We start from the raw sequence: 55826 nt of genomic DNA on the forward strand, positions 1-55826 counted from the left end.
GTCCGGATCGCCGTCGGCGTCGAACGGGTAGACACCCGGCTGCAGACGGTGGTGGCCCAGCCGCAGCAGGTCCTGGTCGACGCCACCAGGGGTCAGCGCGAGAGTCCACCCCGCGGCGAGTTCGTAGAGCTCGGGTTCGAGATAGCCGATCTTCACGACGACGATGTCCGCGGTGGTGGGCTCGAGGCCCAGCATCCGGAAGTCAGAGAGGTGGTGGAAAGGCTTGCGGCGCTCGGTGATGATCGCGTGCAGACCGCCCACGGCGATGACGACCTGCGTACCCGCATCCGGGTCGCCGTCGCTGATGGAGAACACGGTCCCGGTGATCGTGACAGGTCCGTGTGGACCGGAATCCACCCGGGCTCCGGCATCGAGCGACACCGTGGCTCCGACGCCGGCCGCGACAGCCCGTGCGACGGCTTCGCGGTCGAAGATCGAGGCCACGAGTGTGGTGCGGCTGGAGTCGGTGAGCTCGGCGCGTTCCAGCAGGTGCGCGAGCGTCCAGGTCACGTCGCCGGCGCCACCGGCCGTCGGGTTGTCCCCCGAGTCCGAGATCAGGTAGGGCCGCGGTGCTCCCGGAGCGAGGGCCTTGTCGAGGGCGTCGTCGAGCGAGCCGGTCTCGGCCACGAAGACGAAGTCCTCGCGCGCGTCCCAGAACATCCGCGCGACACGCTCGGCTTCCCGTGCGATCACCTGCTCGTCGTCCCCGGTGACGACCACGTAGGCCTGGCACCGCGGCTCGTCCGCCCAGGCGTAGCCGATCCAGACGGAGGCGTCGACCACCCCGGGGAGGGCTTCGATCTCGGGCAGCTGGGCGTAGATGCTGCGCGCCGGCTCCAGCCGCGTGCTGGTCTTCTCCCCCGGCAGCAGCACGGGCACGGGTATCCAGGCGGAGAAGGGGCGCCGCCGCAGTGGGTCGGAGCCGTGCGGTCCCCTCAGCCGGGCGAGCAGGTTCCACACCGCACGCTCCTTGGTGTTCATCCAATCCTCGTGCGGAGCCATGCGGTAACACGTCAGCAGGTCTACCGCGTCACGCAGCACCTCCGAGACGTTGCCGTGCAGATCCATCGAGGTCGAGACCAGCGTGTCGGGACCGAGGGCGGCGCGCACCGCGAGCGCGAGATCGCCCTCGGCGTCGTCCATGCCGACCACGCTCATGGCGCCGTGGATGTCGAAGAAGAACCCGTCGAAGGGACCGTGCTCCCGGATGCCTGCGACGATCGCATCCTTCATCCGGCGATAGGTCTCCGGCGCGACGGCTCCGCCAGGAAGAGAGCGTCCGTGGGTCAACGGCACCCAGTCCGCGGCGGAGGCGAGTTCGCGTCCATCGTCCAGGAACGGGTAATACCCCCGCAACGTCGGGCCGGTACGAACCGTGAACGCCTCGTCACCGGAGATGTGAGGCGAGAAGGTGCTCGACTCGATGGAGATCCCGGCGATGCCGATGCGTGGCAGGGCGAGACCGCCGTCGGCGACGGTGGCAAGCGGGCCCATCCAGATCTCGTGGGCTTCAGGACGTGCGGTCACGTGAGGTGCTCCTTGTGGTGCGAGGGTCGTGCGTGGGGTCGTCTCTCAGCGTGCGCCTGCCGGCACGAGCGCACGGCGGGCCGTCTCGATCGCGCCGAGAGCGACCGCGTCGGAACCGAGGACGGCCGGAATGATGCGCAGCGGGATACCCGACACCGGCGAGTCGGTGGCGAGCGTACGCGCGATGGCCGGCTCGAGGAGGTCCCATGCGGCCGTGACCCCGCCCCCGACGATCGCGCAGGGCAGGTCGAGGATCGTGGCCGCGGTCGCGCAGGCGAGGGCGAGCGCCCGACCCGCAGCGTCGAACGCCGCAATCGCCTCCGTGTCGCCGCGGCGCGCACGGTCGGCGACCTCGCGAGCGTCGCGCACCGGGGCGCCCGTGCTCTCCTGGTAGCGCAGCGCGATGGAAGTGCCGGAGGCCAGCGTCTCGAGATGCCCGATCTGGCCGCAGGTGCAGACGAGGTCGCTGTACCCGGGTGTGTGTCCGATCTCACCGGCGGCACCGTGCGGTCCGTGGTGAAGTTCGCCGTCGATGAGGACGGCGCCGCCCACCCCCGTGCCGAGCATGACACCGAGCACGTCCCGATCCGTGCGCCCTTCCGCCGCGGCCTCACCGAGCAGGAAGGCGTTCACGTCGTTCTCTACCCGCACGGGGACGCCGAGGCGTGACTCCAGTTCATGCCCGAGGGCGAACCCCGTCCAGCCGACGAAGGTCGCCGACGCCGCACGGATCGTCCCCGTCTCGTGGTCGATGACTCCGGCCGCCCCCACTCCGGCTGCGGCCAGCGATACTCCCGCCTCCGCTGCCAGCGACATGGCGAGGGTCGCTGCTGCATCCGCCATCGCTGCACCGCCGAGCGCGGCCGGTGCGCCGACGCTGCCCCGGCCGAGCACGGCACCGTCACCGTCCACCAGAAGGGCGGCGATCTTGGTGCCGCCGATGTCGATCCCGACGAGAGCCGCACCGGGTCCGGCTGCGCCACCGATGAGCGTGCTGGTCCCCTGTTCCTGACTGATCATGCTCAGCGACCACCCAGCCCGGCCATCGCGATCCCCTTGACGAGGTGCTTCTGCAGCACGATCACGAGGATCGTGGTCGGCACCATCGAGATGATCGCGGCTGCCATCTGCAGGTCCCACCGCGTGCCGGTGAGACCGGCGAAGCTCGCGAGGCCGACCGGAAGCGTGCCGTGCGCGTTGTAGTCGACCGTCACGATCAGCGGCCACAGGTAGCTGTTCCAGAACGAGAGGAACGTGAACACCGCGAGCACCGCCACCGCCGACTTCGACAGCGGAAGGATGATCTGCAGGAACGATCGCACGGGGCCTGCGCCGTCGACACGGGCCGCCTCCTCCAGCTCGTAGGGGATGCCGCGGAAGAACTGCCGCATCAGGAACGTGCCGAAGGCGCCGAACGCGAAGGGAAGGATGAGCGCCTGGTATGTGTCGACCCAGTTGAACCACTGCATGACCTGGAACATGGGGATGACGAGCACCTCGGCGGGAACCATCAGGGTGGCCAGGAACAGCACGAACACCGCGTCCCGGCCCTTCCACCGCAGGCGCCCGAAGGCGTATCCGGCTGTGGTCGAGACGATCAGCACGACGAGCGTTCCGCCGATCGCGACGATGAAGGAGTTCATGATGTACGTCAGGAACGGCCCGTAGGCGAACACGTCGACGAAGTTGCTCCACCGCAGTTCGGAGCCCACCAGGGTCGGCGGCATCGAGAACATCTCCGCGTTCGGCTTGAGAGCCGAGAAGAACGCGTAGATCAACGGCGAGATGAAGATCAGCGCAGCCACGTAGATCGCGACGTGCGCGAGGATCAGACGGGCGCGGGCGCCGGGGGTCGTCGCCGCACCGCGTGCGCGCTCGCGTTCGCGGTCGGCGCGGCCGGTGCGTCCGGCGGGCCGGACGAGGGTCTCAGTGCTCATAGTGCACCCACTTCTTCTGTGCGGCGAACTGGAGCCCGGTGATCGCGATGATGATCGCGAACAGGATCCACGCGGCTGCAGCGGCGAGGCCGAGATCGCCGAAGGTGAATCCCTGCTCCCAGATGTACATGACGAGCGGCTTCGTGGCATTGCCCGGACCGCCGCCGGTGAGCATCTGCGGCTGCACGAACACCTGCAGCGACGTGATCATCGTCATGATGGTGGCGAAGAAGATCGATGGCGAGATCATCGGGACGATGATGCTCCACACCCGCCGGATCCCCTGTGCGCCGTCGATGCTCGCCGCCTCCAGCACGCTCTCGGGGAGCTGCTCGAGGGCGGCCGAGAAGATCAGCATGTTGTAGCCGAGTCCCTGCCAGACGCTCATGACGACGACCATGATCATGGCCCACGACGGATCGGCGAGGAAGTTGGGCAGCTCGATGCCGAACCAGGTCTGCGAGAGGCCGTTGAAGAGTCCCTGCGGCTGGAGCATCATCTTCCAGACCAGCACGTTGGCGACCATCGGCGTGACGACGGGGATGAAGAACAGCACCCTCAGTGCGCCGCGACCGCGGATCCGGGAGTTCAGACCGAGAGCGAGCACGAGCGAGAGAGCGACGCTCAACGGCACGTACAGCAGGGTGTACACCGCCGAGTTGCGCAGCGCCGGCCAGAAGTCGGGGCTGCTGGTGAACAGCTTGACGTAGTTGTCCACGCCGTTGAAGGTCCGCTCGCCGAAGGTCGGCCAGTCGAAGACGCTCATCACGATCGACAGCCCGACGGGCACGATCGTGAACAGGGCGAGCCCGATCAGGGCTGGGCTTGCGAATCCCAGCGCCTGACCGGCCTCCACCTTGGCGAGCGATCGTCGACGTCTCGTCGTGATCGTCATCTCAGTTTCTTCCTCTGTTACTGCATTGCTGCTGTGGTGGCCGAGGCCCGATCACTCGCCGAACTGCGCCTGCGCGTTCGACAGCAGCTCTTCCATCGTCATCTGGCCGTTGTAGACGCTGACGAGGTTGGGCTGGATGTAGCTGTCGAGCTTCTGCCAGTTCTTCGTCATGTAGAGGGGGACGGTGTCACCGAACGCAGCCTCGAAGACGGACTTCACCCGGTCGCGGTACTTCTCGTCGATCGACTCGAAGTACAGCGGCTGCGACGACGTGCGTGCCGGGTAGGAGCGGCCGGACGACGCGATGTAGTCCTGCGCGTCCTCGCCGAGCAGCGAGCCCATGACCTTGAGCGCGGCCTCGGGATTCTTGCAGTTGGCCGAGATGCCGTAGCCCGAGCCGAGGATCGGACCGGGGTTGCCGTCGACTCCGGCGGGCAGCGGGACCATGCCGGCGGCGAAGCCCGACTCGTTGTCGAGGTAGCTCACCGCGTTCCAGGTGCCGTCGACGGCCATGGCCGCGTTGGCGCCGGTGTACTGGTTCTCTCCCCACCCCGTGTCGGAAGCGGAGGCCACGGGTGCGGCGACCTTCTTCTCGGTCACGAGCTCGGCGTACCAGGTCGACGCGTCGACGAAGGCCTTCTCATCGATGTGCAACGTGCCGTCCTCGGAGGCCGGCTGCGTGGCGGAGTAGGCGATCGGCATCGACATCCACTGGTAGCCGCCCATACCCATGCCGAAGCCGTACTTACCGTCCTTGGTGGCGTCGGCGGCGATCTTGTCGAAGTCGTCGAACGTCCACCCGATCTCAGGGGTTGCGGCGCCGGCGGCGGTCAGCATGTCCTGGTTGTAGTAGACGAGCATGGTGGCGACGTCGAACGGCACGCCGTAAGTCTTGCCCTCGAAGCTGAGGATCCCGTCGGCGCTCGGATTGAAGTCAGCCCAGTCGATTCCCGCCGTCTTCAGGTCGGCATCGCTCAGCTCGCGGAAGCCGCCGGTGTAGCCTCCCAGCTGCGCGCCGCTCATGCCCGTGACGCACGCCATGTTGCCGCTGGCCATGTTGGTGGTCAGCTTCGTGAAGAAGTCGCTCCACGGCGACGTCTGCAGCTTGATCTTGATGTCGGGGTTCTGCTCCTGCGCGAACGCGACCTGCGCCTCGAGGGCGTCCACGTCCGACTCGCTCCCGGCCCACATGTCCACCACGATGGTGTCGCCGTCTGCCGAACCACCCGTGCCGCTGCCGCTCGCGCAGCCGGTCATCGCGACCGCGACGCCGGCGACGGCGACCACAGCCCCTACACGCAACTTCTTCATTGAATGCCTCCTGGAAAGGGAACCGGTTAATTCGCGGGTCGAAGTAACCTAGTAGGATTTCGTATGAAGTTACCGTTTCATACTTCGCAAGTGGCCGCAAGCCGAACATCCGATGTTTATCGGAGCTTGATAATTCGTAACTCCCGGGAAACACGACGAACCCCCACTACGCTGACGATGCTCCGACAGGAAAGTGCTCTCATGACGAACTCCGCTGACACCGCCGTCGACGATCCGCACACGCGACGCATCCTCGACCTCGTCGCCCGCGGTGAGGCGCGATCGCGTTCCGAGCTCGCCGCCTCGCTCGGCGTGGCCGCATCGACGGTCGGTCTCCGCGTGCAGTCCCTGCTGGATGCCGGCGTGCTCAGAGAAGCCGGAGACGGCACGTCACGCGGAGGGCGGCGCCCACGTGTCCTTCAGATCGCGGCGGACGGCTTCGTCCTGTCCGCTGACCTCGGCGGCGGACACGCCCGCATAGGCAGGCACTCCCTCAGCGGTGCCCTCCTGGACAGTGAATCCATCGCCGTCGATGTCACCGAGGGACCGCAGGCCACCCTGGATCGCCTGGCGGTCGTGTTCGACCGTCTCCTGTCCTCGGGGAGGATCCATGCGATCGGGATCAGCCTCCCCGGTCCGGTCGACATCTCCACGGGATCCGTCGACCAACCCTCGCGGATGCCCGGATGGCCGGGGTTCCGCGTCGGCGAGCACCTCTCCGCGCGCTACGGGGTCCCTGTCGCCGTCGACAACGACGCGAACCTCGCCGCGCTCGGCGAGCACCGTGAGCGTTTCGGCCACACCGGTCACAGCATCACGGTGAAGGCGGGAACCGCCATCGGCAGCGGCATCATCGTGGACGGGCACGTGCACCGCGGCGCCACGTCGGCCGCGGGCGACATCACCCACACGCGCATCGACGGCAGCGGCGACATCCCCTGCTCCTGCGGAAACACCGGATGCCTGGAAACCGTGGCGAGCGGGGCGAGTCTGGTCCGACAGATGCGCGAGCGCGGGAACGACGCCGTGCGCACGACGACCGACGTGCTGAGCCTGGCGCGCGACGCCGATCCCCTCGCCACGACTCTGGTCCGAACCGCCGGCACCCACCTGGGCCAGGCACTCTCCGGGGTCGTGAACTTCTTCAATCCGCACGCCGTGTTCCTCACCGGCAGCATGAGCGCATCCGAACCGTTCATCGCGGCCGTCCGCAGCCGCGTCTACGAGGCCTGCCACCCGCTCGCCACCCAGCGACTGCGCATCGAGTCCGCGGCGACGGGCGCCGACGCCATCCTGCACGGCGCGGCCCGACTCGCGCTCGAGGGCATGGACATCCCCGTGGCGGCCGCCTGAGCCACCGCCACGGTGCGGATCAGTCCTCGATCAGAGTCAGCTCGATCACGGGGACCAGCACATCGGGTCGACGCACCGGGAGGTGGACGGTCAGAGTCCCCTCGGCCTCGCCTGCGGGTGTCATGAGATCCGCCTCGCGATCGGGGTCGGACACGCTCGTCTGGAGCCAGGATCCGTCGTTGAGAAGCCGGACGTACGACACCTTGCCCGCGAGCTCCGGGAGGTGGACGAAACCCATGGGCCAGCTGAAGAGGCTCAGGTAGAGCCGGTTTCCCCTGCGCGTGTAGACGCCCTCACGCGGTGGGGTGAAGGCCGCGTACCCCGCGCCGACCACCGCGTTCCGGTGCAGGCGCATCCACTCCCCGATCTCCGCCAACGTGCTCGCATCCCGCGGAGCGATCGCCCCACGCCCGTCCGGGCCGATGTTCAGCAGCATGTTGCCGTCCATCGAGACAGAGTCGACGAGCATCTGCACGAGCAACGTCGACGACTTCTGGTCCATGTTGTCGCGGTGGTAACCCCACGATCCGTTCAGCGTCTGGCACGCCTCCCACGTGAGGGGAACGCCGTCTCGCACGATCGGCGCGGTGGGCTGATACTGCTCTGGCGTGACGAAGTCCGCGGGGATACCCAGACGATCGTTGACCAGCATGTTCGGCTGCAGCTCCCGGCACAGAGCGAGCAGTGCCTCCGCATCCCAGTCCCCGGGCCCCTTGCCTGCCCACCCGTCCTTCTCCTCCGGGTAGGTGAAATCGAAGAAGAGGTAGTCGATGTCGTCGTACTCCGTGAGGAGCTCGCGCACCTGACCGTGGAGGTAGGCGCGGTATGCGGCCATGTCGCGGCCGGCGTTCAGCTCATGAGCGTTCTCATCGTCGCGACGCGGGTGGTTCCAGTCGATCGTGAAGTCGGGGTGATGCCAGTCGATGACCGAGTGGTACAGGCCGACTTTCAGGCCTTCCGCCCGCAGCGCGTCTACGTACTCGCGCACCAGGTCACGTCCGGTGTTCGCGACCGAGGTGAAGTCGGTCAGCTTCGAATCCCAGAGGCAGAAACCGTCGTGGTGCTTCGTGGTGAGCACGACATACCCCATGCCCGTCGCTTTCGCCGTGCGCGCGAGTGCTGCGGCATCGAAGAGATCGGGATCGAAGTGCTCGAAGTACTGACGGTAGTCCTCGTCCGTGAGCCGCTCGTAGTTCTGCACCCACTCGTGCCGTGCGGCGGTGCTGTAGAGGCCGAAGTGGACGAACATGCCGAACCGAGCCCGGTCAAACCATTCCTGTCGCATACCTCCCATCCTGGCACAGACATCCGATGTTTAGAGAGTGGATGGACCTGCTCGACGCAGAACGGGCGCCCCCGAAGGGACGCCCGTTCGTTCGAAGATCGAATCAGCGCGCGGCGCTGCCGTCGATGTAGTCCTCGTCCTGCTGCTTCCAGGCGAAGAGCGAGCGCAGCTCCTTGCCGGTGACCTCGATGGGGTGCTGCTCCTCCTTGGCACGCAGCGCCAGGAACTCCTCGGCCCCGTTGTCCTGGTCGTCGATGAAGCGCTTGGCGAAGGCGCCGGACTGGATGTCGGCCAGCACGCCCTTCATGCTCTCCTTGACGCGCTCGTCGATGACGCGCGGGCCCGAGACGTAGTCGCCGAACTCGGCGGTGTCGGAGATCGACCAACGCTGCTTGGCGATGCCGCCCTCCCACATCAGGTCGACGATGAGCTTGAGCTCGTGCAGCACCTCGAAGTACGCGATCTGCGGCTGGTAGCCCGCTTCGGTGAGGGTCTCGAAGCCCGCCTGCACGAGGTGGCTCACACCACCGCAGAGCACGGCCTGCTCGCCGAACAGGTCGGTCTCGGTCTCTTCGGTGAACGTCGTCTTGATGACGCCGGCCCTGGTGCCGCCGATGGCCTTCGCGTAGGAGAGCGCCAGGTCCCAGGCCTTGCCCGATGCGTCGCGCTCGACGGCGATGATGTCGGGGATGCCGCGGCCCGCGACGAACTCACGACGCACGGTGTGGCCCGGAGCCTTCGGGGCGACCAGGATCACGTCGACGCCCTCGGGAGCGTCGATGTAACCGAAGCGGATGTTGAAGCCGTGGGCGAACGCGAGCGTCTTGCCGGCCGTGAGGTTCGGCGCGATGGACTCGCTGTAGATCGTGCGCTGGTGCTGGTCCGGCGCGAGGATCATGATGACGTCGGCCCACTCGGTGGCCTCGGCGACGGTCTTGACCGGGAAGCCTGCCTCCTCGGCCTTGGCTGCCGACTTCGAGCCCTCCTTGAGGGCGATCGCGACCTCGACACCCGAGTCGCGAAGGTTCTGCGCATGGGCGTGGCCCTGCGAGCCGTAACCGACGATGGCGACCTTCTTGCCCTGGATCAGGGACAGGTCTGCATCGGCGTCGTAGAAGATCTCGGTGCTCACTTTGTGTTTCTCCTTGATTGTGGTTCGTGTAGGTAGAGGGGGGCGCATCAACCGCGCAGCACGCGTTCCGTGATGCTCTTGCCACCGCGGCCGATGGCGAGAAGACCGGACTGCGCGATCTCCTTGATGCCGAAGGGCTCGAGCGCGCGGAGCATGGCATCGACCTTGCCCTTGTCGCCGGTGACCTCGATCACGAGCGCGTCGGAGGCGTAGTCGACCACGGAAGCGCGGAAGAGGTTGACGACCTCGATCACGTTCGAGCGGGTGGCGTTGTCGGTGCGAACCTTCACGAGCATGTGCTCGCGCTGCACCGACGTGGCGAAGTCGAGCTCGACGATCTTGATCACGTTGATCAGCTTGTTGAGCTGCTTGGTGACCTGCTCGAGCGGGAGCTCATCGACATCGACGACGACGGTGATCCGGGAGATGCCAGGCACCTCCGTCACGCCGACGGCGAGGGAATCGATGTTAAAGCCGCGGCGGGCGAAGAGGCCGGCCACACGGGTCAGAAGGCCGGGGGTGTTCTCCACCAGCAGGCTCAGCACATGGGTCGACATGGATCAGTCCTCCTCGTCGAATGCGGGCGCGTGCTCGCGGGCGTACTGGACGTAGCTGTTGCTGACTCCCTGCGGCACCATCGGCCACACCATGGAATCGGCACTCACCACGAAGTCGATCACCACAGGCCGATCGTTCGTCTCGAGTGCGAGCTTGATGGCGGCGTCGACCTCTTCCTCCTTCTCCACACGGATCGCGAGGCAGCCGTAGGCTTCGGCGAGCTTCACGAAGTCGGGGATGCGGATCGTTCCGTGACCGGTGTTGAGATCGGTGTTCGAGTGACGTCCGTCGTAGAACAGCGTCTGCCACTGGCGCACCATGCCCAGCGAGGAATTGTTGATGATCGCGACCTTGATCGGGATGTTGTTGATCGTGCAGGTCGCGAGCTCCTGATTGGTCATCTGGAAGCAGCCGTCGCCGTCGATCGCCCAGACCGGACGATCGGGCTCGGCGACCTTGGCACCCATGGCCGCCGGCACCGAGTAGCCCATCGTTCCGGCACCGCCGGAGTTCAGCCAGGCGTTCGGACGCTCGTACTTGATGAACTGCGCAGCCCACATCTGGTGCTGGCCGACTCCGGAGGCGAAGATGCCCTCCGGCCCGGTGAGCTCGCCGATGCGCTGGATCACGTGCTGAGGAGCGAGCAGACCGTCGGTCGTCGGCGCGAATCCCAGCGGGAACTCGGTACGCAGACCGTCGAGGTACGACCACCACTCCTCGATGTCGGGCTTCGTGTCGGCCGTCGCGCCACGGAACGCCGCGTCGAGGTCGGTGAGGACGTCGCGCACATCGCCGACGATCGGCACGTCGGCCGTGCGGATCTTGGAGATCTCCGCCGGGTCGATGTCGACGTGGACGACCTTCGCGTTGGGTGCGAACAGCGCCGCCTTACCCGTGACACGGTCGTCGAACCGCGCACCGAGCGAGACGAGGAGATCGGCCTCCTGCAGAGCGAGCACAGCGGGAACCGTGCCGTGCATGCCGGGCATGCCGAGGTGCTGCGGGTGCGAGTCCGGGAAAGCACCACGGGCCATCAGCGTCGTGACGACCGGGGCGCCGGTGGACTCGGCGAGTTCGAGGAGTTCTGCGGACGCCTTGCCGCGGATCACGCCGCCACCCACGTACAGCACCGGCTTCTTGGCTTCGGCGAGAAGGGCCGCCGCGGCCTGGATCTGCTTCCCGTGCGCCTTGGTCACAGGACGGTAGCCGGGCAGGTCGATCTTGGGCGGCCATACGAAGGGCGCGGTCGCCTGCTGCGCGTCCTTGGTGATGTCGACCAGCACCGGACCGGGGCGCCCGGTGCCGGCGATCTCGTACGCCGCAGCGATCGCGCCCGGGATGTCCGCCGCGTCCTTCACGAGGAATGAGTGCTTGGTGATCGGCATCGTGATGCCCACGATGTCGGCCTCCTGGAACGCATCCGTCCCCATGAGGGTCGAGAACACCTGACCGGTGATCGCGAGCATCGGCACCGAATCCATGTAGGCGTCGGCGATCGCGGTCACGAGGTTGGTCGCGCCGGGACCGGAGGTCGCGATGCACACGCCCACCTTGCCGGATGCGGACGCGTACCCCTCGGCCGCGTGCCCGGCTCCCTGCTCGTGACGAACCAGGATGTGACGGAGCTCGGAAGCGTCCATCAGCGGGTCGTAGACGGGGAGGATAGCCCCGCCAGGAAGCCCGAACACGTCGGTGACACCGAGCAGCTCGAGCGAGCGGACCACGGCCTCAGCGCCCGTGATCTCCGGTGCGGCAGGTTGACGGGCGGGCGGCCTCGGCACGGCCGGGGCGGAATCAGCAGTCATGACTTTCCTTCTGATGATCTGTGGAGGACGCCGGATGTCCGATCGGCTGGGTTCCTGAGCCTGTCGATGGATCAGCCGGTGGTCGCTCCCTCGGCGGCGGACCGCACGAGGCGCGAGTACTTGGCAAGAACGCCTCGGGTGTAGCGCGGGGGAAGCGGCTCCCAGCCAGAGCGGCGGGAGGCGAGCTCTGCCTCGTCGACGAGTAGATCGAGAGAGCGAGCTGCGATATCGACCCGTATCAGATCACCATCGCGCACGAAGGCGATAGGACCTGCGTCCACCGCTTCGGGTGCTATGTGGCCGATGCACAGGCCGGTTGTGCCGCCTGAGAATCGTCCGTCCGTCAAGAGTAGTACATCTTTTCCGAGTCCAGCGCCCTTGATGGCCGCGGTGATCGCGAGCATCTCCCGCATGCCCGGTCCACCCTTGGGTCCCTCGTAGCGGATCACGATCACCGTGCCGGGTTCGATCTCGCCCTCGGCCACGGCATCCATGGCCGCGCGCTCGCGCTCGAACACGCGGGCCGGTCCCTCGAACACCGCCGCATCGAAACCCGCCGTCTTGACGACGGCCCCCTCCGGGGCGAGCGAGCCGTGCAGGATAGTGAGCCCGCCCGTGGCGTGGATCGGGTTGTCGAACGTGTGGATGACCTCGCCGTCGATCGGCTGCGGGTCGAGGTCCGCGAGGTTCTCGGCGAGCGTCTTGCCGGTGACCGTGAGCGCGTCGCCGTGCAGGAGGCCCTCGTCGAGCATGGCCTTCATGATCACGGGGATGCCGCCGTGGCGGTCGACGTCGTTCATGACGTACTTGCCGAACGGCTTCATGTCGGCCACGTGCGGGACCTTGTCGCCGATGCGATTGAAGTCGTGAAGACTCAGCTCGACCTCGGCCTCTCTCGCGATGGCGAGGAGGTGGAGGACGACGTTGGTCGAGCCGCCGAGGGCCATCGCGAGGGCGATCGCGTTCTCGAACGCCTCCTTGGTGAGGATGTCGCGCGTCGTGATGCCCTGACGGAGCAGGTTGACGACGGCCTCGCCCGACCGATGCGCGAAGTAGTCGCGACGGCGGTCGGCAGCGGGCGGCGCGGCGGAGCCCGGCAGGCTGAGCCCGAGTGCCTCGGCGACGGAGGCCATGGTGTTGGCGGTGTACATGCCGCCGCACGCTCCCTCACCGGGAGCGATGGCGCACTCGATGCGCTTGAGGTCTTCCTCGCTCATCAGGCCGGCACGGCAGGCGCCGACCGCCTCGAACGAGTCGATGATCGTGACGTCCTTCTCGGTGCCGTCGGAGAGCTTGACCCAGCCCGGCGCGATCGACCCGGCGTAGAGGAAGACGCTCGACAGGTCGAGGCGGGCGCTGGCCATGAGCATGCCGGGGATCGACTTGTCGCAGCCGGCGAGCAGGACGGAGCCGTCCAGGCGCTCGGCCATCATCACGGTCTCGACCGAGTCGGCGATGACCTCGCGGGAGACGAGTGAGAAGTGCATCCCCTCGTGGCCCATCGAGATGCCGTCCGAGACGGAGATGGTTCCGAACTGCAGCGGGTACCCGCCGCCGGAGTGCACGCCCTCCTTCGCCCCCTGAGCAAGACGGTCGAGGCTCAGGTTGCAGGGAGTGATCTCGTTCCAGCTGGACGCGATGCCGATCTGCGGCTTGTCCCAGTCGGCGTCGCCCATGCCGACGGCACGGAGCATACCGCGGGAGGTCGTGGCCTCGATGCCGTCGGTGACGACGCGGCTGCGGGGCTTGATGTCGATGGGCGCGCTGCTGGAGGGATCATGCGAGGACATGACGGAAGTCTATTGCCGCCGAGAGGCACGTTCGTCCGCCAACGCCTCCAGAAGCTCGGCGATCTGTTGTGGAGAGTCCACACGAAGGGTCGCGGCGCTCTCCCCCGGCCCGACCCGGACGCCGAGGTCGCCGGGCTGCAGCACACGCATCGCATCCTCGTCCGTCACATCGTCGCCGGCGAAGAGGATCCCGGTGGCGTCGAACCTCTCGCGGAGAGCGGCCATCGCCGCGTCCTTGCCCTCCGTTCGCGACGAGAACTCGAGCACCCTGTGGCCCGAACGCCGTCTCCAGTGCGGGAACCGCTCCGCGACGAGGGCATCGATCTCGGCGAAGACGCGCTCCTCGGTCTCGCGGTCGGCACGACGGGTGTGCACGCCCATGCCGAAGGTCTTGGGCTCGAACTCGGCGCCTTCATATCGGTCGATGATCGGCTTCGCCGCCGCCCACAGCTCCTCACGAGCACCATCGTCCGTCGGCTCGCCGGGAGCATCAGCGTCGCCCTCCCCCGGGAACCAGTACTGGGCGCCGTGCGATCCGGCCAAGGCGATCGCGGAGTCGTCGGTGTGCTCCGTGATGACACGGAGGTCATGCATGCTGCGTCCGGAGACGTAGGCGACGACAGTGTCCGGAAGAGCGGCGAGGCGGTCGACCTGGACGGCGACTTCGGGAAGGGCTCTGGCGGCCATCGGATCCGGGACCAGCGGCGATGCCGTGCCGTCGAAGTCGAGCGCGACCACAAGCCGTGCAGTGCCGGCCAGAGCGCTCAGGTCGTCATCGGCTGTTCCAGGGGTCCAAGGGCGCGTCACGGATTCTCCAATCGAAGGGGGCTCTCCCAGTATCGCGGGCCGTGCGCGGGCTCAGCGACCGCGCACCTCCGCCAACGCGGCGAGGAACGACGACGACCACGCGGTCACGTCGTTGTCGAGCACCCGGCGCCGGAGCGAGCGCATGCGACGCGACTGCTCGCCCGCCGGCATGTCCACGGCGGTCATGATCGCGTCCTTGAGACCTTCGATGTCGTGCGGGTTGACGCGCACGGCCTGGCGCAGCTCGTCCGCCGCTCCCGTGAACTCGCTCAGCACGAGCACGCCGCGATTGTCGGCCCTGGTGGCGACGTACTCCTTGGCCACGAGGTTCATACCGTCGCGGAGCGCGGTCACGAGCATGACATCCGCCGCCAGGTAGAGCGCGACCATCTCCTCGCGCGGATACCCCTGGTGCAGGTACCGGATGGCGGAGTGCCCCATGGTGTCGTTGTCGCCGTTGATGCGGCTCACGGCGAGCTCGATCTCGTCCCGCAGGTGCACGTAGGCATCGACCCGCTCGCGGCTGGGACTCGCGACCTGCACCAGTGTCACGTCCTCGACGTTCAGTCGCCCGTCCTCGAGCAGTTCGCCATAGGCCTTGATGCGGTGCCGGATGCCCTTCGTGTAGTCGAGTCTGTCGACGCCGAGCAGGATGCGCTTGGGGTTGCCGAGGCTGGCTCTGATCTCGGCGGCTCTGGCCTGGATGTCCTCCCTGGCCGCGAGCTCGAGGTAGGGCTCGGTGTCGATGGAGATCGGGAAGGCTCTCGCCACCGCCGTCCTGGTCTGCTCGCCCTCCGGCACCGCGACGTGCGAGCCCTTGACCTCGTAGCGCAAGCGGCGGCGTACGGCGGTCAGGAAGTAGGTGGCGTCCTGCGCGCGCTGGAAGCCGATGACGTCGGCGCCGAGGAGTCCGCGCAGCACCTGGTCGCGCCAGGGCAGCTGCGCGTACAGACCGTGAGCGGGGAACGGGATGTGGTGGAAGTAGCCGATGGTGACGTCGGGCCGCAGTTCCCGCACCATCTGCGGCACGAGCTGGAGCTGGTAGTCGTGCACCCACACGGTGCCGTCCTTCGCGACCGCGGCGGCAGCAGCCTCGGCGAAGCGGCGGTTCACCGTCACGTATGCCTCCCACCATTCCCGGTGGTACTGCGGCGGCGCGATCACATCGTGATAGAGCGGCCAGATGGTGTCGTTCGCGAAGCCTTCGTAGTACTCGGCGACCTCCTGAGCGCTGAGCGTCACCGGTATCAGGTCGATGCCGTCGGCCGCGAACGGCTCCAGCTCGACGTCGGCCTGGCCGGGCCAGCCCACCCAGGCCCCGTGCACACTGCGCATCATCGGCTCGAGCGCGGCGACGAGACCACCGGGAGACGTGCGCCAGGTCTCCTCACCTCCGGGACCCACCACCCGATCGACGGGCAGGCGGTTGGCGACGACGACGAAATCTGCTGCGGCCACGAGGGCTCCTCCCGGGGTTTCCTCCAGGCTATCGAGGAACGTCGATCTCCGCGGATCGCGCGTCAGGGGTTGACGCGGGCCTCGCGTCCCCTCTACCGCTGAGGAACCAGTTCGCCACACCCGCGATGAAGGCGATCAGTGCCGCGATCATCGGCAGCAACAGCGCAGCGGGCGTGCCGACGTTCTCGGCGATCTCACCCGCGAAGGCGGCTCCGATGGACTGCCCGACGACGACGCCGGAGCCGAGCATCGTCATGACGGTGGCGGAGCGTCCCCGGGGACTGCGGGCCGCACCGAAGCTGTACTGCGTGACGAGAGTGGGACCGATGCCGATGCCCATGATCGCGAGCGCCAGAATCATGGTGCCGGGGGTGTCGACGAATCCGAGCAGCAGCGTGCCCGCCAGCAGGATCCCGGAGAACACGAGCCACCGCGCGCGCATCGAGAATCGCGGGGGAAGCCATGCGACACCGAGTGCGAGGATGGCGGACCCCACGCCCATGACACCGTAGAGGAGGCCGGCCTGCTCCGGCGCCCCGCGGTCGGCCATGAACGACGTCAGCGAGGTGAGCATCGTGCCGAAGAAGATGCCGACGCCGAGGATGCCGACCACCACGATCAGCAGCTGGGGCCGGAACAGCTCGGAGACGGCCGAAGGCGCCTTCCCGTCGGCGTCGCGATCCTGCGAGACGTGTCGACCGCTGGGATGCAGCGCGAAGGCACCCACGAAGACCACGGTGAGGACGGCCGCACCGACCAGCGGAGCCCACGGCGCGATCGCCGACGCCAGGATCCCGACCAGGAACGGCCCGAACACGAACACCGTCTCGTCCGCCGCCGACTCGTAGGCCATCGTGCCCGACACCGTCTTCGCACGGCGGGACTCCGCCATTCGTTCGCTGATGATCGTGACGAGCCGCGACCGTGAGAGCGGAGCGACCTGCGGGGCGCTCGCCCCGATGCCGACGGCGGCGAGCAGCACGAATCCGTCCGGCGCCGTTCCGTAGACGACCACGGTGAACAGCAGAAGCATGGCCGCGTTCGCGACAGCGAGCACCATCAGCACGACCCGCTGCCCGAAGCGATCGGCTGCTGCCCCGAGCAGAGGCCCGAAGCATGCGGTGCCGAGACCCACGGCCGCAGAGGTGAGACCTCCGAGCGAGAGGGAGCCCCGCGCGGAGACGACGACCGTCAGCACGCCGACGACCATCATCGCGAACGGCAGCCGGGCGATGAAGGCGATGAGGAAGTAGGGAAGGCCGGCGAGACGGAGAAGGGTCGGCTCGGCGATTTGCTGCGATGCTGTTGCGCGTGTCATGGCTCTCGCGCGTCGAAGACGCGATGTCGGGTGCCGCCGCTGTCCGCCGGAATGCCGACGGCCGGTAGATACACGGTTGTGCGGCCGCGGGCGAGCCGCGACCAGGCCATGATAGCGGGTGCGCCCGAGTGCCGTCCGTCAGCTCGTTCCCTGCCGGATCCACCGGGGGCTTGTCAAGGCTCCATGCGACCAAGGGTGCGGGAAGGTAGCGTGGGGGAATGCGCTACCTCTTCAGCACCGGACTTGTCGCTGCGATCTCCGCCGGAGTCTCCCTGCTGCGCGGCACCCGCGAGCAGCCCGTCACCTGGCGTGCCGTGCTGTCCTGGGTGAGCTGGGGCATCACGATGGCCCTCGCCGTCGGCGCCGTGATCGACATGAACCGCGAACGTCGCGGTGTGCTGGTGGACGCCGACTCCCCGCAGTCGGTCAAGAAGGCGAAGAAGGCCCAGCGACTGCAGTTCCGCTCGCAGAAGGCCCTCGCCGACACGCAGGACCACGCTAAAGACTCACGTCCCTGATCGGCCGCTGGCCGGGACCGTCGTCATCGGGTGAGGATGAGCGCCTCTCCCTGACCGCCGCCGCCGCACAGTCCGACCGCCGCGGTCCCCGCGCCCCGACGTGCCAGCTCGTGCGCGAGGTGCACGACGAGCCTGTTGCCTGAGGCTCCGATGGGGTGACCGATCGCGATGCCGCCACCATGGATGTTCACGATGCTCTCGTCGATGCCCAGCTCGTCCTGAGAACGTGCGACGACGGCGCCGAAGGCCTCGTTGATCTCGACCAGATCGAGATCGGACGGCGAGATGCCCTGTTTGGCGCACGCACGCTCGATCGCCCGCGCCGGTTGCGCCTGCAGCGAGTTGTCCGGTCCTGCCGTCTGCCCGCTCGCACCGACGGTCGCCAGCACAGGCCAGCCCTTCACCGTCGCGACGCCGCGGGTCGTCAGCACGACCGCGGAGGCACCGTCGGAGATCGGCGATGAGTTACCGGCGGTGATCGAGCCGCCTTCCGCGAACGCCGCTCTGAGTCCCGAAAGCGTCTGCACGGTCGTGTCGGGTCGTACGCCCTCGTCCTTCGTCACGCGCACGGGCTCACCCCGTCGTTGAGGAACGTCCACGGCGACGATCTCCGCGTCGAACACTCCCGACTCCTGCGCTGCCGTCGCGCGCTGGTGGGAGAGAGCCGCGACCTGGTCCTGCGCCGCCCTGGTGAGTCCGAAACGCGCGTTGTGCCGTTCCGTCGATGCTCCCATGCTCTCCTGGTCGTACGCGTCGGTGAGCCCGTCGTATGCCATGTGGTCGAGCACCTCGACGCTTCCGTATGTCCAGCCGTCGCGGGAACCCATCAGCAGGTGCGGGGCGCGCGTCATGGACTCCATGCCCGCGGCGACGACCACTTCGGCATCACCCGTGCGGATCATGCGTGCGGCGTCGATGATCGCCGTCAGCCCCGACAGACAGACCTTGTTCACCGAGTGCGCCGGCACGTCCCATCCGATGCCCGCGCCGATCGCCGCCTGCCGCGCCGCGTTCTGTCCCGACCCGGCCGCGAGCACCTGACCGACGACGACGGCATCGACATCGTCGGGATCGATCGTGGCCTGTTCGAGCGCGCCGCGGATCGCCAGTGATCCGAGCTGAGGCGCTGTGAACGCGGAGAGCTGCCCCTTAAGGCGTCCCTGTGGGGTGCGAGCAGCGGCGACGATGACGACGTCGTTCTCAGTCATGGTGCGTGGTCCTTCCGTTGTGCAGTGCGCGGGAGACGATGAGGGGTGGCTCCGTCGCGGCGACGACGTCATCGACCGTGACGTCCGGCGCGGTCTCGACGAGCACGAGTCCCTCCGATGTCACGTCGATCACGGCGAGGTCGGTGATGATCCGGTCGACGACGCCTCGACCCGTCAACGGCAGGGAGCACTCCTCGACGATCTTCGCGGAGCCGTCTTTCGCGACATGCTCCATGAGCACGATGACCCGGCCGGCGCCGTGGACCAGATCCATGGCACCGCCAGGGCCCTTGACCATCTTGCCGGGGATCATCCAGTTCGCGAGGTCTCCCGCTGACGAGACCTGCATCGCCCCGAGGATCGCGGCATCGATCTTGCCGCCTCGGATCATGCCGAAACTGGTCGCCGAGTCGAAGAAAGCCGCCCCGGGGAGAGCGGTCACCGTCTCCTTTCCCGCATTGATCAGGTCGGGATCGACCGCGTCCTCCCGCGGATAGGGGCCGACGCCGAGGATGCCGTTCTCTGACTGCAGGACCACGGTGACACCGGGCGGCACGTGATTGGGCACCAGAGTGGGGAGACCGATGCCGAGGTTCACGTAGGCGCCGTCCTGCAGCTCGGCCGCAGCGCGGGCGGCCATCTGCTCGCGGGTCAGTGCCATGTCAGGCTCCTTCCACGGCGACGGTGCGCCGTTCGATGCGCTTGGGGATGTCGGTGCCGACCTCGACGACGCGGTGCACGAAGACGCCGGGAAGGTGGATGCCATCGGGGTCGAGCTCCCCCGGTTCCATCAGCTGTTCGACCTGAGCGATGCAGACCCGTCCCGCCATGGCTGCGAGCGGGTTGAAGTTGCGCGCAGCCTTGTTGAACACGAGGTTGCCGTGTCGGTCGCCGCGGGCGGCGTGCACGAGCGCGAAGTCGGTGGTGATCGCCTCCTCGAGGACGAACTCACGCGGGGCCCCGTCGACCTCGAAGGTGCGCACGTCTTTGGGGGCCGAGGCGACGGCGATCGTGCCGTCGGGGTTGTACCTGCGCGGCAGTCCCCCCTCTGCCACCTGTGTGCCGACCCCGGTCTGGGTGTAGAAGGCGGCGATCCCCGACCCGCCGGCGCGGAGCTTCTCGGCGAGGGTTCCCTGCGGTGTGAGTTCGAGCTCCAGTTCCCCGCTCAAGAACTGACGCTCGAACTCCTTGTTCTCGCCCACATAAGACGAGGTCATCTTGCGGATCCGCCGCGCGCCCAACAGCACACCCAGACCCCAGTCGTCGACCCCGCAGTTGTTGCTCACGACGCTCAGGCCCGTGGTGCCCTGTGCGAGGAGCGCCTCGATGAGTGCGATCGGGTTACCGGAGAGACCGAAGCCGCCGACCGCCAGCGACGCCCCATCCCTGATGTCGGCGACAGCTGCCTCGGCAGACTCCCAGTGCTTGTCGATCACGTCGGCTCCTTCGATCCCGTGCTCTCCCCAGCATCCGTCCAGAGCACCTGGCCGGAGAAGCAGGATCTTGTGATGTGGCAGAACCTAGAGGTAGCGTCCACATCATGGAACCTCTTGCAGCCGTGCCCGGCGCTCAGGCCATCGCCAGAGCCGCACGCCTGCTGCGTCTGGTGACGGCCGCCGGCGCCGAGGGCGCCTCGCTGCAGGAGCTGGCGCGCGGCGCAGACCTCTCGCGCTCCACAGCGCACCGCCTGCTGAGTGCTCTCCGCGCCGAGGGCCTGGTCGACCGCGATGGCGAGAGCACCCGGTGGATGCCCGGTCCTGAGCTCTTCCTGATGGGATCCGTCGCGGCCGCTCGGTACGACGTGACTGCTCTCGCCCGCGACGTGGTCCGCTCACTCGCCGTCAAGACCGAGGAGAGCGCGTTCCTCTCCGTACGTCGAGCGGACGAGACGGTCTGCCTCCTCCGCGAGGAAGGCTCGTTCCCCATCCGTTCCTTCGTGCTGAGCGAGGGCGTCCGCTTCCCTTTGGGCGTCGCGAGCGCGGGCCTCGCCATTCTCGCCTTCCTTCCGGACCACGATGTGGATGGCTACCTCGAGCGTCACCCGGACCTCGAGAGCGCGTGGGGACGTGCCCACGGCATGCGCCCCCTTCGCGCGCGCCTCGCGGAGACCAAGGAACGGGGATACGCGGTGAACCCCGGATTGATCGTCGAAGGCAGCTGGGGACTCGGCGCCGCCGTGTTCGATCGCTCGGGGCGCCCCGAATGGGCATTGAGCCTCACCGGTGTGGAGTTCCGCTTCGGCCCTGACCGGATGGCCGAGCTCGGCCGCACCCTCCTGGCACACGCACATCAACTCTCCGCGCGCATCGCCACCGCCCGACGCTGACGGTTATTCATACCAGGGGGTATATACTTGCTGGTATGAATCGCACGGACGTCATCCCCTCCCTGGTGCTCTCGGCGTACGCGCTCGGCCGTATCGCCGCGCAGGACGCCGGAAACGACGCGCCAGCGGCGCAGTGGCGTGTGCTGAGCCTGCTCGAGCAGGCAGGCTCCCGGCGCGTCGGCGAACTGGCTGCCGCCGCACGGACGACCCAACCCGGAATGACGCGTCTCCTCGGCGGCCTGGAGCGAGAAGGACTCATCCTCCGCTCCCCCGACCCGGACGATTCCCGCGCGACCGTCGTCGACATCACCGCGCAGGGGACCTCGGCGCTTGCCGCCTGGCGAGCCGAGTTCCGCGACACTCTCGCTCCACGCTTCGCCGCTCTGGACGACGAGGAGTGGGCCGCCCTCACACGTGCGGCGGAGATCCTCGCCGCGCATACCGCCACTGATCGAACAGGAGAACCTCGGTGAACACCGCCGCCACCCCCTCGGTGTGGAAACAACCGGCCCAGGTCTGGGCCGTCGCATTCGCGTGCGTCGTCGCCTTCATGGGCATCGGACTCGTCGACCCGATCCTGCCCGCGATCGCCGAATCGCTGCAGGCCTCTCCCGTCGAGACCGAGCTGCTCTTCACCAGCTATCTCCTCGTGACCGGTCTCGCGATGCTCGTGACCAGCTGGATCTCCAGCCGCATCGGGGCCAAGGCGACGCTGCTCATCGGACTCGCGCTGATCGTGGTGTTCGCACTGCTCTGCGCACTGAGCGGCAGCGTCGACGCCGTCATCGGCTTCCGTGCTGGGTGGGGCCTGGGTAACGCGCTCTTCATCTCGACGGCCCTCGCCACGATCGTCGGTGCCGCGTCAGGCGGCAGCAGCGCGGCCATCGTCCTCTATGAGGCCGCCCTCGGCCTGGGCATCGCCGTCGGTCCGCTCCTCGGCGGCCTCCTCGGCGAGCAGAGCTGGCGTGGACCGTTCTTCGGAGTGGTCGCGCTGATGGCGATCGCCTTCGTCGCCGTGCTGGTCCTGCTGCGCGGCCCGGGCGAGAAGCGCCAGCCCGTCAAATTCTCCGCACCGTTCAGCGCCTTGCGCCGCCCGGCACTCGCGGTGCTCGCGGTCACGGCCCTGTTCTACAACATCGGCTTCTTCGTCCTCCTGGCCTTCTCCCCGTTCCCGCTGGGCTTCGGCGCGATGGGCATCGGCTTCACCTTCTTCGGCTGGGGAGTCGCACTCGCGGTCACCAGCGTCTGGGTCGCACCTCTCCTCATGCGCCGCATGCCCAGGACGCGCATCATCCTGGTCGTCCTCCCCCTGTTGGCGGTCGATCTGATCGCTGCCGGGCTCGTGGTGGGGAATGCCGCGGCGCTGGTCACCTGCATCGTGGTGGGCGGGCTTCTGCTCGGCGTGATGAACACCGTGCTCACCGAAGCGGTGATGGAGGCGACCGATCTGCCGCGCTCCGTCGCTTCGTCGGCGTACTCCGCCGTCCGGTTCCTCGGCGGCGCCATGGCTCCCCCGATCGCCGCCCTCCTGTGGCACGCGTTCAACGCAACGGTTCCCTATCTGTTCGCCGCGGCCTCTGTCCTGCTGGCCGCGCTCACCGTCTTCCTGGGTCGGCGGGTACTCGCCCACATCGACGACGAGCCCGACGACACGGTGACGGAGGATGCGGCGGCCATCCTGGTGGGAGACGCCGGCTGATCCGGACTCCTGGCGTCGGAGTGGTCACCGAAGACCGCGCCGACGCCAGGGCACGAGCGTTGGATATCGTGGATCGATGACCGAGACCCCCGCACTCCCCGAACGCAGCAGGCAGGTGCACCGGCAGCTCCTGGAGGCAGGCGTCGATGTCCGGATCCGGGTGCTCCCCGAGTCTGCACGAACCGCAGCCGAAGCAGCCGCCGCGATCGGCTGTGAGATCGCGGCGATCGCCAACAGCCTGGTCTTCGTCGCGGACGATGTGCCGGTGCTGGTCATGACCAGCGGCGGGCACCGGGTGGACCTCGACGCGCTGAAGGCGAGCATCGACGCGGAGGAGGTGACGATGGCTCCGCCCGCCCTGGTCCGCTCGGCGACCGGCCAGGTCATCGGCGGCGTCGCACCCATCGGTCACCCGACACCGCTTCGCACCTACATCGATGAGGCGTTGCGGGCCCACGACGAGCTGTGGGCGGCGGCAGGCCATCCCCACACGGTCATGCCCTTGACCTTCGACCAGCTCACCGCCCTGACCCGGGGAACAGTGATCTCCGTCGCATGATCTCTATCGCGTGATCTCCGTCGCGTGAGTTCCGCCCCCTCACCTCACGCAGGGGCCGGGCCCGCATCCGGGCACGCTGCGATTCACCCTGAGAGCCGAGTCGCGAAGCGCATGCTCCACGACCCGGCTCTCTCGACGATCAGCTGTGTGCTGCCCGCTTCCGAGCACGAACGGCTCCGAGCAGGGTGAGGGCGATTCCGAGCAGGAGCGCCGATCCTCCGGCCCACAGCAGCCCACCGGGGGCATCGGCACCCGTGGTCGCCAGCGACGATCCGCCCGTGAGGGGCAGCTCCTTCGGCGGAGAGACCACGGGCGGCGGTGTCGTCGGCGGTGTCGTCGGCGGTGTCGTCGGCGGAATGACCGGCGGCGTCGCGGTCGCGGAGTTGGTGAGGGTCACCGAGAGAGTCGCACCGGCGCCGACCGTGATCTGCGCTCCACCGTCGGGACGTACCTGCACACCTGTGCCCGAGAACGCGGGTGTTCCCCAGTCGATGCCTTCGATCGCGGGCGGGGTGAGCTCGACGAGGGTGACCACGGTGCCGGCGGGCAGCGTGATCAGCGGCGAGGTGGCGCCGGCGGTGATGGCGACCGTCCGCTCGACGACCGGATCGCCGTAGCTGTACCGCACCGTGTACACGGAGTCGGCGGGCACAGTCGGCGCGCCGGATCCGGACATCGCCTTGGTCACGGTGAATGCCCCGGTGGCGTCGCCGTCGCCGGTTCCCCCGCCCGTGACGTTCCACACTTCCTTGTCCTCGAGCTTGATCCCGTTCACGTCGGCGGTGTTGGCGAAGGTCGCCCCGTCCACATGGGTGCTCGGCACGGTGAAGTACTTGACGAAGTAGATCCGGGTCGGGTCGATCGGACCGGGGATCTCGAGGTGGAATGCCGTGCCCTCAGCGTTCCACGACCCCGTCCAGTCCGTGATCGTCTGCGAGTCCTGATCCTGCATGGTGGCGCTGCGCACAGCGAGCTGGCCGTCCTCGTTGTGGTGCTCGGCGAGCCCGTCACCGGCGCCGACGAGGGTGTCATCGATCACGATCGACTCCGCTCCGGCGAAGCTCGCTCCCGGGAGGGCCAGTTCCCACGCGATCCTGCCGTCGTCCGTCTGCCAGGACCACTTCTGCGGTTCGGTGGGCAGCGGTGCGGAGGGTCCGATCCCCCCGCCGGGGAGCTCGACCGGTGTGATCGTGCCGTCGACGGTGAACTCGACGGTCGACTGCGTCGTCTGCTCATCCGCAGAGGCGACGAACCACAGCGAACCCGTGACGCCGGTTCGGCCGTTCACGTAGTCGGTGAGGGTGCACGTCACGACGGGAGCCGCATCCGTGCTCACCGTGCACTGGGCGATCGCCACGCTCGGGTCCTCAGCCGATGGCACGGAGAAGGAGGTGCCCGCGCGGGCGAACTCCTTCGGGAGTGTGAACCCGAACGTCTGGCCTCCTGTCGCTCCGTCCGGCACCGCCCAGTCGGCATCGACACGCACCTGATCCCACTGCGAGACGCCTCCACCGCCGTTGACGGTCGTCACGGTGATCGACGCAGGATCGATGGCCGCGGGATAGTCGTACTCCGCTGCCGAAGCGCTCCCGGCGCCGGCGAGAGTGATCACGGCGGTGAGCGCCGCGGCGGCCGCAGCGATCATCGCGGTTGTCTTTCGGCGCACGACGGCGCCGCCATTTCTTTCGTACAAGATCTTCCCCAGTTCTTGATGAAGCCCGCGGCTCGGTGCTGACGCTGTGGAACGGCAGTACGGAGGCGCAAGGCATGTGTCCCCATATGAGAGACGACGGGGTGCGCGATCTATTACGCGATTCTCGAACTCTTCTGAGCAGGAGGCGATCGGAGTCGTGCTCGACGAGGCGTGGGAAGGTGCTCAGGAAGCAGAAAAGCCTCGGTAGATGGCGAGATCTACTGAGGCTGTTCCGTGCACCCCCTGGGACTTGAACCCAGAACCCACTGATTAAGAGTCAGTTGCTCTGCCGATTGAGCTAGAGGTGCGTGGCCCGGGATAACCCCGACCGAGGAATTACATTACCAGCCGACCGGGTCCATGTGAAATCGGCGTCGGCACCCGGGCGCGCCGCGACGATGAGAGACCGCAGACATGGTCTTTCGGCCCTCGGGCGCCGCGGAGTCGACGACTATTCTTAGACCGTGAACACCTCTCCCCACGCCGATGCCCTGCGTCACGACCTCGAACTCGCGCTCCGCCTGGCTGACGCCGCGGACGCCCAGTCCCTCCCGCGTTTCGACGCATCGGATCTCGAGATCTCGACCAAGGCCGACAACTCGCATGTGACGGATGCCGACCTCGCCACGGAGCGCGCGATCCGCAGCATCCTCGAGCAGGAGCGGCCCGAGGACGGCATCTTCGGCGAGGAGTTCGGCGCCCAGGGCAGCACTCAGCGCCAGTGGATCATCGACCCGATCGACGGAACCGCCAACTTCCTCCGCGGGGTCCCGCTGTGGGGAACGATGATCGCCCTCGCGGTGGACGGCGTGCCCCAGGTCGGTGTGGTCAGCATGCCGGCGCTCGGTCGACGCTGGTGGGCGTCGACCGGTGGTGGCGCCTGGACGGACGGCGAGAACGGACCGCGCCGGATCCAGGCGTCCTCGGTCTCCTCCCTCGACGACGCGAGCGTGAGCTTCCAGAGCATCGCGCAGTGGTCGGATGCCGGGCGCCTCGACACGCTCCTCGCGGTCGCCGCACGGGTCTGGAGGGACAGAGCGTACGGTGACGTGTACTCGTACATGCTCCTTGCGGAGGGCCGCATCGACATGGTGGCCGAGTTCGGCGTCAAAGAGTACGACATCGCTGCTGCCGTCCCCATCGTCCGAGAGGCCGGCGGCCGGATGACGGCGATCGACGGCGCGGAGACGATCAGCGCGCGCTCGACACTCGCAACCAACGGGACTCTGCACGAGGAGTTCCTGAGCTTGACGCAGAGCTGATCGGCCTGCTGCAGCCCGACCGGAACGACGAGGCCTCGCGATGAATCCCCGCATCATGTCCGCCGCCGCGGGCGTCCTGCTGCTCGTCGCAGCGCTCTCCGCGTGCGCGGCCCCCGAGCCAGGCCCCTCCTCGACGCCCGACGCCGGCGACACGCGCCCGTCACAGTCCCCCGCCCCGCCCTCCTCGCCGACATCGCCGGCCGCCGAGGAAGAACTCACGTGCGAGTCGATGATCTCCGATGGCACCGTCACCGCGCTCGCTGATGCCGGTTGGACCGCCGAGACGAAGGAGTTCGTCGCCGGCGGCGTCGAGCTGACCGAAGGACTGCTCTGCTTCTGGGCCGACTACTCCGTCGGTTCGGATCACGGACAGCTCTACGGCTGGTCCGCGATCGACGGTGCGGACGCCGCGACGGCGCAGGCCGCTCTGCTCGCCGAGGGGTGGAAGCGAGAAGACGGCCCTGACGGCGTCTACTTCACAGAGGATGCGCAATACGCGATGGGCACCGACGAAGACGGCTACGGGATGACGTACCTGTTCGGGGACGGCTGGGTTCGGCTCGCCGACACTCGGCAGGGACTCATCCTCATCGAATGGCCGCGCTGAAGACGCTTCAGCGACCCGGCGACCCCATCGAGCTCTCGAGAACACGGCCGAACGTCCGCGAGACGGGCGGCGTCCACAGGAGCACGATGATGCCGGTAGCGACCACTGCAGTGAGCGCGGCGCCCCAGTCCCAGCGGTCTCCCCACACGAGCACCACGGTGCTGAGTGCGACGGCGAGGCCGAGGAAGATCGTGAGCATGAGGCGGGAGAGTCCGCTTCCTCGGCGGACGCCGGCGGCGACGGCCAGGATGAGCAAGCCGAACAGCGCAATCGCGGCTCCGGTGAGCGAGAAGGCGGAGGTGCTCGCATCCGGGTCGTAGCGCCCCAGGAACACGAGGATGCCGAGGGCCGTCGCCAGTAACCCGGAGCCGTAGGCGAGGACGGCGACCACCGTCGTGATCACGGTCGCGACGCCGGAAGGAACGGGATCGGACGGCGTGGGTGCATGCGTCGCCGCACCGTGGGTGGGGTTCGGCGCCGGGGACAGCACGAGACGACGATGCAGCAACCGGACCACCTCGATCGCCAACACCATCGCGATCGTGATCCCGGTGAGCGCGACCGCGAGCTCCGCGCCGGGATCGACGAGCACGAAGAACTGGCGCGCGAGCGGGATCGTGAAGACCGCGACGAGCAGGACGAACATCGCACCCACGACAGCCACCTTGAAGCGGTTGAGCGGACGGGAGAGAACGGCCAGCACCCAGATGCCGACGACGGCCAGGATCACAGTGGCTCCGGTGCGCAACTGCTCCTCGTGCGCCCCGAGCCCGCGGGCGACGAACGTGTACCAGGTCAGTCCCAGCGCGACGACGACGCCTGAGGGTATCGCGAAGCTCAGCGAACGGCGGAGGAAGCCCGGCTGGTAGCGGGCAGCGTTCGGCATGAGCGCGAGGAAGAACGCGGGAATGCCGATCGTGAGGCCATCGGTGATGGAGAGCTGGCGCGGCAGGAATGGGAACTCGAGGACGAACACTCCGAAGATGATCGCGAGCAGCGTCGCGTAGACGGTCTTGTTCAGGAAAAGCATCGACACGCGCTCGATGTTCGCGATGACCTGACGTCCTTCGGCGACGACATCCGGCAGGTGCGAGAACTGCCCGTCGAGCAGCACCAGTCTCGCCACGGCCTTCGTGGCAGCTGAGCCCGAGTTCATCGCGATTCCGATGTCGGCGGCTTTGATCGCGAGAGCGTCGTTGACGCCGTCGCCGGTCATCGCAACGGTGTGTCCATGGCTCTGCAGCGCGACGACCATCCGCTTCTTCTGTTCCGGTGTGACGCGGCCGAAGACCGTATGCCGGTCGAGCACATCGGCGAGCTCTGCGTCGTCGTCGGGCAGCTCCCTGGCGTCGAACCCGTCGGCCACGTCGAGACCGACTTCGCGGGCGATGGCGGCGACGGTGCGGGGATTGTCGCCCGAGATGATGCGGATGCCGACCTGTTGGCGTCCGAAGTACTCGAGGGTCTGTGCGGCGTCGGGGCGAACCTGTTCCCGGAAGGTGAGCACCATGGCGGGCCGGAGTCCGCCGGGGAGCTGCTCGGAGTCGATGTCGGCCGACGAGAGCCCAGAGTCCGCATGCCCGAGCACCAGCGTGCGCCGCCCTGTCTCCGCGAGGCCGGTCACCGTGCGCCCGAGCTCCGTGCGCGGTGACGTGGCCTCGTCGCCGAACACCATCTCCGGCGCACCCATCACCCATGTGCCGGAGACGCCGTCGAACGACACGGCGCTCCACTTCCGCGCGGACGAGAACGGAATGTATCCCGAGACCGAGAGCGGTGACGCGACCGGATAGGCCGCTCGCATCGACCGCGCTGTCGCGTTGGCGTCGGGAGACGCCGCGTACCAGGCCAAGGCAGCCGCCGCGTCGTCGGTCAGCTCCGTCGCGGCATCGTCGAGAGAATGCACCGCATCGAAGCCGATCTCCCCCACGGTGAGCGTGCCCGTCTTGTCGAGGCAGACGACATCCACGCGCGCGAGACCCTCCACCGCCGGCAGCTCGTTCACGAGCACCTGCCTGCGAGCCAGTCTCGACGCGCCGACAGCGAAGGCGATGCTCGTCATGAGCACGAGGCCGAGCGGGATCATCGCCGTCAGGGAGGCGATCGTGTTGACGACGGCCTGCACCCAGGCATCGGTCGAGAACACCCTTGAATACCCACCGAGGACGAGGATCTGGGCGTTCAGTACCAGCAGGCCGACAGGGCCGATGATCCAACTCACCCATTTCAAGACCCGGTTGACCGACGTGCGAAGCTCGCTGGAGACCAGGGAGAATCTCTTGGCCTCTCCGGCGAAGTGATTCGCATACGAGTCAGCGCCCACCCGCGTGGCGATGGCCGTCCCCTCCCCGGCGACGACCACGGCGCCGGACAGCGCATCGTCGCCGGGCTGCTTCTCCACGGGGTCCGATTCGCCGGTGAGCATCGACTCGTCGATCTGCAGGCCGCGCGAGGTGAGGACCCGCGCGTCAGCCGGGACCTGCTCGCCCGCTCTGAGCACGAGCACGTCGTCGAGCACCACCTCTCCCGGTGCGATCTCCCGCTCGTCGCCGTCGCGCAGCACCAGTGCGCGCGGAGCGTTCATCAGGGCGAGCCGATCCAGAGCCGACTTCGCGCGGAACTCCTGGATGCATCCGATGATCGCGTTCGCGAAGGCCGCGAGACCGAAGAGAGCGTCCTGCCACCTTCCGACCAGGAACAGCACGAAGAAGCAGGCGAACACGATGCCGTTGAAGAGGGTGAAGACGTTCGCGCGCACGATGCTCCACGCGCTGCGACTGGTGTCCGCGACGAACGCGTTCGTCTTGCCCGCAGCCACCCGCTCCGCGACCTCGGTTTCGGAAAGGCCGGCCGGGCGCGCAGAAGCAGTGGTGTCCACAGACCTCAATATAGACGCGAAGAGGCCCGCCTCCCCTTGTTTCCAAGGGGAGGCGGGCCTCATTCCTGTGACAGCGACCTTGTGGAGCTGGGGGGAATCGAACCCCCGTCCAACGCTGAGTCTCCACGCCTTCTCCGGGCGCAGTCTGTGAAGACGTTCTGCTCGGCTCCGACCTTTGTCACAGACACCTAAGTCGACGAGCCCAGCCTGGGAAGAGTCCCACGTGACGTCCAGACGCCATCACGCAGCAAGATTCCTAGATGACGCCAGGATCCGTATCGGAATCACATACGGCCTGACGGACTATCGGGCTCGCTTATGCAGCGAGGGCGAAGTCGTTGCGCTTGGTTTCGGCAACTATTTTTTTGCAGAGAGCGTTTACGAGATAACTCTGCATCCTCGGCCCGCTTCTCGTGGATTCACAGGCGCTGTCGAAACCGATCAGCCCCGTGGTCCTTCTCTCGAAGGAGCCGCTGTCACACTGTGGAATTACCATCTCGGGCGGCGACCGCCCGAGCATCTCAGACTACAACGTTCTCCGCCGCTGCACCATTCCCCTGTCGCACCGAGGGCTGGCGTAGAGTCGCCCCATGAGCAGCGAAGTCACCGTCACCGTCCGCGGCGAGCACGAGGCGCGAGTGGCGCCCGAGCGCGCCACCGTCAACGTGAGCGTTCGCACCGACGGCTCCGAACGAACCGACGTCGTCGAGAGCGCACTACGGCTCGCAGACCCGGTGCGCCGCAGCATCAGCGATCGATCGGATGCCGGCACCGTGGTCGACTGGTCGAGCAAGCGCATCTCCGTTCGGGCCGAACGCCCCTGGAGCAGCGAGGGCACACGACTCGATCCCGTGTACTACGCGAGCATCGACTTCACGGCGACGTTCGCCGAGGCCTCGGAGCTCTCCCTCTGGGTCTCCGACGTGTCAGCCTGGGACGGCGTCGAGATCGGCTGGGTGGACTGGCACCTGACCCCGGAGACGCGCACGCAGGTGGAACGTGACGTCGCCGCATCGGCAGTCGGCGTGGCTGTCACCCGCGCCGAGGCCTACGCCGGGGCGCTCGGCCTGGATGAGGTCACCCCGCTGGAGATCGCTGACGTCGGTCTCATCTCCAGCGGGCAGCCCGCGCCCGGCGCCCCGATGCTCAAGGCCCGAGGAGCCGCGGCATTCGCCGCCGACTCTGCACCCGCGATGGAGTATGAGCCGGAGGAGATCGTGATCTCCGCCACCGTCGAGGCCAGATTCCTCGCCCGCTGACCGATCAGATCTGTGCGACGAAGGGCGCGAGCTCCGCAGCCAAGCGCTCCGAGACGCGCGCATGCACAGCCGTGCCGTCCTCGCGGTGCTCCACGGAGAGCAGCATGCCCGACTCGTGGATCGATGCGACGAGGTCGCCACGATCGTACGGAATCACCGCTTCCACCTCGACCGCGGGCTTCGGCAACGCCGCTTCGACCGCTGCCCGCAACTCTGCGATCCCCTCGCCCGACCTCGACGACACGAAGTGAGCGTGAGGTTGCAGGCCGCGGAGGACGAGACGTTCATCCTCCGTGATCAGGTCGGCCTTGTTGAAGACGACGATCTCCGGCAGGTCTCTGACGCCCACGTCGCCGAGGACGTCACGCACCGTCTGCAGCTGCCCCGCAGGATCGGGGTGCGACCCGTCGACCACGTGGAGCACGACGTCGGCCTCACCCACCTCTTCCAGAGTCGAGCGGAACGCTTCGACGAGCTGATGGGGGAGATTGCGGACGAACCCGACCGTATCGGTCAGCGTGTAGACGCGGCCGTCTTCCGTCTCCGTCCGGCGGACGGTGGCGTCCAGCGTCGCGAACAGCGCGTTCTCGACCAGGACACCCGCGCTCGTGAGGGCGTTGAGCAGACTGGACTTGCCGGCGTTCGTGTATCCGGCGATGGCGACGGACGGAATGGTATTGCGCTTGCGCTCGGCGCGCTTGGCATCCCTGGCGGGACCGAAGTCGCGGATCTGTCGTCTGAGCAGCGCCATCTTGGTGCGGATGCGTCGACGATCCAGCTCGATCTTCGTCTCACCAGGACCGCGCGAGCCCATACCTGCACCACCCGCGCCCACCTGGCCACCGGCCTGACGGCTCATCGAGTCGCCCCACCCACGCAGGCGTGGGAGCAGGTACTCGAGCTGAGCGAGCTCGACCTGAGCCTTGCCCTCACGGCTCTTCGCGTGCTGACTGAAGATGTCGAGGATCACCGTCGTGCGGTCGATCACCTTGACCTTCACGACGTCTTCGAGCGCACGCCGCTGACTGGGCGCGAGTTCGGTATCGGCGATGACCGTGTCGGCTCCGACCGCGGCGACGATGTCCTTGAGCTCCTGCGCCTTGCCCCGACCGAGATAGGTTGCGGCATCAGGGTGCGGGCGACGCTGCAGCACACCGTCGAGCACCACGGCGCCGGCCGTCTCGGCGAGGGCGGCGAGCTCTCGGAGCGAGTTCTCCGCGTCTTCCTGGGCTCCCTGGGGGTAGACGCCCACGAGGACGACGTTCTCCAGCCGCAGCTGCCGGTACTCGACCTCGGTGACGTCCTCGAGCTCCGTCGACAGACCTCCGACGCGTCGAAGCGCATGACGGTCCTCCAGATCCCACTGCGCGCCGTCTGCGCTCCCGTGTGATGCGGTCGATTCGTCCTGCAGCGCCTGAGCGGCGCCGAACACTCGGACGTCCGAGCGCTTCTCCGCGTTCGCGAGCACACGATCGACCGTCTGATCGTCGGTGGAGGGGGTTGTGGTCTCCGTCATCCGTTCCTTGTCTCTGGGTTTCGTTGCGAGCCTTAACCTTAGCCCGCGGTGTCCGGTACGCTCACCGTATGGGGTCAGATCACTACTTCACTGCGGCCCCGGCAAGCCCCGAGAATCTGCGCAAGATCCGTGTGACTCTCGCGGGTCGAGAGCTGGAAGTCACCACCGCCGGTGGCGTCTTCAGCCCAGACCGTCTCGACGCCGGCACTGCAGTGCTCCTCGCCAACATGCCCCCGGTTCCGCCGGGCGGCGATCTTCTCGACCTCGGCAGCGGCTGGGGGCCGGTGACGCTGTCGATGGCTCTGGCTGCTCCCCACGCGACGGTCTGGGCCGTCGACGTCAATGAGCGTGCCCTCGATCTCGTGCGTCGCAACGCGGCAGCTCTCGGGCTCACCAATGTCAACGCTTCGCTGCCCGACGATGTTCCCGAACACGTGTCATTCCGCACGATCCGCTCAAATCCGCCGATCCGCGTCGGCAAGAACGAGCTCCACGGGCTTCTCGAACGGTGGATCCCGCGCCTCGATGAGCGCAGCGACGCCTGGCTGGTCGTGCAGCGCAACCTCGGAGCCGATTCTCTCCAGCGCTGGATCGGATCGACGTTCCACCCCGGCTACAGCGTGTTCCGAACCGCCACGGGCAAGGGATACCGCATCCTCAAGGTGCGAAAGCACGGAAACCCGCCGACGGAGCCGATTCTCCTCAGCTGAGCAGACCGAGGCCGAGTCGATCCGCGCGATGGCCGGACGGAGCCGTCAGACGAGGTCGACCTCGCCCTGGAAGACGAGTTGCGCCGGCCCCGACAGGGCGACGTGCTCGCCGTCTTCTGCGGGGAACATGCGAACGCCGAGCGTACCTCCAGGCACCTCGACCTGCCAGTTGCTCGGAGCGTTCGCTCCCGCCCAGTGCCTGACCGCGAGTGCCGTCGCGGCGACACCCGTGCCACAGCTGAGGGTCTCCCCCACACCACGCTCGAACACCCGCATGCTCACGTGACCGATTCCATCGCGCACGAGCGGCTCACCCGGAACCACGAACTCGATGTTCGCGCCCTCGGGGAGCGGAGGTTCGAGATCGGGCGCCCTGTGCAACTCGAGTGACGCGAGCTCGGCCTCCGAGGCGAGGGCGACCACGACGTGCGGGTTGCCGACGTCGATACCGAGTCCCGGTCGCGTCACGGACAGGCCGTCGACACGAACCAGCGGGTCATCGCCGGAGAGCTTCCAACGCCCGAGATCGACCTGGTATCCGGTAGCGCTTCGCGTGACGTCGCGCACGCCCGCCCTCGTCCCGATCGGCAGTGTGGAGCCGGGTTCGATCGTCGCCAGACCTGAGCGCACGAGGTAGTGGGCGAACACGCGGACACCGTTCCCGCACATCTCGGCGATCGATCCGTCCGCATTGCGGTAGTCCATGAACCACTCCGCCTGTGGCTCCTCCCCCAGAGTCGCCACGCCCTCGGGGATGGCCGAGGACCTCACGACACGGAGAATCCCGTCGGCACCGATGCCGAAATGACGATCGCACAGCACCGCGACCTGCTCGACGGTGAGGTCGAGCTCGGCGTCGGGGTCGGCGATGATGATGAAATCGTTGCCCGTGCCGTGACCCTTGGTGAATGCGACCATGGTTCCAGTCTAGGGATCGTGAGGAGCAGCTCCCGTCACGAACGCCCGTCGCGAGCAACCCGATAGCGCCCGCAGAGGAAGTTGCGATTGCGTGCCACCTCCAGCAGTTCGAGGTCGAGCCTGCGCGGAAGCAGCGGGGCGCCAGAACCGAGCGTCACGGGGGCGTACTGCACCCAGACCTCGTCGAGCAGTCCGGCATCGGCGAACTGGCCTGCCAGGTCTCCCCCCCCCCGACGACCCAGAGATCTTTTCCTCCGGCGGCCTCCTCCATCTGAGAATGCACCGTCCGGACGTCGGCCTGGGTCAGCCGCACGTCTGCGCCCGTGGGCAGATCGAGCTCGCGGTGAGTGAACACCCACGTGGGTTGCGAGTATCCCCAACGCCCCTCTTCGTGGCGCATCACCCATTCATACGTCGAGGCCCCCATCGCCAGGGCGCCGATGTTCCGCTCGAACCCCGTGTAGGCCATCGGTCCGTCCTGGTCGATGTCCTGCGTGAGCAACCAGTCCAGCGAATGCTCGTCGGTGGCGATGAATCCGTCGAGGCTGGATGCGGTGTAGAAGTGAGTCGTCATCCATCGAGACTGTCAGGGACTACCGACATCGCAGGCCACCGACATCGCAGATCAGGACGAGAGGAGCGCAGCAACCTCCGCGGGGGCGTCCCACCACTCGAGGTCGGGATACCGCTTGAACCACGACACCTGTCGACGGGCGTATCGCCGCGTGAGGGCCTGGGTCTGCGCGATGGCCTCGTCCTGCGTGAGACGACCGTCGAGCTGGTCCAACGCCTGCGCGTAGCCGATGGCGCGCGGCGCTGTTCCTCCGCGCTCGAGCCCGCGGGAGCGCAGCCCGGCGACCTCGTCCGGCAGACCTTCGGCCCACATGCGCTCGACCCTGGCGTCGAGGCGCTCCACCAGTGCGGGGCGATCGACGCGGAGTCCGATCAGTCTTGTGTGCGGGTGCCACAGCACTGGCGTGTCGGGCAGCGCCGCACCATGGGTCGCGCTCCCCTGTTCCAGCACCTCGAGAGCGCGGATGACGCGGCGGGGGTTGCGCGGATCGACACGGTCGGCCGCTTCGGGATCCAGCCCGCGCAGCCGCTCGATCATGACCGCGGCTCCGAGCATCTCGAACTCCTGCTCGAGGCGCTCGCGCAGCGCCGTGTCCCGCGGCGGGAAACGGAAGTCGTAGACGACGCTCGACACGTACAGGCCCGAGCCACCGACGAGGATCGCATCACCCCCGCGGCGGTGGATGTCCTCCACGGCGGCGCGCGCTCGGGGCTGATACCACGCGACAGCCGCGTCCTCATCGACATCGAGCTCGTCGAAGAGATGATGCGGGATCCCCCGCCTCTCCGCCGACGACACCTTCGCTGTGCCGATGTCCATGCCGCGGTAGAGCTGCATGGCATCGGCGTTCACGATCTCAGCCGGGTTCCCTCGGGCTCGCAGCGCCTCGGCCAGCTCTATCGCGAGGTCGCTCTTCCCGGTACCGGTCGCCCCGACGATCGCCCAGAGGCGAGGTTCGGTCACACCCCGACGCGCAGTGTCGGAAGCCCGAGTGACACAGCCTTCTTCTCGCCGCTGCCGCTCGGAGCGGGTACCGCGCACGACTCCGACTGCGAACGGTCCCAGGCGTCTCCGCCTCGAGTGCGACGGATCTTGAGAGGCGCTCCCGTCGGGTCGTCTGCGAGCAGGTGGAACGGAGCTCCATGGGTCACCGTCACGGTGACGACGTCTCCTGGACGAGGAAGGTCCGACCCCGGTGTCACCTCGAAGTGCACGAGTCTGTTGTCCTCCGCGCGACCGGTGAGCCGGTGGGTCTCGGTGTCCTTCTTGCCCTCCCCCGTGGAGACGAGAACCTCGATCTGCCGACCCACCTGCTTCTGGTTCTCTTCCAGCGAGATGCGCTCCTGAAGGGCGATCAGGCGGTTGTAGCGTGCCTGGACTATGTCCTTCGGAACCTGGTCCTCCATGGTCGCCGCAGGCGTGCCTTCGCGGATCGAGTACTGGAAGGTGAAGGCGCTGGAGAAACGAGCCTGCTCGACGACACGCATGGTGTCTTCGAAGTCCTCCTCCGTCTCCCCTGGGAACCCGACGATGATGTCGGTCGTGATGGCGGCGTTCGGGATGCGCGCGCGGACGCGGTCGAGGATCCCGAGGAAGCGCTCACTGCGGTAGGAACGTCGCATCGCTTTGAGGATGCGATCGCTCCCCGACTGCAACGGCATGTGAAGCTGCGGCATGACGTTCGGAGTCTCCGCCATGGCATCGATCACGTCATCCGTGAAGGCTGCGGGGTGCGGGCTGGTGAATCGGACGCGCTCGAGGCCTTCGATCTCACCGGCCGCGCGCAGGAGCTTGCCGAACGCCTGTCGATCGCCGAATTCGACGCCGTAGGAATTCACGTTCTGCCCGAGAAGCGTGACCTCGATCGCACCGTCTTCGACCAGAAGCCGGATCTCGTTCAGGATGTCGCCGGGACGACGGTCCTTCTCCTTGCCGCGCAGGCTGGGCACGATGCAGAACGTGCAGGTGTTGTTGCACCCGACCGAGATCGACACCCAGCCGCTGTGCGCCGAGTCTCGCTTCGTAGGCAAGGTTGAGGGGAACACTTCGAGCGACTCGAGGATCTCGAGTTCGGCATCCCCGTTGTGGCGGGCGCGCTCGAGCAGCCCCGGAAGGGAACCCATGTTGTGGGTGCCGAACACGACATCGACCCACGGCGCCTTGTCGAGCACAGCCTGCTTGTCCATCTGTGCGAGGCAGCCGCCGACGGCGATCTGCATCCCGTCTTTGCGGCGCTTGACCGACGCGAGATGGCCGAGTGTGCCGTAGAGCTTGCCTGCGGCGTTGTCGCGGACCGCGCAGGTGTTGATGATCACCACATCGGCTTCCGCACCGTCGACTGCCCTGACGTAACCTGCGCTCTCCAACGAGCCCGAGAGGCGCTCCGAGTCGTGCACGTTCATCTGGCACCCGAAGGTGCGTACTTCATACGATCGCTGTCGTCCGTCGACGTCGACGGCTGCCGACGACGCGCCGATGATCGTCGGTTCGCTGCGCGGGATAGTCATGATCACCCCATTGTACGAGACGTTTCCGTGCGGAAGCGGCGCTCACTGCTCAGTCGGAATCGACGAACCGCACCCCTGAGGTCGCTCCGCCGAATGAAGCCTCGCGCAGCGCGACCTTCGCCGCCTTCATGGCGACCGCTCCGTTGTAGCCACGACGAGAAAGCTGTCCCACCAGACGACGGAGCGCCGCGTCGGGGTCGAGTCGAGTCATCGACCGCGCCTTGGTGCGGGCGAACTCCAGCGCGCGTTCGTCGTCGTCGTCCGGAAGCTCTTCGAGCGCGCTATCGATGACCTCACGCGGAATCCCCCGCTGAGCGAGCGCGCGAGACAGAGCGACTCTCCCCTGCCCCTTTCGATCCACTCCCGACCTCACGAGGACGCCGGCCAGGGCCGCATCATCGAGGTAACCACGACGGCAGAAGTCCTCGATCACATCGCTGATCGCACTGCCTTCGAGGCCCGCACCACGCAGCACCTGCCGGGCTTCAGAGATCGACAACGACCGGGCTCGCAGCTTTCGCACGAGCGACTCCTCGGCCGCGACCCGGATCTCATCGTGTGACGCCTCTTGCTGAGTCGCGCCGTCTCCTTCCGTCGCGTCGAGCGCGCGGAGCCTGGGAGCCGACCGCGAGGGATGAGAGCTCCTGGCGCCGGAGGGATCCCTGCGCCCGCGCGCCGGATGGCGCTCACTCGGGGTTCCCGTGTGAGCTGCATCGTCGGCTGTGTCGATGGAAGCAGGGTCGCCTGGAGGAGAGTCCCAGGTCGTACGCCAGACCGCATCCCCGTCGCCTCGCGATGATGGCAGTGTCGCTGATTCGCCGTACTGCGTGACCGGCGTGGAAGGCGTCGCTCCTGGTTTCTTCGCTGTTCCGCCGAAGAGGGGGATGATGGGGGCGATCCGGTCTGGATCGCCCCCACGCGAGTCGTTCATCAGGCCGGACGACGCTCTGCGAGCTCATCGGCAGCGGCCGGGGCAGCGGACGGCCCGCCGATACCGAGCTTCTGCTTGATCTGCGTCTCGATAGCCAGAGCGATGTCGGGGTTATTGAGCAGGAACGTGCGTGCGTTCTCCTTGCCCTGACCCAGCTGATCACCGTCATAGGTGTACCAGGAACCCGACTTCTTCACGATGGCGTGTTCGACGCCGAAGTCGATCAGGCTGCCTTCGCGGGAGATGCCGACGCCGTAGAGGATGTCGAACTCCGCCTGCTTGAACGGCGGCGCCATCTTGTTCTTCACGACCTTGACCCTGGTGCGGTTTCCGACGGCATCGGTTCCGTCCTTCAGCGTCTCGATACGACGGATGTCCATGCGGACCGAGGCGTAGAACTTCAGCGCCTTACCGCCGGCGGTGGTCTCGGGGGAACCGAAGAAGACGCCGATCTTCTCACGCAGCTGGTTGATGAAGATCATGGTGGTGTTGGTCTGGTTCAGACCACCGGTGAGCTTACGAAGGGCCTGCGACATGAGTCGCGCCTGCAGACCCACGTGCGAGTCGCCCATCTCGCCCTCGATCTCGGCACGAGGCACGAGCGCCGCGACGGAGTCGATGACGATGAGGTCGATGGCTCCGGAGCGCACCAGCATGTCGGCGATCTCGAGCGCCTGCTCACCGGTGTCGGGCTGCGACACCAGGAGAGCATCGATGTCGACGCCCAGCTTCGCGGCATAGTCGGGGTCGAGCGCGTGCTCGGCATCGATGAACGCCGCGATTCCCCCGGCGCGCTGAGCGTTGGCGATCGCGTGCAGCGTGAGAGTCGTCTTACCCGAGGACTCCGGTCCGTAGATCTCTACGATTCGGCCACGCGGCAGTCCTCCCACGCCGAGGGCGACGTCGAGGGCGATGGAGCCGGTCGGGATGACGGCCACAGGGGCACGCTCATCGCTGCCCAGCCGCATGACCGAGCCCTTTCCGAACTGGCGGTCGATCTGAGCGAGGGCGGTCTCGAGGGACTTCTCGCGGTCGGCGGGTGATGGCATGATGTGCTCCTTCTGCGCGCGTGATGCCGCCTGTAGGCTGTCGCGGCTCTTCCGGTTGGGAGAAACTCTCCGACAAGGCGTAATGGCTCTTCGGCTTGTTTCCACCGTAGGAGGGACCACCGACATCGGTGCGACGATCTCACATACAGTGCAGAACAAACGCTCTGGACCACTTGTGCAGAAGACTACGCCCGCTTCGAACGGATCTTCGACGACACGCCGCAAATGGAGTGTCGTGTTCCGTAGCGGGCGGACGAGGAACGTCGGTCAGCGCCGCCGCGGCTCCTGCCGTCCGACTCCGTGGCGCCTGTCCTCGGGAACGTCCATCTCCGCGCACAGCGCCAGCCAGATGTCTCGCGGCGGCGTGCCGTCGGCGAGAGCTTCGAGAGCGGTACGCCCACCTACGGCACTCAGGCCGAGGTCGTTGACCAGAGAGGAAGCCCTCAGCCCGAACTCGGTCTCGACGGCGCGAAGGAACTCGCTACGACGCATCACCACCCCATTCGGGGGTCAGTGCAGCGAGAGCTGAGGCTCGACCGACGCCACGAGGTCGTCGGGAACGACGTCAGGGAAGACCTGAATGCCCTCGAGCACCGAAATGCGGTCACCGACTTCGCGCATGATCGTCGAGATGGGGACGTCGAGAGCGTCTGCGACCGAGGCGAGGATCTCGCTCGAAGCCTCTTTCTGACCGCGCTCCACCTCGCTGAGGTAGCCGAGTGCGACCGATGCCTTGCTGGCGACCTGCCGGAGCGTACGCCCCTTCTGCAGGCGGAAGTCCCTCAGCACATCGCCGATTTCCTGTCGTACAAGAATCATCGGAACCTCCTCCCCATGTGTTCGCTCGAGGTCTCCCCCGATGAGACAGCCAGTCTAGTACCCCTGGCGTGCACAGAATCTACTCCTGCACTCTGTGGTTTACGTGTGAGCACATCAGAGACAACCAGCCGCAGGGCTCTGCTATTCCGAGAGCAGGGCGAGCATCTCCTGGAGTGCCGCGTCCACCGTCTGCGCCCGGATCGATCCCCGGTCGCCGACGAAGAGAAAGGCCCTGGTCCGCGATGCCGCGGGGGTGACGACGCCGATGTGCACCGTGCCGACGGGCTGCCCGTCCGGAGACACCGGTCCGGCGATCCCGGTCGTGGACACCCCCACATCGGCAGCCTCGCCGTCGACGCCGACGACGCGTCTGACGCCGTCTGCCATCTCCAGTGCGACCTGCGGATGCACCGGCCCGTATCTCGCCAGCAGGCCCTCATCCACGCCCAGCACGGACGACTTGACCGGCGTGGCATATGCCACGACGCCTCCGAGCAGCACGGCTGACGCTCCGGGAACCGCGACGAGATCGGCGCACAGGGCGCCCCCGGTCAGGGATTCGGCCACGCCGAGCTTCCATCCTCGTCGGCCCAGCGCAGCGAGGACCTCGGCTGCCGCCTGACTCATGACTTCCGGCGCGACCCGCGTACCTGCGCCACGACGTAGTCGATGCCGCTCGCCACCGTGAGGACCAGGACGACGAGCATGAGGATGAACGTGATCAATGTCCAGGCGTCGAGACCGATGACGTAGTGCAGCGGGAGGAGTGCCCACCCGAGCGCCACCCCTTGGAACGCGGTCTTGATCTTGCCCATCCAGGCCGCGGCCACGACGTGTTCGCTGGCCACCATGAGCCGATGGATCGTGATGCCCCATTCGCGCACGAGGATGATCGCAACGATCCACCAGTTGACCTCGCCCAGAATCGCGAGCCCGATGAAGCCGGCACCGGTGAGCATCTTGTCGGCGATCGGATCCCAGAGCTTGCCGAAATCACTGACGATGTCGTACTTGCGGGCGAGGTACCCGTCGACCCAGTCCGTCGAGATCCCGACGATGAAGATGACTCCGGCCGCCCAGCGGAGACCCGGGTCCGAGAACCCATAGGTGCCACCCAGCAGGAGCAGGACGAAGAAGACGACGGCCAGCGGGATGCGCGCGACCGTGATGGCGTTGGGGAGCTGCCGTGGGATCGCCATCAGTCGCGTCCCGTCAAGCCCCAGGCATCTTCGTCGCCCTCAGCTTCCACCTCGGGAAGACCCTCGTACTGAGCCGCGATCGGGTCATGCGTCTGCGGGAGCGGCGGGACGGGCGGAACCGCAGGCGCAGCCGATGCCGATGTCGGTGCCGGAACGTCCTCTCCGCGCAGCTTGGCCATCACCTGCGGGAGCTGCTCGGCGGTCGCCAGCACGTCTCGCGCCTTCGACCCCTCGGAGGGGCCGACGATCTCGCGCGACTCGAGCAGATCCATGAGACGACCTGCCTTCGCGAACCCGACGCGGAGCTTGCGCTGGAGCATCGACGTCGATCCGAACTGCGAGGAGACGATGAGCTCGGCGGCTGCGAGCAGCAGCTCCAGGTCATCCCCGATGTCCTCGTCGACTTCCTTCTTCTTCGTCGGCTCCATCGCCTCCTGCACATCCGGACGGTAGTCCGGACGTGCCTGACGGGTGACGTGCTTGACGACCGCGTCGATCTCCTTCTCGTCGACCCACGCGCCCTGCAGGCGGAACGGCTTCGATGAACCCATCGGCGAGAACAGGGCGTCACCTTGACCGATGAGCTTGTCGGCACCGGGGCTGTCGAGGATGACCCGGCTGTCCGTGACGCTCGTCACGGCGAAGGCGAGTCGTGACGGGACGTTGGCCTTGATCAGACCCGTCACGACGTCGACGCTCGGGCGCTGAGTCGCTAGCACGAGATGGATGCCGGAGGCACGTGCGAGCTGCGTGATGCGGACGATCGAGTCCTCGACGTCGCGAGGGGCGACCATCATGAGGTCGGCGAGCTCATCGACGACCACCAGAAGGTACGGGTACGGCTTCAGGACACGCTCGCTGCCCACCGGGAGCTCGACCTCGCCCGCGCGGACAGCCCGGTTGAAGTCGTCGATGTGCCGGAAACCGAACGACGCGAGATCGTCGTACCGCATGTCCATCTCCTTCACGACCCACTGCAGCGCCTCCGCCGCCTTCTTCGGGTTCGTGATGATGGGCGTGATCAGATGCGGGACACCGGCGTAGCTGGTCAGCTCGACACGCTTCGGGTCGATCAGCACCATGCGCACGTCGGACGGGCGGGCACGCATCAGCAGACTCGTGATCATGGAGTTCACGAAGCTCGACTTACCCGAACCTGTGGAGCCGGCCACGAGGAGGTGCGGCATCTTCGCGAGGTTCGCGATGACGATGTTGCCGCCGACGTCTTTGCCGACGCCGATGGTCATCGGGTGCGTGCTCTTCTGCGCAGCGGGCGAGCGCAGCACATCGCCGAGAGCCACCATCTCCTTGTCGGCGTTCGGGATCTCGATGCCGATCGCGCTCTTGCCCGGGATCGGCGAGAGGATGCGCACGTCGTTCGAGGCCACGGCGTAGGCGAAGTTGTTGCTCAGCTGCAGGATCTTCTCGACCTTGACGCCGTGGCCCACCTCGACCTCGTACTGCGTGACCGTCGGTCCACGGGAGAAGCCGGTCACCTTGGCATCGACCTTGAACTGCGACAGCACGCTGGTGATCTGCTCGATCACCTTGTCGGTCGCCTCTGAGCGCATGACGGGCGGCGGGCCTTCGACCAGGAGTCCGGGAGACGGGAGGATGTATGGCGTGACGGGGGCCTGCGGGCCGCGGTCGCCCGGACCATCGGTGCCGAACCCGTCGAGACCGGGTAGTTCCGGCACCTCTCCTGTCTCGGAGGAGTCATCAAGCAGGGCCGTGGTCTGCTGCTCGGCGAGCGAGTCGGCGACCGACCTGACCTCGGACAGCACCTCGGTGGCCGCGTCGTAAGGATTCTCGACGACCACTGCCTGGTCGTACGCAGGCGTGGGATCGGAGGTGGTCAGGAGCGCGGTGATGTCGTCGGAATCGAGTGTGCCCTCATCCGGGTCCTCTTCGCGGCCGGTCTTGTTCCGGCGCCACCACGGCAGTACGTCGGGGTCATCGGTCTTGTCCGCATCGTCGATCGCTGCGGCGTCCTTCGCCGGCTTCTCCGGTCGCTCCGCGTCGAACATCCAGGCGTAGAGGTCCCCGAGGCGCGAACCGATGCGATTCGGCGGTGTCTTGGTGAGGATCAGGATGCTGAGTGCCACGAGCAGCGACAGCACGATGTACGCCGGGATGTCGGTGAGGTACGTCAGCGGCTGCCCCACCAGCCAGCCCAGCAGACCGCCCGACTCGCTGAGCGCAGGCATCCCCTGGTTCGGATGCGGGCGAGGCCCTGCGACATGGAAGATCCCCGCGAGGGCGAGGACGAACATGCCGAAGCCGATGCCGATACGACCGTTGTCGTGGACGGAGGACGGGTGCCGGAACAGCCATCCGGCGAGCAGGAGGAGCAGCACGGGCATGATGAAGGCCACGCGTCCGACGAAGAGACCCACCGAGTAGGCACTGATGTTCGCTGCGACCTCGTTGCCGATGAAGAACCACTCGTTGACCGCACCGAGCACGGCGAGGAGCACGAGGAAGAACGGGAAGCCGTCGCGACGGTCGTCCTTCTCGAGGGTCTCAGGGCCGAACGCGCGGAAGAGTCCTCCGACCCCGTGCGCCAGCCCGACCCAGGCACGGACGGCGACGGGAGGCTTGTCGGCCTCGTCGATGTACTTCTTGGGAGCGGGTTGGGCCTTGCGAGCGGGCGTGGCCTTGGGAGCCGTCTGCCGCTTGGGGCGCGACGGTGCGCTCGTCGACGCGCGCTCTGTCTTCGTGGTACTCCTGGCCATGCTCTCACGTTACGTCCAACAGGCGACATCGCCGCGTAATGACCCGGCTTTCCACGGATCGCAGAGAGCGTACGCTACCCCGTACCGCGAGCCATCGTGTCGCGCGTCGACCCCTGACCCACCACGGCGAACCCTTCCGCACGATACAGATTGCGCGCGAAGTTGTCCCGCTCCACGCTCAAGCTGATCCTGGCATGGCCTTGGGACCCGGCGAGCTGCACGATGCCGCGCAGCAGGGACCGACCAACACCCCGAGCGCGCCAGAGCGGGTGCACGCCGATGATCAGCTCGGGGACCGCGATGCCGATGAAACCGAATCCCGGCTCGTTCTGCGGAAGCACCCGATACCAGGCGGCACCGACCGCGACGTCATCGTCACCCAGCGCGACGAGGCCGTCGTCTGACATGCGTTTCCACCCCGCGAGGTAGCGCCGATGCTCCGTCGAGGTCAGCACCTCGTGCCGTGGCCGCACTCCTCCGGCTCGCCAGTTCGCCGCCTCGACGAGCATGTCGCCGAGGAACATCGCATCCGTCTGCAACGCCCTGCGAAGCGAGAAGCCCCTGTGCATGACGCGAGCATAGGCCGACGGTGTTACGTCGGCATGACGACTACCCGTGAGTGCGAGAGGACCGCGCCGGCGTCACGCCTCGATGACGAGCGGCACGATCATGGGGCGACGACGAAGCCGCTGATTCACCCAGCGACCGATCGTGCGTCGCACGACCTGCGACAGCGCATGGGTGTCACGGACACCGTTGCCGGACGCCTCCTTGAGCGCGGCGACGATCTTGGGCGTGACGTCGTCGAACACGGAGTCGTCCTCGGCGACGCCGCGCGCATGGATCTCCGGGCCCGAGATGATGCGCCCGGTCGTGGCGTCCACCACGACGATGACCGAGATGAAGCCCTCCTCGCCGAGGATCCGGCGGTCCTTGAGGTCGGCGTCCGTGATCTCGCCGACGGTTGAGCCGTCGACGTACACGAACCCGAGATCGAGCTGACCTGCGACCTTCGCGACCCCGCCCTTGAGGTCGATCACGGTGCCGTTCGAGGCGATGATCGTGTTGTCCTCCGGCACGCCGGTGTCCTGCGCCAACTTGGCGTTCGCGATGAGATGGCGGTACTCGCCATGGACCGGGAGGACATTCTTCGGCTTCAGGATGTTGTAGCAGTAGATGAGCTCACCCGCGGCGGCGTGCCCGGAGACGTGCACCTTCGCGTTCGCCTTGTGCACGACGTTGGCGCCCAGCTTGGTCAAGCCGTCGATCACGCGGTACACCGCGTTCTCGTTGCCCGGGATGAGGCTGGAGGCGAGGATGACGGTGTCGCCCTCGCTGATCTCGATCGCGTGATCCATGTTCGCCATCCGGCTGAGCACGGCCATCGGCTCTCCCTGCGAGCCCGTCGACATGTAGACGATCTGCTCGTCGGGCAGATCACGTGCCTTCTTGAAGTCGATCAGGACGCCGTCCGGCACCTTCAGGTAGCCGAGCTGCTCGGCGATCGTCATGTTCCGGACCATGCTGCGGCCGAGGAACGCGACGCGGCGCCCGTTGGCGTGTGCGGCATCGATGACCTGCTGCACACGGTGGACGTGGCTGGAGAAGCTGGCGACGATGACGCGACGCGGCGCCTTCGCGATCACCTGATCGAGCACGGGGCCGATGGAGCGTTCCGTCGGGGTGAAGCCGGGCACGTCGGCGTTGGTCGAGTCGACGAGGAACAGATCCACGCCCTCTTCCCCGAGGCGGGCGAACGCGCGCAGGTCGGTGATCCGGCCGTCGAGGGGAAGCTGGTCCATCTTGAAGTCGCCGGTCGCGAGGACCATGCCGGCGGGGGTGCGGATGGCCACGGCCAGCGCGTCGGGGATGGAGTGGTTGACCGCGACGAACTCCAGGTCGAACGGACCGACCCGCTCCTCCTGCCCCTCCTTCACGGTGAGGGTGAAGGCCTTGATGCGGTGCTCCTTGAGCTTCGCCTCGACCAGCGCGAGGGTGAGCCCGGAGCCGATCAGAGGGATGTCGCTCTTCAGGCGCAGGAGGTAGGGCACGGCGCCGATGTGATCTTCGTGGCCGTGCGTGAGCACGACACCGACGATGTCGTCGAGGCGATCACGGATGGGCTCGAAGTCCGGGAGGATCAGGTCGACTCCCGGCTGGTGCTCCTCCGGGAAGAGCACACCGCAGTCGACGATCAGGATCTTCCCGTCGTACTCGAACATGGTCATGTTGCGACCGATCTCTCCGAGCCCGCCGATCGGGATGACCCGCAGCGTCCCTTCATCGAGAGCGGTCGGTTCTACCAGGGGAATGGACATGCTGTCTCCTCAGTCGGACACTCCGCGCGTCCGTTCGTTCATGGCGACGCGACTCAGCGCGTCGTGCCGTGCACCTTCGGCAGGGCACCGCCCGCGGCCGCATTGCGGTCGGGACGGAAGTTCGAGAAGTCGGCACCGGGAACGTCCTGGACGAGGTCGAGCTCATCCTCGATGAGCGCCGCCTCCCATTCCTCGGGACCGACCAGGGGAAGTCGGACGCGCGGACTCGAGATGCGACCGAGTCCGTGCAGGATGTACTTGGCCGCGACGGTCCCAGGCACATGCGTCATCACGGCGCGGACGAGCGGCTCGAGCCGCTTGTGCTCCGCCGTGGCCGTGGCGAGGTCTCCCGCGTTCACCGCGTCGATGATCGTGCGGTACGGCGCCGCGGCGACGTTGGCCGTCACGCCGATCAAACCGGTCGCCCCGATCGCGAGGTGCGGCAGCACGTTCGCGTCGTCGCCCGAGAAGTACATGAGGTCGGTCTGGTTCAGCACCCGACTCACCTCGGAGAAGTCGCCCTTGGCGTCCTTCACAGCGAGGATGTTCGGGTGCTTCGCCAGACGCAGGATCGTCTCGTACTTGATCGGCACACCGGTCCGGCCCGGGATGTCGTAGAGGATCACCGGGAGGTCGGTGGCGTCGGCCACCAGACGGAAGTGTGTGAGGATGCCCGCCTGCGTGGGCTTGTTGTAGTACGGCGTGACGATCATGATGCCGTCGGCGCCTGCCTTCTCGCTGGCCTTGTAGAGCTCGATCGCGTGCGCGGTCTCGTTCGACCCGCCACCCGTGATGATCTTCGCCCGACCTGCGGAGACGGACTTGCCGACCTCCACGAGCTTGAGCTTCTCGGGGTCCGTCAGAGTCGAGGTCTCACCGGTCGTTCCCGTCACGACGATGCCGTCCGCTCCCGCGGTGATCACGTCATCGATGTGCTTCTCGACGGCGGGCCAGTCGACTTCGCCGTCGGCCGTCATCGGAGTGACGAGCGCGACGAGAACCTGTCCGAAGGGGTTGCCCGAGTGCGTCATAGACCCAGCGTATCGGTTCGACCACCGGTCATGCGGACGCGAAGACGCGGATGACGTCCCCGCGGGCGACGTCGTTCTTCCCTGCCAGGAGCACCCCGACCATGTCACCGGCCCTCGCCTCGTTCGCGCGCTTGCGGAACATCTCGATTCCGGTGATCTCGGTCGTCGACAGCGCGGCACCGTCACGGATGACCGAGACGGCGTCTCCGACACGGACGACACCGCGGCTCACTTTGCCCGTGGCCACGAGACCGCGGCCGGTGATCCTGAACACGTCCTCGACGGCGACCTCTCCGGCTCCGGCCTCACTGCCGACAGTCATGGGCGCGGCCGTATCGGCGGAGATCCCCGCGGTGAGGTCCGCGAGACGAGCGGCCTCCGCAGCGTTGTACGCCCGAAGCATCTCATCGGCACCCTGAGGATCGCGCTTTCTCCTGAACAAACCCATGCACCGATCGTACGGACCGGGGGCGCTCCGCCGTACGCTCGTGGGATGGGCTGGCTCACACGAAGCACCGACACGAAGTACGAGAACGCATGGATCCGCGTGCGAGAGGACCGGATCACGGGGCCCTCAGGCGACGAGGGTATCTACGGCGTCGTCTCCATGCAGCATCCGGCCGTGTTCGTCGTCGCGATGGACGAGGACGAACGCGTGTGCCTCGTCACGATCGACAGATACACCGTCGGCACGAGCGTCGAGATCCCGGCCGGTGGCAGCGACGGGGAGGACCCACTCGTCGCGGCTCAGCGCGAACTCCGCGAGGAGACGGGGTACGAGGCGGCCGACTGGACCCCTCTCGGCGGCATGCTGGCTCTGAACGGCATCGCCGAGGCCCCGGAGCACGTCTTCCTCGCCCGCGACCTCCATCCGATCACGGGCGAAGACGCATCACGCGGCGTCTCTGCCGAGACGCAGGCGGAAGAAGGCATCCGTGCCGTCTCCTGGGTACCGTTCGAGGACGTCCTCACGATGATCGCCGAGGACACGATCACGGACGGCGAGACGATCGCCGCCATCGCGAAAGCCGGGATCCGGCTCGGAAGGTTCCGCTGAACCTCGCGGATCGACCCCGGAAAGGTCTGTGATCAGACCCGGCCGCGACGCGCCACACCGGAGGTGAGTGAACTCGGCAACACGCGCGCCAGAGCGACGATCGCCTTGTATCGCAGCGACGGCACCGACACCGACTTGCCGAGCGCCGCATCGCGAAGGCCGATCCTGACGACGTCGCGCGCATTCAGCCACATGATGGCGGGAACACCCTCCTGACCTACCGGCAGCCCCATCCGCTCGTGGAACGACGTGTGGGTGAACCCCGGGCACAGCGCCGTCACGGAGACTCCGTCCCTCGCGTACTCGGCGTTGGCCCAGCGGCTGAAGCCGATGAGCCATGCCTTGCATGCGGAGTAGGTCGAGCGCGAGATGAATCCCGCGACCGAGGCGACGTTGATGATGCGCCCGCCGCGACCGCGCATGGACTGGAGCGCCGCATGCATGAGGCGCATCGACGCCTCCACATGCAGCCGTAGGTGACGGACCTCGTCGTCGATGTCGTTGTCGGCGAACTGCAGAGGCAGTCCGAACCCCGCGTTGTTCACGAGAAGGTCGACGGGGTCCGAGGTGTCGCGCAGCCTTTCCGCGACCTTCTCGACTCCTGCCTCTTCCGCCAGATCGGCGGACACGATCTCGACCGCGACCCCGTACTCGCTCCGCAGTTCCGCCGCCAGCTTCTCGAGGGCGCCCACCGAGCGCGCCACCAGGATGAGGTCGGCCCGCCGCCGCGCCAGCTGACGGGCGAACTCGGCGCCCAGCCCTGCGCTTGCTCCGGTGATCAGCGCGGTGGGCATCAGCGCTCGTATCCCAGGAAGCGGTACCGGACGCCGGTGCGGGAGGTCTGCCACTCCCCCTCGTCGACCAGGCGCCAGCCCTTCTTGTCCGGGGCGTACGCGTCGCCGGCGACGTCCAGGTCGAGCTCGGTGACCTCCAGACGGTCCGCGTCGCCGATCACCTGTCGGAAGATCTCCGCACCGCCGATGATCCATGCCCGGTCGAGTCCGCGGACCGCCTCGGCGACCGTCGCCGCGCGACGCGCGCCCTCTTCGGACCAGTCCTGCTGCCGGGTCACCACGATGTTCTCGCGGCCGGCGAGCGGACGGAAGCGCTCAGGGAGAGAGTCCCAGGTCTTGCGCCCCATCACGACCGGAGCGCCGAGGGTGACTTCCTTGAAGTGAGCCAGGTCCTCTGGCACATGCCACGGCATGCCGCCCTCCGCGCCGATCACGCCACCGTGCGCTTCGGCCCAGATCAAGCCCACCCACGTCATACCGCGACCGCCGCCCTGATCGGCGCGTGGTGCTGGTAGTCGTCCACGATGAAATCCTCGTAGCGGTAGTCGAAAATCGACTCGGGCTTCCGCGCGAAACGCAGCGTCGGGTATGCGTAGGGCTCACGGCTCAGCTGCTCGCGCACCTGCTCCACGTGGTTGTCGTACACGTGGCAGTCGCCGCCGGTCCAGACGAAGTCGCCGGGCTCGAGCCGCACCTGCTGAGCGATCATCAGCGTGAGGAGCGCGTAGGAAGCGATGTTGAACGGCACTCCGAGGAACATGTCCGCGCTGCGCTGGTACAGCTGGCAGGAGAGCTTGCCGTCGGCGACGTAGAACTGGAACAGCGCGTGGCACGGTGCGAGCGCCATGGCGGGGATGTCGGCGGGGTTCCATGCCGAGACGATCAGCCGCCGCGAGTCGGGCGAGCGGCGGATCTGCTCGATCACCTCGGAGAGCTGGTCGATGCTGCCGCCGTCGGGCGTCGGCCAGGAACGCCATTGCACCCCGTAGACAGGACCGAGGTCGCCGGATTCGTCCGCCCACTCATCCCAGATCGTGACGCCGTTCTCCCGAAGCCACCCCACGTTCGAATCGCCCTGCAGGAACCAGAGGAGCTCGTAGGCGATGGACTTGAAGTGCACGCGCTTGGTCGTGATGAGCGGGAACCCCTTCGACAGATCGAAGCGGATCTGTCGACCGAAGACGCTCGTCGTGCCGGTGCCGGTGCGATCGGACTTGTGCGTGCCGCTCTCCAGGACGTCTCGGAGCAGATCTTCATAAGGAGTCGGGACGGCTGCGCTCATGACAGCCACGATACCGCCACCCTCACCCTGTCGGGCGGATGAGCGCGCCCCCGGGACGTCGCCGTCATCGTCGGAAACATCGGCCCCGAGCGCCCTGGAGCCGCATATCCTCGACCCATGTCTCCCGCCCTGGCCCTCGGCTTCGCTGCTGCACTGCTCGTGCTCGCGACGCTCATCGGTGTCGCGCTGCGACGCCGTGACGGTCGGCGACGCGACGGCGGCACGCTTCACTTCGTCCCCACGGATGCGGACTCCGCCGAACTCGGGTCCCGGGCGACCCTGGTGCAGTTCAGCACCGAGATGTGCGCGCGGTGCCCGCAGGTGCGCAGGCTGCTCGGCGCATACGCCGCCGAACACGAGGGTCTCCGCCATGTGGAGGTGGATCTGACTCACCGTCCCGACCTCTCGACCCGCTACAAGGTGCTCCAGACACCGACCACCTTCGTCGTGGACGGGTCGGGTGCCGTGCGCGCGCGATTCCACGGTGTCCCTCACCGGCATGCCCTCACCGACGCCCTCGCAACCCTCTGAGCCGAAGAAACGGAGCATCCATGAGCAATCCCGCCGGCATCGACCCCAGAGGCCCCCGATTCGCCGCAGCGATCACCGCGGTGCTGCTGCTGGTGGCGACGTTCCTCGCGCTGACGGGGATATCCACAGCGCAGGCGGGTGCCGCGACGTTCGGCTGGTTCGCGTACCAGCCGCTCGCCGATGCCTCCTTCACGCCGACGGGGTGGGCGATCTCCTCCGCCTCCCTCGCACAGCGCGCTCTCGATCCCGGTTTCCTCCTCACCGCCGTCGCCGCTGCGCTGTTCCTGTGGGGTGTGGTGTCGCCGCGGACCGCTCCCTGGGGCGCGCTGTTCCGCACAGCGGTGCGACCGCGTCTCGCTCCGCCCGCCGAGCTCGAAGACCCCCGCCCTCCGAGGTTCTCGCAGGGTGTCGGACTCTTCGTGGTGGGCATCGGTCTCGTGCTGCACCTCCTCGGCGTTCCGTGGGCTCTGCCGATCGCGACCGCTGCCGCCTTCGTAGCGGCCTTCCTCAACGCGGCATTCGCCTTCTGCCTGGGCTGCCAGCTCTACCTCGTGCTGCAGCGAGCGGGGCTCATCGGCAGGCCTGCCGCCGCCTGAGGCTGTTCCCCGCCCCTCCGCCGCTCGGTAGGCTGGCGACCAGCCGACGCTGCGCCCGCAGTGCGAGAACCGGAGGAATCATGCCTGTCACCAGCGAAGCCGCCAGCACCTGGACCGGATCGCTCATGGAGGGGTCGGGTACGGTCGCGTTCTCGTCGTCCCATCTCGGCACCTTCCCGATCAACTGGAAGGCGCGCAGCGAGGGCAGCGACACGACCACGACGCCCGAGGAGCTCATCGCGGCCGCGCATGCATCGTGCTTCAGCATGGCGCTCTCCCACGCGCTCGCCGAGAACGGCACTCCGCCGGAGCGCGTCAACACCACGGCCTCGGTCACGTTCAAGCCGGGCGTCGGCATCACCGGCAGCCACCTCAACGTCAATGCGACGGTCCCGAATCTCACGCCCGAGGCGTTCCAGGAGATCGCGAACGGAGCCAAGACGGGCTGCCCGGTGTCTCAGGCGCTCTCGGGGATCGATATCACCCTGGAGGCGACACTCGCCTGATCGCGGCGCGGAATCCGTTCAGGACACCAGGGTCAGCGGCGCGAGAGCCGGATCGCCTCGCGAATGCTGGCCCTGGCGTCTTTCCGGCGGCCCGCCGCGTCCTGGACCACACCCAGCCGATAGCGCGCCCGCCAATCGTCACCCGCCGTATCCGCTTCTGCGGCGTACCGGGCGATCAGCGGATCGGCATCCGCGCGGGCGATCCTCCCGCTGGGCGTCAGTTCCGTCTCGACCGGAGGCATCCCGCCCTCCGCATCGAGGAGGCGTCCCAGACGATCGGCGCCGAAGCCGAACATCATCTCCCGGACCAGCGCCCATGCTCCGATCGGTGCCAGCACGAGCAGGGTGACCCCCATGCCGATGGACACGCCGGTGCCGACCGAGATGAACATCACCGCGAGCCAGATCGCGACGGCGAGATAGAGGAGCAGCGCCGCGGCCATCAACGCGACGCCGATACGCGACATCACGATCGGATGCCGATGTCGATCATGTGCTCGAGACCCACGAACACGCCGTCGGCCTTCAGCGCGAAGGGCACGGCGAGCCGAATCCCCGGGGCATAGGCGAGAGCCGAGTCCACTGTGTCGTGTGTGAAGGTGAGCGACTCGCCCGGGCCGGAGAGGATGACTTCCTGCTTGGCGACGACCCCGGGGCGCCGCAGAGAGTGGACGGGCACACTGCCGACCTGCTGCCCCCTGGCACGCTGGTCCGCATGCGGTGCGCTGACGGGCCCCTGCTCCGCGCGCGCGGTCGCGATCAGTTCCGCGGTCCGCACGGCCGTTCCGCTCGGCGAGTCGATCTTGGTCTCGCGGTGCGCTTCGATGATCTCCGCCGAGCCGAAGAAGGGCGCAGCGGCCGCCGCCAGCGCTGACCCGAGGACCGAGCCGAGAGAGAAGTTCGGGATGAAGACGGCACCGGTGCCGGCCGCCTCGACGAGAGGACGTACGAGCGCGATCCGCTCCGCCGACCAGCCCGAGGTCGCGACCAGCACGTTGATGCCACGTTCGACGGCTGCGCGCACCACCTCGATGCTCACCTGCGGCGTCGATGCATCGACGACCAGGTCGGCACCGTCGATCTCCGCGAGATCGCTGGAAGAGGTCAGCACACGGCTCACCTCGAACCCGTCGAGCTCATCGATCACCGCACCGATGATCGTGCCGAGCTTCCCGGTTCCGCCGACGAGTGCTACCTGCGTGGTCATGCATCCAGTCTATTTCGCGGCCGACAGCGCACGGTCAGGGGCGCGCGGGCAGACACCTCGGATTCCGCGACACCGCGGAGGCGCGTCGGAGCAGGGCGCTCAGACCAGCAGCGCATCGGGGATCCCGGTGCGCAGTTCCACCGGAAGGTGGCCGGTGTCGTTGTGCGTGAGCAGCGTCCACGGCCGCCCTTGCTTCTGAGCGATCACCGTCAGCCCGCAATGGGACTGGTTCAGGGTCATCCACCGCCACTCCGGTGCGGCGAGCACCTCCCGCACGAACCAGGAGATCACGAAGTTGTGGGTGATGAGCACCTCGTGCACGTCTCCGGTCTTGCGCACCAGGAACTCATTGACGGCATCGGACATCTGCGCCCGCCCCGCCTCGATCTCGGCCTCGGTGACGGAACCGAAGAACGGCTCGAACACGGAAGGAGTCTCCTCCGTCATCCCGGTCGGGACGCAGTCGAACAGCAGCGCGGTGGGCTCGGGATCCACCGACGGCAGACGAGCCGCGATCGCCCGCGCCGTCTCGTTCGCGCGCAACAGCGGGGAATGCCAGACGGCGTCGAGCGGGAGCCCGGACAGCCGATCCGCGATCAGCTCCGCCTGACGTTGCCCCCTCGGCGAGAGGGGTCCGTCTGCGAGACCGTACTCGGCATCCTGATGTTCACCGTGTCTGACCAGATAAATGTAGTGCGTCACAAATCGCTCGCTTCATCGCCAGCATCCGCCGGACCTCTCTTCCACCCTATGTCACGGGCGGCTGGAAGCTCAGTTACCCGCCCGGGTGAGATCGGACACCTGGCTGCGCGAGAGCGAGACACCCGCTCCCTGCATCAGCTCATCGACGTGATCGCTCGCGAACGCGTTGACGATGGGCGCGGCGATCGTGCGCTGAGCGAGCAACCAGGCGATGGAGACCGCCGCGACAGGAGCACTCACTTCCTCGGCGACCTGATCGAGAGCGCGCAGGATCTTGATCCCCCGGCGGTTCAGATGACCACGCAGTTGCTCGCCACGCACACCGCGCGACGTGAGCGCTTTGCTGCGATGCCGACCCGACAGGAATCCGTGCTCGAGCGCGTGCGACGGCGTGACGGCGAGGTTCTGCGCACCGGCCACGAGGCGAAGATCACCCTCGAACGGCTGACGGCGGACCAGGTTGTAGGGAGTGTCGATCACCTGGATGCGCGGGTAACCGGCCGCGGCCAGGATGCGTGCTTCCACGAGTCGCTCCGGGGCGAAACCGAATGCACCGACCGAACCGATCTTCCCGGCATCCGTCATCCATTCGACGGTCGCCAAGGTGTCTTCGAGGTTGGTCGTCGCGTCGAGGGTGGCATCGAGATAGAGCACATCGATGCGGTCGACACCGAGCCGGGTCAGCGATCCCTCGACGGCACGCACGAGGTTGACGGAACCGAGGCCCGGGTTGTCGGCGTGGGCGCCGATGCGGACGCTCAGGACACTGCGCTCGCGCTGACCGCGCGACCGCAACCACTGCCCGATGATGTGCTCGCTGCGTCCGCCGGAGAAGCCGTCAGCGGTGTGGATGGCGTTTCCGCCGAACTCCACATAGCGGTCGAGAATGCCGTGACTGGTCTCGAGATCGACGTTCCAGCCGAACTCCGCCGCGCCGAGCATCAGCGGGAACGTCTCGAAACCCGTTTCGCCCAGGGCGACGCGGATGGACTCCCCTATCCCCGGTCCGACGATCGGGATGGGCGCGGACGGATGCTCGGCAACGCCCTGCTTGGCGCCTTCCTCAGACGCTCCTGCGCCTACGCTGAACAACCGCATTCTCTCTCACCCCCGCGTCGATCGGTGCGTGCCGACCTGCGTACCTGCTGGACCTGCACCCCCCGGTGCGTACTTCGAGAGTAAGCGAATTCCCCGGACGCCCCGACCAATCCGGGGAACGGCGCGGAAACACCGGATAACGATTTGGTCACACCACTGGACGACGAAACCCGGGCCCCTCTTCGCGAAGAGGCCCGGGTTCCGTTCGAACGTCGTGCTTACTCGGCGGCTGCATCCTCTGCAGGGGCAGCCTCAGCGGCAGGAGCGTCGTCGAGGACGGGCTCGAGCGAGAGCTTGCCACGGTCGTCGATCTTCGTGATCTTCACGAGGATCTTCTGGCCGACCGAGAGCACGTCGTCGACGTTCTCGACCCGCTTGCCACCGGCGAGCTTGCGCACCTCGGTGACGTGCAGGAGGCCGTCCTTGCCCGGGAGCAGCGAGACGAACGCACCGAAGGTGGCGATCTTCACGACGGTGCCGAGGAACTGCTCCCCGACCTCCGGGTTGGTGGGGTTGGCGATCGCGTTGACCTGGGCACGAGCGGCCTCAGCCGACGGGCCG

57 protein-coding genes, 1 tRNA gene and 1 other RNA gene (2 of these 59 only partly in view) are annotated in these 55826 nt (G+C 67.4%); 14 read left to right on the top strand and 45 right to left on the bottom strand.

Annotated features, from left to right (window positions below; genetic code table 11):
* The 5 genes from MOX01_RS11990 to MOX01_RS12010 all read right to left on the bottom strand — a co-directional run.
* Positions 1 to 1494, bottom strand: the 5' portion of a protein-coding gene (locus tag MOX01_RS11990; RefSeq protein ID WP_307723509.1) for a M81 family metallopeptidase. It extends 51 nt beyond the left edge of the window; only the first 1494 of its 1545 coding nucleotides appear in the window; it begins with the start codon at positions 1492 to 1494; its stop codon lies beyond the left edge, outside the window.
* A 78-nt stretch (positions 1495 to 1572) separates the two neighbouring features.
* Positions 1573 to 2547, bottom strand: coding sequence for an ROK family protein (locus tag MOX01_RS11995; protein WP_141369884.1), 975 nt, complete (start codon positions 2545 to 2547; stop codon positions 1573 to 1575).
* 2 nt (positions 2548 to 2549) lie between these two features.
* On the bottom strand, positions 2550 to 3464 hold the full coding sequence (locus tag MOX01_RS12000; protein WP_046748404.1) for a carbohydrate ABC transporter permease: 915 nt from the start codon (positions 3462 to 3464) through the stop codon (positions 2550 to 2552).
* Positions 3454 to 4359 (bottom strand): carbohydrate ABC transporter permease, encoded by a 906-nt coding sequence (locus tag MOX01_RS12005; protein ID WP_045265140.1) that lies wholly within the window; start codon positions 4357 to 4359, stop codon positions 3454 to 3456. Before MOX01_RS12005 ends, MOX01_RS12000 begins: the two co-directional genes overlap by 11 nt.
* Positions 4360 to 4410: 51 nt before the next feature.
* Positions 4411 to 5670, bottom strand: coding sequence for an ABC transporter substrate-binding protein (locus MOX01_RS12010; RefSeq protein WP_230977878.1), 1260 nt, complete (start codon positions 5668 to 5670; stop codon positions 4411 to 4413).
* Positions 5671 to 5871: 201 nt separating this feature from the next.
* On the opposite strand from MOX01_RS12010, the gene MOX01_RS12015 reads away from it, so the two are divergent.
* Entirely contained in the window at positions 5872 to 7023 is a 1152-nt protein-coding gene (locus tag MOX01_RS12015; protein WP_058630557.1) for an ROK family transcriptional regulator, read from the top strand.
* Between the two features lie 19 nt (positions 7024 to 7042).
* Here MOX01_RS12015 and MOX01_RS12020 read toward each other — a convergent pair whose 3' ends face one another.
* The 8 genes from MOX01_RS12020 to MOX01_RS12055 form a co-directional block, all read right to left on the bottom strand.
* On the bottom strand, positions 7043 to 8317 hold the full coding sequence (locus MOX01_RS12020; protein ID WP_371861861.1) for an alpha-L-fucosidase: 1275 nt from the start codon (positions 8315 to 8317) through the stop codon (positions 7043 to 7045).
* Between the two features lie 94 nt (positions 8318 to 8411).
* Entirely contained in the window at positions 8412 to 9440 is a 1029-nt protein-coding gene (gene ilvC, locus MOX01_RS12025) for a ketol-acid reductoisomerase (RefSeq protein ID WP_058630555.1), read from the bottom strand.
* Between the two features lie 47 nt (positions 9441 to 9487).
* Positions 9488 to 9997: an acetolactate synthase small subunit gene (gene ilvN / locus MOX01_RS12030; protein ID WP_017830816.1), complete on the bottom strand. Its 510-nt coding sequence runs from the start codon at positions 9995 to 9997 to the stop codon at positions 9488 to 9490.
* Between the two features lie 3 nt (positions 9998 to 10000).
* Positions 10001 to 11803, bottom strand: coding sequence for an acetolactate synthase large subunit (locus tag MOX01_RS12035; RefSeq protein WP_058630554.1), 1803 nt, complete (start codon positions 11801 to 11803; stop codon positions 10001 to 10003).
* A gap of 71 nt (positions 11804 to 11874) precedes the next feature.
* Entirely contained in the window at positions 11875 to 13593 is a 1719-nt protein-coding gene (ilvD, locus tag MOX01_RS12040; protein ID WP_046748398.1) for a dihydroxy-acid dehydratase, read from the bottom strand.
* Positions 13594 to 13602: 9 nt separating this feature from the next.
* Positions 13603 to 14400 carry a trehalose-phosphatase gene (gene otsB / locus MOX01_RS12045; protein ID WP_046748397.1) on the bottom strand — a complete coding sequence of 266 codons (798 nt, stop codon included), beginning with the start codon at positions 14398 to 14400 and terminating at the stop codon, positions 13603 to 13605.
* A gap of 51 nt (positions 14401 to 14451) precedes the next feature.
* Positions 14452 to 15858: an alpha,alpha-trehalose-phosphate synthase (UDP-forming) gene (locus MOX01_RS12050; RefSeq protein WP_058630553.1), complete on the bottom strand. Its 1407-nt coding sequence runs from the start codon at positions 15856 to 15858 to the stop codon at positions 14452 to 14454.
* A gap of 28 nt (positions 15859 to 15886) precedes the next feature.
* A complete protein-coding gene (locus MOX01_RS12055) occupies positions 15887 to 17176 on the bottom strand; it encodes an MFS transporter (RefSeq protein ID WP_141369888.1) in 1290 nt (429 codons plus the stop codon).
* Positions 17177 to 17394: 218 nt separating this feature from the next.
* Here MOX01_RS12055 and MOX01_RS12060 point away from each other — a divergent pair, with 218 nt between their 5' ends.
* Positions 17395 to 17694: a hypothetical protein gene (locus tag MOX01_RS12060; RefSeq protein WP_046748394.1), complete on the top strand. Its 300-nt coding sequence runs from the start codon at positions 17395 to 17397 to the stop codon at positions 17692 to 17694.
* Between the two features lie 23 nt (positions 17695 to 17717).
* Here the strand turns inward: MOX01_RS12060 and MOX01_RS12065 are convergent, their stop codons facing one another.
* From MOX01_RS12065 to MOX01_RS12075, 3 genes are read right to left on the bottom strand one after another with little or no spacing between them, the layout of a single operon-like run.
* Entirely contained in the window at positions 17718 to 18902 is a 1185-nt protein-coding gene (locus MOX01_RS12065; RefSeq protein ID WP_141369890.1) for an acetyl-CoA C-acyltransferase, read from the bottom strand.
* Positions 18895 to 19563 carry a CoA transferase subunit B gene (locus MOX01_RS12070; protein ID WP_174799781.1) on the bottom strand — a complete coding sequence of 223 codons (669 nt, stop codon included), beginning with the start codon at positions 19561 to 19563 and terminating at the stop codon, positions 18895 to 18897. The genes MOX01_RS12065 and MOX01_RS12070 overlap by 8 nt, the downstream gene beginning before the upstream one ends.
* 1 nt (position 19564) lies before the next feature.
* Entirely contained in the window at positions 19565 to 20338 is a 774-nt protein-coding gene (locus tag MOX01_RS12075; protein WP_141369891.1) for a CoA transferase subunit A, read from the bottom strand.
* 104 nt (positions 20339 to 20442) lie between these two features.
* Here MOX01_RS12075 and MOX01_RS12080 point away from each other — a divergent pair, with 104 nt between their 5' ends.
* The 4 genes from MOX01_RS12080 to MOX01_RS12095 all read left to right on the top strand — a co-directional run bounded on the left by MOX01_RS12080 (position 20443) and on the right by MOX01_RS12095 (position 23486).
* On the top strand, positions 20443 to 21228 hold the full coding sequence (locus MOX01_RS12080; RefSeq protein WP_061017575.1) for an IclR family transcriptional regulator: 786 nt from the start codon (positions 20443 to 20445) through the stop codon (positions 21226 to 21228).
* A gap of 35 nt (positions 21229 to 21263) precedes the next feature.
* A complete protein-coding gene (locus MOX01_RS12085) occupies positions 21264 to 21701 on the top strand; it encodes a MarR family winged helix-turn-helix transcriptional regulator (protein WP_046748390.1) in 438 nt (145 codons plus the stop codon).
* Entirely contained in the window at positions 21698 to 22927 is a 1230-nt protein-coding gene (locus MOX01_RS12090) for an MFS transporter (RefSeq protein ID WP_141369893.1), read from the top strand. The genes MOX01_RS12085 and MOX01_RS12090 overlap by 4 nt, the downstream gene beginning before the upstream one ends.
* 76 nt (positions 22928 to 23003) lie before the next feature.
* Entirely contained in the window at positions 23004 to 23486 is a 483-nt protein-coding gene (locus MOX01_RS12095; RefSeq protein WP_141369895.1) for a YbaK/EbsC family protein, read from the top strand.
* A gap of 139 nt (positions 23487 to 23625) precedes the next feature.
* Here the strand turns inward: MOX01_RS12095 and MOX01_RS12100 are convergent, their stop codons facing one another.
* Both MOX01_RS12100 and MOX01_RS12105 read right to left on the bottom strand, forming a co-directional pair.
* Complete coding sequence (locus MOX01_RS12100; protein ID WP_218028590.1) at positions 23626 to 25152, bottom strand: Ig-like domain-containing protein; 1527 nt, start codon at positions 25150 to 25152, stop codon at positions 23626 to 23628.
* Between the two features lie 262 nt (positions 25153 to 25414).
* Positions 25415 to 25487: transfer RNA gene (locus MOX01_RS12105), tRNA-Lys, on the bottom strand.
* A gap of 156 nt (positions 25488 to 25643) precedes the next feature.
* Here MOX01_RS12105 and hisN point away from each other — a divergent pair.
* Together hisN and MOX01_RS12115 are read left to right on the top strand one after the other, a co-directional pair.
* The gene (hisN, locus tag MOX01_RS12110; RefSeq protein WP_046748386.1) at positions 25644 to 26441 is read left to right on the top strand and encodes a histidinol-phosphatase; all 798 of its coding nucleotides are present in this window, start codon (positions 25644 to 25646) and stop codon (positions 26439 to 26441) included.
* A 40-nt stretch (positions 26442 to 26481) separates the two neighbouring features.
* Positions 26482 to 27048 (top strand): hypothetical protein, encoded by a 567-nt coding sequence (locus MOX01_RS12115; protein ID WP_141369899.1) that lies wholly within the window; start codon positions 26482 to 26484, stop codon positions 27046 to 27048.
* 7 nt (positions 27049 to 27055) lie between these two features.
* Here MOX01_RS12115 and MOX01_RS12120 read toward each other — a convergent pair whose 3' ends face one another.
* Both MOX01_RS12120 and ssrA read right to left on the bottom strand, forming a co-directional pair.
* A complete protein-coding gene (locus tag MOX01_RS12120; protein ID WP_230977877.1) occupies positions 27056 to 29926 on the bottom strand; it encodes an HAD-IC family P-type ATPase in 2871 nt (956 codons plus the stop codon).
* A 79-nt stretch (positions 29927 to 30005) separates the two neighbouring features.
* Positions 30006 to 30375, bottom strand: a transfer-messenger RNA (tmRNA) gene (ssrA, locus tag MOX01_RS12125).
* 141 nt (positions 30376 to 30516) lie between these two features.
* On the opposite strand from ssrA, the gene MOX01_RS12130 reads away from it, so the two are divergent.
* Positions 30517 to 31185: an SIMPL domain-containing protein gene (locus MOX01_RS12130; RefSeq protein ID WP_127012268.1), complete on the top strand. Its 669-nt coding sequence runs from the start codon at positions 30517 to 30519 to the stop codon at positions 31183 to 31185.
* Between the two features lie 4 nt (positions 31186 to 31189).
* Here MOX01_RS12130 and hflX read toward each other — a convergent pair whose 3' ends face one another.
* Positions 31190 to 32701 carry a GTPase HflX gene (hflX, locus tag MOX01_RS12135; protein WP_141369903.1) on the bottom strand — a complete coding sequence of 504 codons (1512 nt, stop codon included), beginning with the start codon at positions 32699 to 32701 and terminating at the stop codon, positions 31190 to 31192.
* A 68-nt stretch (positions 32702 to 32769) separates the two neighbouring features.
* Between hflX and MOX01_RS12140 the strand changes: the two genes are divergently transcribed.
* On the top strand, positions 32770 to 33411 hold the full coding sequence (locus MOX01_RS12140) for a class I SAM-dependent methyltransferase (protein ID WP_058630542.1): 642 nt from the start codon (positions 32770 to 32772) through the stop codon (positions 33409 to 33411).
* Positions 33412 to 33456: 45 nt separating this feature from the next.
* On the opposite strand, the gene dapF is transcribed toward MOX01_RS12140, so the two are convergent.
* From dapF to MOX01_RS12215, 16 genes are all read right to left on the bottom strand, one after another.
* A complete protein-coding gene (dapF, locus tag MOX01_RS12145) occupies positions 33457 to 34329 on the bottom strand; it encodes a diaminopimelate epimerase (protein WP_058630541.1) in 873 nt (290 codons plus the stop codon).
* Between the two features lie 35 nt (positions 34330 to 34364).
* Positions 34365 to 34571 carry a dihydrofolate reductase family protein gene (locus MOX01_RS19540; protein WP_307723510.1) on the bottom strand — a complete coding sequence of 69 codons (207 nt, stop codon included), beginning with the start codon at positions 34569 to 34571 and terminating at the stop codon, positions 34365 to 34367.
* A complete protein-coding gene (locus MOX01_RS12150) occupies positions 34484 to 34903 on the bottom strand; it encodes a dihydrofolate reductase family protein (protein WP_307723511.1) in 420 nt (139 codons plus the stop codon). The genes MOX01_RS19540 and MOX01_RS12150 overlap by 88 nt, the downstream gene beginning before the upstream one ends.
* A gap of 51 nt (positions 34904 to 34954) precedes the next feature.
* Entirely contained in the window at positions 34955 to 35866 is a 912-nt protein-coding gene (gene miaA, locus MOX01_RS12155; protein WP_061017558.1) for a tRNA (adenosine(37)-N6)-dimethylallyltransferase MiaA, read from the bottom strand.
* A complete protein-coding gene (gene miaB / locus MOX01_RS12160) occupies positions 35863 to 37410 on the bottom strand; it encodes a tRNA (N6-isopentenyl adenosine(37)-C2)-methylthiotransferase MiaB (RefSeq protein WP_058630665.1) in 1548 nt (515 codons plus the stop codon). The genes miaA and miaB overlap by 4 nt, the downstream gene beginning before the upstream one ends.
* A gap of 49 nt (positions 37411 to 37459) precedes the next feature.
* Entirely contained in the window at positions 37460 to 37933 is a 474-nt protein-coding gene (locus MOX01_RS19405; protein ID WP_230977876.1) for a regulatory protein RecX, read from the bottom strand.
* A 407-nt stretch (positions 37934 to 38340) separates the two neighbouring features.
* Positions 38341 to 39390 carry a recombinase RecA gene (recA, locus tag MOX01_RS12170; RefSeq protein WP_061017554.1) on the bottom strand — a complete coding sequence of 350 codons (1050 nt, stop codon included), beginning with the start codon at positions 39388 to 39390 and terminating at the stop codon, positions 38341 to 38343.
* A gap of 267 nt (positions 39391 to 39657) precedes the next feature.
* On the bottom strand, positions 39658 to 39882 hold the full coding sequence (locus tag MOX01_RS12175) for a DUF3046 domain-containing protein (RefSeq protein ID WP_113680796.1): 225 nt from the start codon (positions 39880 to 39882) through the stop codon (positions 39658 to 39660).
* A gap of 18 nt (positions 39883 to 39900) precedes the next feature.
* Complete coding sequence (locus tag MOX01_RS12180) at positions 39901 to 40209, bottom strand: helix-turn-helix domain-containing protein (RefSeq protein WP_026049981.1); 309 nt, start codon at positions 40207 to 40209, stop codon at positions 39901 to 39903.
* A gap of 141 nt (positions 40210 to 40350) precedes the next feature.
* Positions 40351 to 40836 carry a CinA family protein gene (locus tag MOX01_RS12185; RefSeq protein WP_141369907.1) on the bottom strand — a complete coding sequence of 162 codons (486 nt, stop codon included), beginning with the start codon at positions 40834 to 40836 and terminating at the stop codon, positions 40351 to 40353.
* Positions 40833 to 41408: a CDP-diacylglycerol--glycerol-3-phosphate 3-phosphatidyltransferase gene (gene pgsA / locus MOX01_RS12190; RefSeq protein ID WP_141369909.1), complete on the bottom strand. Its 576-nt coding sequence runs from the start codon at positions 41406 to 41408 to the stop codon at positions 40833 to 40835. The genes MOX01_RS12185 and pgsA overlap by 4 nt, the downstream gene beginning before the upstream one ends.
* A complete protein-coding gene (locus MOX01_RS12195; protein WP_141369911.1) occupies positions 41408 to 44143 on the bottom strand; it encodes an FtsK/SpoIIIE family DNA translocase in 2736 nt (911 codons plus the stop codon). Before MOX01_RS12195 ends, pgsA begins: the two co-directional genes overlap by 1 nt.
* Before the next feature lie 74 nt (positions 44144 to 44217).
* A complete protein-coding gene (locus MOX01_RS12200; RefSeq protein WP_141369913.1) occupies positions 44218 to 44712 on the bottom strand; it encodes a GNAT family N-acetyltransferase in 495 nt (164 codons plus the stop codon).
* 72 nt (positions 44713 to 44784) lie between these two features.
* Positions 44785 to 46461 (bottom strand): ribonuclease J, encoded by a 1677-nt coding sequence (locus MOX01_RS12205; RefSeq protein ID WP_058630532.1) that lies wholly within the window; start codon positions 46459 to 46461, stop codon positions 44785 to 44787.
* A 53-nt stretch (positions 46462 to 46514) separates the two neighbouring features.
* Positions 46515 to 47492, bottom strand: coding sequence for a 4-hydroxy-tetrahydrodipicolinate synthase (gene dapA, locus MOX01_RS12210; RefSeq protein ID WP_046748321.1), 978 nt, complete (start codon positions 47490 to 47492; stop codon positions 46515 to 46517).
* Between the two features lie 28 nt (positions 47493 to 47520).
* Positions 47521 to 47940 carry an EF-Tu/IF-2/RF-3 family GTPase gene (locus MOX01_RS12215; protein WP_082738535.1) on the bottom strand — a complete coding sequence of 140 codons (420 nt, stop codon included), beginning with the start codon at positions 47938 to 47940 and terminating at the stop codon, positions 47521 to 47523.
* Positions 47941 to 47985: 45 nt separating this feature from the next.
* On the opposite strand from MOX01_RS12215, the gene MOX01_RS12220 reads away from it, so the two are divergent.
* Positions 47986 to 48549 carry an NUDIX domain-containing protein gene (locus MOX01_RS12220; RefSeq protein ID WP_061017547.1) on the top strand — a complete coding sequence of 188 codons (564 nt, stop codon included), beginning with the start codon at positions 47986 to 47988 and terminating at the stop codon, positions 48547 to 48549.
* Between the two features lie 32 nt (positions 48550 to 48581).
* Here MOX01_RS12220 and MOX01_RS12225 read toward each other — a convergent pair whose 3' ends face one another.
* Genes MOX01_RS12225 through MOX01_RS12235 form a run of 3 tightly spaced genes read right to left on the bottom strand, consistent with a single transcriptional unit; the run spans position 48582 to position 50625 of the window.
* Complete coding sequence (locus MOX01_RS12225) at positions 48582 to 49343, bottom strand: SDR family NAD(P)-dependent oxidoreductase (protein WP_058630528.1); 762 nt, start codon at positions 49341 to 49343, stop codon at positions 48582 to 48584.
* Positions 49343 to 49819, bottom strand: a complete 477-nt coding sequence (locus MOX01_RS12230; RefSeq protein WP_058630527.1) for a dihydrofolate reductase — start codon at positions 49817 to 49819, stop codon at positions 49343 to 49345. The genes MOX01_RS12225 and MOX01_RS12230 overlap by 1 nt, the downstream gene beginning before the upstream one ends.
* Entirely contained in the window at positions 49816 to 50625 is an 810-nt protein-coding gene (locus MOX01_RS12235; protein WP_141369915.1) for a thymidylate synthase, read from the bottom strand. Before MOX01_RS12235 ends, MOX01_RS12230 begins: the two co-directional genes overlap by 4 nt.
* Positions 50626 to 50742: 117 nt before the next feature.
* Here MOX01_RS12235 and MOX01_RS12240 point away from each other — a divergent pair, with 117 nt between their 5' ends.
* The 3 genes from MOX01_RS12240 (at position 50743) to MOX01_RS12250 (ending at position 52258) form a co-directional block, all read left to right on the top strand.
* Positions 50743 to 51156, top strand: coding sequence for a TlpA family protein disulfide reductase (locus MOX01_RS12240; protein ID WP_046748471.1), 414 nt, complete (start codon positions 50743 to 50745; stop codon positions 51154 to 51156).
* A gap of 20 nt (positions 51157 to 51176) precedes the next feature.
* Positions 51177 to 51752 (top strand): DUF4395 domain-containing protein, encoded by a 576-nt coding sequence (locus MOX01_RS12245; protein WP_058630525.1) that lies wholly within the window; start codon positions 51177 to 51179, stop codon positions 51750 to 51752.
* A gap of 80 nt (positions 51753 to 51832) precedes the next feature.
* A complete protein-coding gene (locus MOX01_RS12250) occupies positions 51833 to 52258 on the top strand; it encodes an OsmC family peroxiredoxin (RefSeq protein ID WP_046748314.1) in 426 nt (141 codons plus the stop codon).
* A gap of 32 nt (positions 52259 to 52290) precedes the next feature.
* On the opposite strand, the gene MOX01_RS12255 is transcribed toward MOX01_RS12250, so the two are convergent.
* The 5 genes from MOX01_RS12255 to MOX01_RS12275 all read right to left on the bottom strand — a co-directional run.
* Positions 52291 to 52725, bottom strand: a complete 435-nt coding sequence (locus MOX01_RS12255) for a hypothetical protein (RefSeq protein ID WP_058630524.1) — start codon at positions 52723 to 52725, stop codon at positions 52291 to 52293.
* A complete protein-coding gene (gene dapB / locus MOX01_RS12260; RefSeq protein ID WP_058630523.1) occupies positions 52725 to 53465 on the bottom strand; it encodes a 4-hydroxy-tetrahydrodipicolinate reductase in 741 nt (246 codons plus the stop codon). The genes MOX01_RS12255 and dapB overlap by 1 nt, the downstream gene beginning before the upstream one ends.
* Before the next feature lie 99 nt (positions 53466 to 53564).
* Entirely contained in the window at positions 53565 to 54167 is a 603-nt protein-coding gene (locus MOX01_RS12265; protein ID WP_046748311.1) for a histidine phosphatase family protein, read from the bottom strand.
* Positions 54168 to 54236: 69 nt separating this feature from the next.
* On the bottom strand, positions 54237 to 55265 hold the full coding sequence (locus MOX01_RS12270; RefSeq protein ID WP_218867343.1) for an aldo/keto reductase: 1029 nt from the start codon (positions 55263 to 55265) through the stop codon (positions 54237 to 54239).
* A gap of 218 nt (positions 55266 to 55483) precedes the next feature.
* A protein-coding gene (locus MOX01_RS12275) for a polyribonucleotide nucleotidyltransferase (protein WP_046748310.1) crosses the window boundary here: on the bottom strand, positions 55484 to 55826 show its 3' end. It continues 1934 nt past the right edge of the window; 343 of the gene's 2277 nt are visible here — the last part of the coding sequence; its start codon lies off the right edge, out of view; the stop codon is at positions 55484 to 55486.

The sequence above is a fragment of the Microbacterium oxydans genome, assembly GCF_006540085.1.
GTDB lineage: Bacteria > Actinomycetota > Actinomycetes > Actinomycetales > Microbacteriaceae > Microbacterium > Microbacterium oxydans.

What these genes read in the sequence shown, in the direction of transcription:
- MOX01_RS12195 (WP_141369911.1), bottom strand. Translation starts at nt 44,143, where the DNA reads ATGGCCAGGAGTACCACGAAGACAGAGCGCGCGTCGACGAGCGCACCG.
- MOX01_RS12005 (WP_045265140.1), bottom strand. Translation starts at nt 4,359, where the DNA reads ATGACGATCACGACGAGACGTCGACGATCGCTCGCCAAGGTGGAGGCC.
- MOX01_RS12065 (WP_141369890.1), bottom strand. Translation starts at nt 18,902, where the DNA reads ATGACTGAGAACGACGTCGTCATCGTCGCCGCTGCTCGCACCCCACAG.
- MOX01_RS12095 (WP_141369895.1), top strand. Translation starts at nt 23,004, where the DNA reads ATGACCGAGACCCCCGCACTCCCCGAACGCAGCAGGCAGGTGCACCGG.
- MOX01_RS12235 (WP_141369915.1), bottom strand. Translation starts at nt 50,625, where the DNA reads ATGAGCGCAGCCGTCCCGACTCCTTATGAAGATCTGCTCCGAGACGTC.
- dapA (WP_046748321.1), bottom strand. Translation starts at nt 47,492, where the DNA reads ATGACGCACTCGGGCAACCCCTTCGGACAGGTTCTCGTCGCGCTCGTC.
- MOX01_RS12200 (WP_141369913.1), bottom strand. Translation starts at nt 44,712, where the DNA reads ATGCACAGGGGCTTCTCGCTTCGCAGGGCGTTGCAGACGGATGCGATG.
- MOX01_RS12175 (WP_113680796.1), bottom strand. Translation starts at nt 39,882, where the DNA reads ATGCGTCGTAGCGAGTTCCTTCGCGCCGTCGAGACCGAGTTCGGGCTG.
- dapB (WP_058630523.1), bottom strand. Translation starts at nt 53,465, where the DNA reads ATGACCACGCAGGTAGCACTCGTCGGCGGAACCGGGAAGCTCGGCACG.
- MOX01_RS12010 (WP_230977878.1), bottom strand. Translation starts at nt 5,670, where the DNA reads ATGAAGAAGTTGCGTGTAGGGGCTGTGGTCGCCGTCGCCGGCGTCGCG.
- MOX01_RS12250 (WP_046748314.1), top strand. Translation starts at nt 51,833, where the DNA reads ATGCCTGTCACCAGCGAAGCCGCCAGCACCTGGACCGGATCGCTCATG.
- MOX01_RS12085 (WP_046748390.1), top strand. Translation starts at nt 21,264, where the DNA reads ATGAATCGCACGGACGTCATCCCCTCCCTGGTGCTCTCGGCGTACGCG.
- MOX01_RS12240 (WP_046748471.1), top strand. Translation starts at nt 50,743, where the DNA reads ATGTCTCCCGCCCTGGCCCTCGGCTTCGCTGCTGCACTGCTCGTGCTC.
- MOX01_RS12230 (WP_058630527.1), bottom strand. Translation starts at nt 49,819, where the DNA reads ATGACGTGGGTGGGCTTGATCTGGGCCGAAGCGCACGGTGGCGTGATC.
- dapF (WP_058630541.1), bottom strand. Translation starts at nt 34,329, where the DNA reads ATGGTCGCATTCACCAAGGGTCACGGCACGGGCAACGATTTCATCATC.
- MOX01_RS12130 (WP_127012268.1), top strand. Translation starts at nt 30,517, where the DNA reads ATGAGCAGCGAAGTCACCGTCACCGTCCGCGGCGAGCACGAGGCGCGA.
- MOX01_RS12015 (WP_058630557.1), top strand. Translation starts at nt 5,872, where the DNA reads ATGACGAACTCCGCTGACACCGCCGTCGACGATCCGCACACGCGACGC.
- miaB (WP_058630665.1), bottom strand. Translation starts at nt 37,410, where the DNA reads ATGACTATCCCGCGCAGCGAACCGACGATCATCGGCGCGTCGTCGGCA.
- MOX01_RS12225 (WP_058630528.1), bottom strand. Translation starts at nt 49,343, where the DNA reads ATGCCCACCGCGCTGATCACCGGAGCAAGCGCAGGGCTGGGCGCCGAG.
- MOX01_RS11995 (WP_141369884.1), bottom strand. Translation starts at nt 2,547, where the DNA reads ATGATCAGTCAGGAACAGGGGACCAGCACGCTCATCGGTGGCGCAGCC.
- MOX01_RS12055 (WP_141369888.1), bottom strand. Translation starts at nt 17,176, where the DNA reads ATGACACGCGCAACAGCATCGCAGCAAATCGCCGAGCCGACCCTTCTC.
- MOX01_RS12245 (WP_058630525.1), top strand. Translation starts at nt 51,177, where the DNA reads ATGAGCAATCCCGCCGGCATCGACCCCAGAGGCCCCCGATTCGCCGCA.
- pgsA (WP_141369909.1), bottom strand. Translation starts at nt 41,408, where the DNA reads ATGGCGATCCCACGGCAGCTCCCCAACGCCATCACGGTCGCGCGCATC.
- MOX01_RS12150 (WP_307723511.1), bottom strand. Translation starts at nt 34,903, where the DNA reads ATGACGACTCACTTCTACACCGCATCCAGCCTCGACGGATTCATCGCC.
- MOX01_RS12000 (WP_046748404.1), bottom strand. Translation starts at nt 3,464, where the DNA reads ATGAGCACTGAGACCCTCGTCCGGCCCGCCGGACGCACCGGCCGCGCC.
- MOX01_RS12080 (WP_061017575.1), top strand. Translation starts at nt 20,443, where the DNA reads ATGGAACCTCTTGCAGCCGTGCCCGGCGCTCAGGCCATCGCCAGAGCC.
- MOX01_RS12115 (WP_141369899.1), top strand. Translation starts at nt 26,482, where the DNA reads ATGAATCCCCGCATCATGTCCGCCGCCGCGGGCGTCCTGCTGCTCGTC.
- MOX01_RS12140 (WP_058630542.1), top strand. Translation starts at nt 32,770, where the DNA reads ATGGGGTCAGATCACTACTTCACTGCGGCCCCGGCAAGCCCCGAGAAT.
- MOX01_RS12020 (WP_371861861.1), bottom strand. Translation starts at nt 8,317, where the DNA reads ATGGGAGGTATGCGACAGGAATGGTTTGACCGGGCTCGGTTCGGCATG.
- MOX01_RS12185 (WP_141369907.1), bottom strand. Translation starts at nt 40,836, where the DNA reads ATGAGTCAGGCGGCAGCCGAGGTCCTCGCTGCGCTGGGCCGACGAGGA.
- MOX01_RS12180 (WP_026049981.1), bottom strand. Translation starts at nt 40,209, where the DNA reads ATGATTCTTGTACGACAGGAAATCGGCGATGTGCTGAGGGACTTCCGC.
- MOX01_RS12205 (WP_058630532.1), bottom strand. Translation starts at nt 46,461, where the DNA reads ATGTCCATTCCCCTGGTAGAACCGACCGCTCTCGATGAAGGGACGCTG.
- ilvD (WP_046748398.1), bottom strand. Translation starts at nt 13,593, where the DNA reads ATGTCCTCGCATGATCCCTCCAGCAGCGCGCCCATCGACATCAAGCCC.
- recA (WP_061017554.1), bottom strand. Translation starts at nt 39,390, where the DNA reads ATGCCATCACCCGCCGACCGCGAGAAGTCCCTCGAGACCGCCCTCGCT.
- MOX01_RS12255 (WP_058630524.1), bottom strand. Translation starts at nt 52,725, where the DNA reads ATGTCGCGTATCGGCGTCGCGTTGATGGCCGCGGCGCTGCTCCTCTAT.
- MOX01_RS12270 (WP_218867343.1), bottom strand. Translation starts at nt 55,265, where the DNA reads ATGCGGTTGTTCAGCGTAGGCGCAGGAGCGTCTGAGGAAGGCGCCAAG.
- MOX01_RS12060 (WP_046748394.1), top strand. Translation starts at nt 17,395, where the DNA reads ATGCGCTACCTCTTCAGCACCGGACTTGTCGCTGCGATCTCCGCCGGA.
- MOX01_RS12035 (WP_058630554.1), bottom strand. Translation starts at nt 11,803, where the DNA reads ATGACTGCTGATTCCGCCCCGGCCGTGCCGAGGCCGCCCGCCCGTCAA.
- MOX01_RS12070 (WP_174799781.1), bottom strand. Translation starts at nt 19,563, where the DNA reads ATGGCACTGACCCGCGAGCAGATGGCCGCCCGCGCTGCGGCCGAGCTG.
- MOX01_RS12220 (WP_061017547.1), top strand. Translation starts at nt 47,986, where the DNA reads ATGGGCTGGCTCACACGAAGCACCGACACGAAGTACGAGAACGCATGG.
- MOX01_RS12215 (WP_082738535.1), bottom strand. Translation starts at nt 47,940, where the DNA reads ATGGGTTTGTTCAGGAGAAAGCGCGATCCTCAGGGTGCCGATGAGATG.
- hflX (WP_141369903.1), bottom strand. Translation starts at nt 32,701, where the DNA reads ATGACGGAGACCACAACCCCCTCCACCGACGATCAGACGGTCGATCGT.
- ilvN (WP_017830816.1), bottom strand. Translation starts at nt 9,997, where the DNA reads ATGTCGACCCATGTGCTGAGCCTGCTGGTGGAGAACACCCCCGGCCTT.